This is a genomic window from Pseudomonas sp. GD03858, from assembly GCF_029840925.1.
GTDB lineage: Bacteria > Pseudomonadota > Gammaproteobacteria > Pseudomonadales > Pseudomonadaceae > Aquipseudomonas.
In genome coordinates this window covers 57,672-101,464 of the sequence record NZ_JAOCDM010000006.1, presented here as the reverse complement: position 1 = coordinate 101,464, position 43,793 = coordinate 57,672, and the positions used below count along the sequence as shown (strand labels likewise).

Sequence of the window (43,793 nt, the reverse complement as noted above, 5' to 3'; positions counted from 1 at the left end):
CCGCTATCGCTTCATCCCACCGGTTATCCCTCCCTCCCGTGCTAGAATGCGCGCCTTCGAATCTGGAGGTAGACGCGTGCGCAAACTGGCGGTGGTAATGGCGGTGCTGGCCCTGGCGGGCTGTGACAACGAGGTCGAAGGCGTGCACAAACAGGTGGCCGAACACCTGAACAACCCCAAGACGGCCAAGTTCGCCAACGTGCGGTTCGACACCCAGGGCTCCATCTGTGGCCAGGTGCGTGGCAAGGACGATGCCGGGCAGTACGAACCCTACCGCAGCTACGTGGCCATCAAGCATGACGGTCAGTACGAGATCCTCATCGATCAGACGGGCAACAACCTGCGTATCCGCGAACTCTGCGGCGGCGCCGACCTGCAGCGCCGCGCCGACGCGATCGCCGACCAGCCGGCACCCGAGGGCTGGGATGTGGAAGTGATCCAGGGCCCGAACATGGGGGCGCTGACCGACATGACCGCGCGCCTGATCGAAAAGGGCATTCCTTCCTGGGTCGAGTACCGTGACAGCAAGCCAGTGGTCTTGATGGGGCCGTTCCCGACCAGGGACGAGGCCGATGCACGCAAGGCCGAAGTGATGGCCAAGCTGGGGACCGACTCGATCGTCATCCAGCACGGCGCCAAGCGCTGAGCCTGGGAGCAACGGATACCCCGGCGAAACTGTCACAGCCGCAAGGTCGCAGCTATGCTGCAAGTGGCAGGGTTTCAACGGGGGAGCGCCTCATGGCAACGCTGGAAAAGGCCATCGCCGTGGCCACCAGGGCACATGACGGACAGTTCGACAAGGGTGGAGCCGCCTACATACTCCACCCGTTGCGGGTGATGGCACGCATGGTCACGCCCGAGCAACGGATTGTCGCGGTGCTTCACGATGTGCTCGAAGATACCCCCCTGACACTGTCCGACCTGGCTCGCGAAGGCTTCCCGCTCAAGATCCTCGCTGCGTTGCTGGCGCTCAGCCGGCGCGACGGGGAGAGCTATGAAACCTTCGTCGTGCGTCTGGGTGTCGACCCGCTGGCCCGCCAGGTCAAGCTGGCGGACCTGGCCGACAACAGCGATCTCTCGCGCATCCCCAGCCCTGGTCCCGCGGATCTCGCCCGGCTTTCTCGGTACCAGCAGGCCAGCGCCTACCTGCGCGCGCTGACCTGACCCGGCTCAGCCGCAGGCCTTCAGGTTGACCGGCCCGACGAAGTCGTTGCCACGTCCCATCACGCACGCCACCTGCTGGTTGCGCTGCAGCTCCCAGGCTTGCGGTGGGTAGGTCTTGTTCCAGGCTTCGAACAGCTGGCGGTCCTGTTTCGACAGGCGCAGGTCGTACTGCTTGCTCATGTAGAAATACGTGCGCGCGATCATGCCGCGGATCGAGGGGCGCGGCATCACCTTCTTGGCCTTGAAATCGACCTGGGTCAGGCAGGCACCGTACTGGCCCTGCTGCGCGGGCAGCCAGCCGAAGCTGTAGTTGCTGCGGTCGCCGTTGACCTCGCCGATGCTCGGCACCAGATTGTGCAGGTCGGCCTCGGCGCGTTGGTAGACCGTGTCGTGGCGCGAGCAGTTCTTGCGCCCGCCGCTCTGCCAGCACTGGCGTTGGTGGCCGATCTGCCAGGCCGGCACGATGTGTTCCCACTCGATGCGCGAGGCGCGTTGCAGGTTCTTGCGGGGTTCATAGCCACAGGAGGCCAGGTCGACCTTGTTGCCCTTGTACTTGCAGCCACAGTAGAACTCGGTGGACTGCGGCGCATACAGACGCCACGCGACCTTCTTGGCTTCCTGGAAGGTGCGTGGGGCGTCGGCATGGGCGAGGGTGGTGGTCAACAGCAGGCAGGCGGCAGCGAAAAGCGAAACTCTCATGTGCGGTCAGTCTTCCTTGGGCACGGTCCAGAAGATCTGCACGCCGCCGTCGTCGCGGTGGGCGAGGGTGACATTGTCGTTCTCGGCAATTTCCTCGAGCAGGTTGTGCCAGTCGTCGGGCGATTCGTGCTCCAGGCGGAAGATCAGCGCGGCGCGGCTGCGCTGGGCGGTGGGGCTGTTGATGATCTTCTGGATGCGCTGACCCAGTTGTTCGTAGCTGCTCGGTGTTGCGACGGCGGTACTGGCCACAGGGGGAGTCCTTGTTTTGCTGTATGCGCATACAGTATTTCACTGTAGGCCGTTTCGCAACAGCGAGTAGGCTAAAAGCCCGATCAAGGGACTCCCAACTGTAGCCTCACACCGCCTTGCTGTTCAGCAGGCGCAAGCCAAGGCCGATGAATAGCGCCCCGCAGGCACGCTTGAACCAGGCGGCGATGGGCGAAGCCTTCATGCGCTGGCCGAAGCGGTAGGCGGTGAAGCTGTAGAACGAATGCACCGCGCAGACGATCACCGCCATGCTCACGTACATCACCGTGAACTGAGCGAGGATCGGTCGACCGGGCTCGAGGAATTGGGGCAGGAACGCGACGAAGAACATCAGGCTCTTGGGATTGCTCGCCGAGACCAGGAACGCCTCGACGGCGATGCGCCATCGCGACAGCGCGCTGACCGGCAGCGCAGCCGTGGCCGGTGGGCTGGCAGGGTTGCGCGAGAGCAATTGGCGTACCCCCAGGTAGATGAGGTAGCCGGCACCTGCCAGCTTCAGCGCGAGGAATGCCGTGGGCAGCGAGATCAGCAGCGCGCCCACGCCCATCGCCACGGCGGTAATCGCCAGCAGTTGCGCGGTGAGATTGCCCAGCATGCTCATGCCCATGCCCGAGGGACCATGGCGCAATGCGTTGCGCACGGTCAGCAGGACATTGGGGCCGGGAATGAGCGAGGTGAGCAGGTAGGCGAGGGAGAAGGTCAGCCAAAGGTGCAGGGCCATGGAGCGCGTCCTGTGCGCAGGGGGGAAACTGCACGATGCCAGCAATGCCGTCGGACCGCCATGGGAATTTGCCGGCTGACGCTGGCCATGGCGGCAGTCGTCAGCCCGGGCGACGCATGTTTACCAGAGCGCCACCGCAGCGGCCCCGACCACTCGCGTGAAGGTGGCGATCGCGCTGTCCACATCGGCCTCGCTGGTGTAGCGCCCGATGCTCAGGCGCACGCTGTTGCGCGCCTGGCGCTCATCGAGCCCCAGCGCCAGCAGCACGTGGGAGGCGGCATTGCTCGCCGAGTTGCACGCGGACGTGCTGGACAGCGCCAGCTCGCCCGCCAGGGCCAGGCTGTTGAACCCTTTGGCATCGATGCACAGGTTGAGGGTATGGGGAATGCGCTGTTGCGCACAGCCATTGAGCGTGACCCCCGGCAACGCCAGCAAGCCATCGCGCAGGCGCTGGGCGAGCCGCTCGAGGTGCTGGTACTCTGCCTCGCCCGGCTGGCCGGCGAGGGCGAAGGCGCTGCCCATGCCGACGATCTGGTGGGTGGCCAGCGTGCCGGAGCGCAGTCCGCGTTCGTGGCCGCCGCCATGCATCTGCGCGCGCATCAGCGGGCGGGCGCGAGGGCCGACATAGAGGGCGCCGATGCCTTTCGGACCGTAGACCTTGTGGGCCGAGAACGACATCAGATCGACGGCCTGGCACGCCAGGTCGATCACCACCTTGCCTACCGCCTGGGCCGCATCGACATGCAGCAGGGCCCCCTGCTGGCGAACCCGCGCGCCAATGCTGGCGAAGTCGGTGAGCGTGCCCAGTTCGTTGTTCACCGCCATCAGCGATACCAGGCGCGTGTCCGGGCGCAGCGCCGCCTGTACGGCGTCGGGCTGGATCAGGCCGCGGGCATCCGGCGCCAGGCGGGTCACTGCCCAGCCCTGGCGTTCCAGTTCCGCGGCGGTGTCGAGCACGGCCTTGTGTTCGAGCTGGCTGGTGATCAGGTGCCCCGGTTGGTCATAGCCCTGGGCGATGCCCTTGAGGGCGAGGTTGTTGGATTCGGTGGCGCCGGAGGTCCAGACCAGGTCGTCGACTTGCGCGCCGATCCGCCCTGCCACCTGGCGACGCGCCTGCTCGACCGCCTCGCGGGCCATCTGGCCGTGGAGGTGCCCAGTGGAGGCCGGGTTGCCGAAGTTGGCCGAACGGCCAAGGCAGCCAAGCATGGCTTCGATGACCCGGTCATCGACCGGGGTGGTGGCGGCATAGTCGAAGTAGAGCGGGGTACTGGACATGATCGCGTGCGGGTCCGTGCGGGGACGCCGCCTGCCGGCGTCCATGACCTGCATGTTAAGCAAGAATGGAGATGAAAATTTTTCCTTGATCTTTTGATTTAAAGGCTTTGAAAATATTTTTTTCTACGAAATGACATGCATATGGAAAATTAATTTCCGAGGGCTCAGGCGCTTTCCAGTGCTTGCTGATCCTGCGCCACCACTCGCTCGCACAACTCGATGATCTGCTCACGCATCCAGCGGTTCGCCGGATCCTGGTCGGTGCTTTCGTGCCAGTAGAGGTGGGTTTCCAGCGCCGGCACCTCCACCGGCAGCGACTGATAGCGCAACTGGTGGCGGCGGGCGAAACGCTCGGGCACGGTCATGACCATGTCGGTCTGCTGCAGCACCTGCGAGGCCATCAGGTAGTGCTGCGAGCGCAGCGCGACACGCCGTTGCACGCCCATCTTGCCCAGGGCCAGATCGACATAGCCCAGGCCGTTGCGGCGGCTGGAGATATGGATATGGGTCATGCCCAGGTAGGTGTCGAGCGTGAGCTTGCTGTCGGCCAGCGGATGGCCGGGGCGCATGGCGCAGACATAGTGATCCTGCATCAGCTTAACGTGCCGCACCTGCGGATCGGTATTGAGTGGGGCATCGACGGCGAAGTCCAGTCGCCCGGCCGCCAGTTCCTTGGTGGTTTCGCGGCGCTTGCACAGGAAACTCTCGATCACCAGCGCCGGAGCCAGGCGGCGCAGGCGCTGGAACAAGGGCGGCAGGATCACCGCCTCGGTCAGGTCGGTCATGCTGATGCGGAAGGTCTTGCTGGCCTGCAGCGGGTTGAAGATGCGGCTTTCCTGCACCGAGGTGCGCAGCAGCGTCAAAGCGTTGCGCACCGGGCCGATGATGTTCTGCGCCATGGGCGTGGGCACCATGCCCTGGGCGGTGCGCACGAACAGCGGGTCGTTGAAGGTCTCGCGCAGGCGCGACAGGGCGTTGGACACCGCCGGCTGGGTGATGCCGACGATCTGCCCGGCGCGGGTCAGGTTGGCTTCGGTGTAGATGGCGTCGAAGACGATGAACAGGTTGAGGTCGACCTTGCTGAGGTTCATGGGCGCCGCTCTTCGTTGGAGTTATTGGTCGATCATATATCGGTTATGAATGTTTATACACGTAGAAAATAGACTAGGTGGATGAAGGGTGGCTGTTCTAGGCTCAGGTCCATGTTCTTCATTGACTGAAGGTAGCCCCGATGGATTTCGCCTATTCGCCCAAGGTCCAGGCACTGCGCGAGCGCGTCGCCGCATTCATGGATGCATATGTCTATCCGGCCGAGCCGGTGTTCGAGCGCCAGGTCGCCGAGGGCGATCGCTGGCAGCCCACCGCGATCATGGAAGAGCTCAAGGCCAAGGCCCGTGCCGAAGGGCTGTGGAACCTGTTCCTGCCTGAGTCCGAGTATGGCGCGGGGCTGAGCAACCTCGAGTACGCGCCATTGGCCGAAATCATGGGTCGCTCGCTGCTGGGGCCTGAGCCGTTCAACTGCTCGGCGCCAGACACCGGCAACATGGAAGTGCTGGTGCGCTACGGCAGCGAAGCGCAGAAACAGCAGTGGCTGGAGCCGCTGCTGCGTGGCGAGATCCGTTCGGCTTTCGCCATGACCGAGCCGGACGTGGCCTCTTCGGACGCCACCAACATGGCCGCCAGCGCCGTGCGCGACGGTGACGAGTGGGTGATCAACGGTCGCAAGTGGTGGACCTCCGGCGCCTGCGACCCACGCTGCAAGGTAATGATCTTCATGGGCTTGTCCAATCCGGACGGCCAGCGCCACCAGCAGCACTCGATGATCCTGGTGCCGACCGACGCACCCGGGGTGAAGATCGTCCGCCCGCTGCCGGTGTTCGGCTACGACGACGCGCCCCACGGCCACGCCGAAGTGCTGTTCGAGAACGTGCGCGTGCCTTATGAAAACGTGCTTCTTGGCGAGGGCCGTGGCTTCGAGATCGCCCAGGGCCGCCTCGGCCCGGGCCGTATCCACCACTGCATGCGCTCGATCGGCATGGCCGAGCGCGCCCTGGAGCTGATGTGCAAGCGCTCGGTCGAGCGCACCGCCTTCGGCCGGCCCTTGGCGCGGCTGGGGGGCAACGTCGACAAGATCGCCGACTCGCGGATGGAGATCGACATGGCCCGCCTGCTGACCCTGAAGGCCGCCTACATGATGGACACCGTCGGCAACAAGGTGGCGCGCAGCGAGATCGCCCAGATCAAGGTAGTGGCGCCGAATGTCGCGCTGAAGGTGATCGACCGGGCCATCCAGATCCATGGCGGGGCGGGGGTGAGCGGTGATTTCCCGCTGGCGTACATGTATGCGATGCAGCGTACCCTGCGCCTGGCCGACGGGCCGGATGAAGTGCACCGGGCAGCGATCGGCAAGTATGAGATTGGCAAGTATGTGCCGAAGGAGATGTTGCGTAGCGGGCACTGAAGAGCATCGTGACCAGCCCGCTCAGGTTCGGCTGCACGCCTGAACAGGCTGGTTACAGGGTTGGTTTTAAGACTCTTCTCTAGGCAGAGTAGGAAAGGTCTCTTTCGCTTTTTCTCGGGTAACAGGGCGACCTTCACTTGTTAGGTTCTTGAGCTTTCAGCGCAAAAGGAACCTGCACATGTATCGCGTCAGTCTTGAAGGGAAAGGCCAGGCAGTAGATGGTGATGTGACCACCACGGGTGCAATCTGCATTGCCAGCGATGAGGGTTACATCTGTGATGGGCGAAAGGTCCTGCGGGTCGGGGACTCGACTACCGAATGTCCGCTCTGCTGCCAACCTGGCGTCGTTGTAGAGGGCTACCTCGGGTGGATTTCCGATGGTCAGCCACTGGCGATGGATGGTTCCCTGGTTGCCTGTGGCTGCCCGAACGGCAGTAACAGGGTGGTTGCTCCTTTGGGTGGAATGGCGCCGTCCAGTCATCCCATGGATGGCAGGCAGACAAACGCGGCTACGGTCCCCGGTGCCCGCACTCTCCATGCCCTAGCCAACGCACAGGTGCCTGGTGCCATCGCCTCTGCGCAAGCCGGGTTGGAGCCCGGGTTTCATATCGTTCCCCGCAGCATGTCCGGCCCCCAGGTACTGGCGCAGTTGTTGGCGCAGGACAGCACGCTGCCTATTGCACGCATCCAGCGCCTGAACCCCACCTTCGACCAAGGTTTCAAGGCCGGTGAAATCTTCGTCCTCGGTGACCCCGACAACCACCACGCCTGCACCCGCGAGGAGGCCGACCTGATGGTTGCGGCGCAGCGGGCGCGGGAGGCACTGGCTGTGCTCGACGAGCAGGAAGCCAACTTCATGATGCAGCACATTGGCGAGGTCGCCGGAGTACTCAATGGTGCGGGTCAATCCATGGGCGTGGGCAAGGACATGCTGTCGCGCGGGCTGGGGCAAGTGGGAGATACGCTCAAGGGGCTAGAAAACCTGCATCAGCGCGAGTTCACCTTGCATGGTCATCTCAATAGCCCGCAATTCTTCGAATCACGTCGAGCGCTCTATCAGCAGCTGGATGCACAGCTGCGTAGTGCGTTTCTGGGTAAGTACCTGAACCTTGGTGGGCATGACAGTCTGCGCAAGAGCTTGAATATCTCTACTAAAAGCCTCGTGCATCACTGGTCAAAGGCAGGTGTACCGGGGGCGATACCGGGGTATGCGACGCATTTGGATGAAGTGGCGAAGATGTCGAAGTATTTGAAGTATGGGGGGCATGTGGCGGTGGGCTTGGGGGCGACGTCTTCTTACATGAAGATTTACGAGGCTTGCCGTGCAGGGGAGACCGAAGAGTGTAAAAAGGTCAGACTTACTGAGACAGGCAGCTTTGTCGGTGGGCTAGCTGGAGGTACCGCAGGCGCCTGGCTTGGGGGCGCAGCAGCCAGGTATGTTTGCTATTTCGGTCCGTGGGGAAAGGCGGTGTGTGGTATCGCGATGGTTGGTAGTGGTTCTTACACAGGTGCCGCGTTAATAAGCAAGGGAGGAGAAATATCTGGAGAGATGATCTACGAGCACGTATATGATCGATCTGAGTGACTGGCCGGCAGGGCTGAAAGTTGCTTCATTGCTGATACCTTTCTTCATCATGCTATTAGGTATGGCGATCCATGTGCACATCGCTATCTCGCGGCACTTCGATGTTATGTGTGCGGCCCTTCAGCGAAGTAAATGTCTGTTAGATGAGCTTAAGCGAGGAGGGGGTTTTACTTTAAAATTTAGAACCTTGACGGTTAGTGCAATAACAGGTGTTCTGATGTGGCCGGTGCTATCTATGCGGCAAGGTGATCTGGATCCGCAAGACTATCGCGAGTTTCCGACCTATCTCAAAAGACGTATGAGAGCAGCAATGTGTTGTATGGCGATTGGTATGGGGTGGATGTCACTTATTGTGATTTTTGTGGAGTTTAGACGTGCAGTGTAACTTTGGTGTATGGGGTAAAGCCCTATGTGGTATCGCAGTCGTTGGTGCTGGCTAATTTGGTGGTGCCGAGGGTGGCTCGGATGTAGGGGAGTGGATGGGTGAGTTGATCTATGAGGTTAATTATGATTGACCTTAGTGGATGGCCTGTCAGCTTAAGGATTGTCTTGCTAATTGTCCCTTTTCTGTTACTGACTATAGGAATCATCATCAATGTCTACATTGCGTGTTCAGGCCAATTCAATGTCATGTGTCGTGCATTTGGTCGGACTCGAGGTCTAGACGATGAGGTTCTTCTCTGGGGGACGACGAGGCTGAGGTCGCGCATGCTAATCGTGAGTGCGATGAGTCTCGCTTTTATATGGCCATCCCTAGGGCTTCGTCGCGGTTGGTTGGATCTTGAAGACAGTAATGAGTTTCCGAATGGCTTGAGATGCAGCATGAAGTTAAGTAGCTATTGCTTGCTCGCTTGTTGGCCTGGGCGTGCTGTTTTTTCTAACGTCGTTCGTCAAGGTTACAAGGTCATGATGATCTTCGAGGACCGAGAGGTAATGGTCTGAAAAACCGCCCCGCATTGGTAGAGCTTCAGGTACCAATGCGGGGCGCGGTGGCCAGGTGTTTACTCAGGGCGTCTTGAGGTCCAGCACCAGATCCTTCGCCGCCTTGGTCGCGAGCACGCTCATCAGTTTGGCCATTTCGTCCTGACGACCAAGCCCCGCGTCGGTACCTCCCATCATCACGCTGGGCACCGGTGCCTGGGCCGCCGCGTCGGCCCAGGCACGGTTGATCTGCACCAGGGCATCGAGCTTGGTCTGCAGGGCACCGTCGGCCTTGAGCGAGGCCTCTCGCGCATAGGCCTCCGCGTCGGCGGTGATCTTGGTGGCCTCGGCATTGACCTTGGCTTTGTCACGGAGCAGCTCGGCGGTTTGCTTGTCGATCTCGGCCTGGCGTTTTTCCCGTTCGGCATTGATCAGCGTGAGCTGCTTCTCGGTCTCGGCTTGCGTGGTGCGTTCGATCTGCTGGCGCAGACTTTCCTGGCGCTTGGCCTCGACGTCCTTGGCGCCGCGGGCCGAGACCAGCTCTTTCTCTTCCTCTTCCTTGAGCCGGTTCTGCCGGGCCACGGCCAGTTCGGCCAGGGCCTGCTGCACCCTTACCATGCGCTCCTGATACTGGGGGTTGGGGTCGATGTGCGTCACCCGGGCATCGACGACCTCGACGCCGAACAGGCGGAACTGCTGTTGCTTGCGCAGTTCCTGGCCGTCTTTGTCGAGCTTCTTCTCGATGACGAAGCGGGTCGCGGAGTTGTCGCCGAAGCTGCCCTGGTCGGTGCCCGACTGGAGTATGGCGGTCTGTGCCGGCAGGTTGTCGCGCTGCACGCGGATCTCCTTGCGACTGGTCAGGTACAGGCCGTTGCGCAGCTGGTTCTCGAATTCGGCGCCGAAATGACTGCGGTTGCCGGCGTAGTAGTCATCGGCGCTCATCAAGGAAGCCGTGGCCTGCAGGGTTTCCTTGACCGCGGGCAGCAGGGCGCGTTGCAGGAAGTTGTCGGGGGTGCGGTATTCCTGGGCAATCTTCAGGAAAGCATCGCCCGAAGGCAGGCGGAACTGGGTGCTGAATTCCGCCTTGGCGTCTACGTTGCCGAGGAACACGATCGGCAGGTTTTCCAGGACTACCGAGGGATGTCCGCTGCGGTTGTCTTCCTGATTGTCCACCCGCAGGGCCGACTGGACGCCAATGGTGCGTCGCCAGACCGTGCTGCGGCCGAACCATTGGGTCGCGTAGCCGACGTCCTCGACCACCTTCTCCTCGCCGAAGATCGTGCGCACGTGGGTCATCTGGCCCGCTTCGTTGTAGAAGAACACATGATTGAACAGCGTTGCGACGCCGCCCAGGACGACGACCGGGATAGCGATGCTGGCGATGAGCCTGCGACTGATGTGGGGGAGAGTGAAGCCAGGGATTGGCAGTTTTTGCATGGAAGCACTCCTTGTGCGAGAGCAGGCATGCTGGCGATGCAGAGGGCGGATCTCAATCAGATCGGATGGACGTGGTCGTAGGATGGATCCCGATAGCCTGACAGCAGAAAACCCGCCATAGCGGGTCTTCCGGGGGCGAGTCACTTGCTTGGCGTCAGATCCCGGCCGCCAGCTTCGCACCTGTCTGCCGACGACGATATGCGCTGTCCCGGCTGGCCAGCCACCAGTACAGCGGCGAGGTGATCGCCAGCCCCACCAGCCACGACAGGTCGGCGCCGTTGATGTGCGCCGACACCGGCCCGACATACAGCGGCGTGTTCATGAACGGAATCTGCACCGCGATGCCCACCGCGTAGGCGATCAGCGCCTGCGGGTTGTAGCGCCCGTAGATGCCGCCGTCGACCTTGAAGATCGACTCGATGTCGTAGTCGCCCTTGTGGATCACATAGAAGTCGATCAGGTTGATCGCCGTCCACGGCACCAGCACCACCAGCAGCACCAGGACCATGTCGACGAAGTGGCCGATGAAGTCGGCCGAGGCGAACACCGCCACCACGCAGCAGGCGGCCAGCACGATCAGCGACAGCACGGCGCGGCTCTTGGCGGTGGGGATCCAGCGGTAGGCGAAGGTCTGCACCAGGGTGATGATCGACAGCACCGCGCCGTACAGGTTGAGCGCGTTGTGGCTGATCACGCTGAGCAGGAACAGCACCAGCATCAATGGGCCGAGGGTGCCGGTGGCGAGCTTGACCGCGTCCATGGTGTCCATGCCGGCCGGGATCGCCAGCACCGCGACCGCGCCGAAGATGAACGACAGGCTCGAGCCCAGGGCCGAGCCCAGGTAGGTGGTCCAGAAGGTCGAACTTACCTTGACGTCGGCCGGCAGGTAGCGCGAATAGTCCGACACATAAGGGGCGAAGGCGATCTGCCACAGCGCCGCCAGCGACACGGTGGCCAGCCAGCCGGCCAGGTTGAAGCCGCCGCGGGTGAGGAAGTCGTCGCTCTGCACGTGGCTGAAGATGTAGCCGAAGCCGACCACGATACCGATGCCCAGCACCCAGGTGCCGATGCGGTTGAGCACATGGATGAAGCGGTAGCCGATGATGCCGATGATGCCCGAGCCCAGCGCGCCGATGACGATGCCCACCGGTACCGGCACGGCCTCGACCACGCCATGCAGCGACTTGCCCGCCAGGACGATGTTGGAGGCGAAGAAGCCGATGTACATCACCCCGGCGATCACCACCACCAGCAATGCGCCGAGCGAGCCGAACTGGGCGCGGCTCTGGATCATCTGCGGGATGCCCATCTGCGGGCCCTGGGCCGAATGCAGCGCCATGAGCACGCCGCCGACCAGGTGGCCGACCAGGATGGCGACGATGCCCCACACGAGGTTGAGATGGAATAGCTGCACGCCCAGCGCGCCGGTGACGATGGGCAAGGGCGCGATGTTGCCGCCGAACCACAGTGTGAACAGATCCCTTACCTTTCCATGGCGGTCTTGCGGCGGCACGTAGCCGATCGTGTGTTTCTCGATGAGGGGGGCCGAATTGGCTGCGCTGGTCATGACTGACTCCAAGGCAAGGTGGGGCATCGGGTGTTGCCCGGGTGCGTGCCGGCAAGGGGCGACGCGTTCTTGTTGGAGCGATGATGCGGGGCGGGCCGGGATCGAGAAATTAGTAAATATGTGCTCATGAACCTTAAAAAAACTAAGGCTGGCAGCGGGTCGCATGGAGGGCTGGCAGGTGCCGCTGACGGGCTTTGGGCGCGGACCTTTCAAGGTCTTGGGGGCGATTGACCGAGTGAGGGCCGCGAGGTGTTCGCCGCGAGCCTTGCAGCGCCTATCAGATCGAGCGCCGCCCGCGCGGCGCATCGCGACGCAAGGCCGCTCCTACATTTGTTTCGGGCCAGTCCATCCTGCGCCATTGCCTGGTCCGCCTTGTTGGTACGACGCGGTATCAAGGCGGGCACTGCTGGCGCCTCGCCTGACTTGAGGCATGCACCAAGGCGGGCAGCGGTACTTTCACAGGAATAATTGGCCCGAAACAGATGTAGGAGCGGCCTTGCGTCGCGATGCGCCGCGCGGGCGGCGCTCGATCTGATAGGCGCTGCAAGGCCAACGGCGAACACCTTGAAAGGGATGGGCTTTAAGCGGGCACCATCGCAAAGCCGACGCCGAAGCGGTTCCAGGCATTGATGGTGGCGATGGCCAGGGTCAGGTTGGCGACCTCTGAGCTGGAGAAGTGCTCAAGCAGCGCCTGATATTCATCCTGCGGCGCGCCACGCTCGGGCAGGCGTGTCAGGCTTTCGACCCAGGCCAGGGCGGCGCGCTCGCGTGGGCTGAAATAACGCGTTTCGCGCCACACACTCAAGGTCTGCAGGCGGGCTTCGGTTTCCCCGGCCTTGCGCGCATCGTTGGCGTGCATGTTGACGCAATAGGCGCAGCCATTGATCTGCGAGGCACGCAGGCGGATCAGCTCCAGCAGCGAGTGCTCCAGGCCCGAGGCGATCAGGGCCTGTTCGAGACCGACCATGGCCTTGTAGGCTTGCGGCGAGTGTTTGGCCCATTCGATACGGTCATGCATGGTGTGGCTCCAGATGGATAGGGAAGTGACGTCACCTTAGCGCCAGTCAAGCTCAGGTCGAATAGCCAATCGCGCGCTTTGCCAGGAGGCCAATCGCTCATTCAGCTGGCCACTGATGGGCATGCAATCTCTTCATTTCAGCCGTGGCTGCCGAGCCGGGATAATGGGCCGGTCTTTAGCGGAGAACCGATTCATGTCCGACGAACGTTACATGCGCGAAGCCCTCGACCTGGCCCGTGCCAACATCCACGCCGGCGGTCGCCCGTTCGGTGCCGTGCTGGTGTACCAGGGACAGGTCGTGGCCCGTGCCGTCAACGAGATCCACAGCACCCAGGATCCAACCAGCCATGCCGAGATGCAGGCGATTCGCCAAGCGGCTCGGACCTTGGGGCGGGCGCGTCTGGAAGGGGCGGAAATCTACGCCAGCGGCCATCCCTGCCCGATGTGCCTGGCAGCCATGCACCTGTGTGGCATCGAGCGGGCCTGGTTCGCCTATGACAATGACGAGGGCGAGCCCTACGGGCTGTCCACCGCCGCGGTCTATGCGCAGATGGCGCGTGCGCCGCAGCAGCAGAGCTTGCCGCTGCGTCCGCTCAAGCCGGCTGGCGAGGATGGCCTGTACCGCGAGTGGCAGCAGGCCGGCCAGGCATGAGGGCGACACTGAACCTGTTGCTGGTGGTGTTGCTGGCACTGAACCTGCGGCCGATCCTCACCAGCATCGGCCCGTTGCTCGAACCCATGCGCCAGAGCACTGGGCTGGGCTACCAGCAGGCCGCGTTGCTGACTGCGTTGCCGGTGCTTTGCATGGGCCTTGTGCCGCTGCTGCAGCCTTGGCTGCGGCGCTGGTTGAGCGAGCACGGTGGCATGCTCGCCGGTCTTGCGGCCATCGCCCTGGCTTGCGTGTGGCGTCTGCAACTGGACAGCGCCTGGGCGCTGATCGCCAGTGCGGTGGTCGCCGGCCTGGGCGTGGCAGTGGTGCAAGGCATGATGCCGGGGCTGGTCAACCGTTGGTTCCCCAGCCGTCTGGCGGCGACCATGGGGCTGTATTCGGCGGCGCTGATGAGCGGTGGCGGCTTGGCGGCTGTGCTCGGTCCGTCGCTTACCGCGCACTTCGGCCACTGGCAGGCCGGCCTCGGCCTGTGGGCGGTGCCTGCGCTGCTGGCGCTGCTGGCCTGGCTTGTCCTGCGCCCACGGCAGGAGGTCCCCAGCCTGGCGGGAGGCGGCGGCGGGCACTGGTTCGGCAACCGTCGCGCCTGGCTGCTGGCCCTGTATTTCGGACTGATCAATGGCGGCTACACCAGCATGGTGGCCTGGCTTCCGGCGTACCACCTGGAGCATGGCGGCACGGCCCAGGGTGGCGGTGAGCTGGTCGGCCTGATGACGATCTTCCAGGTTACCGGTGCCCTGGGCCTGCCCTTGCTGCTGCGCCGCCTGGTCGACCGCCGTCCCGGCCTGTGGCTGGCCCTGCTGATACAACTGGCCGGTTTCCTCGGCCTGTTGCTGGCGCCGGCCAGCGCGATGGGCCTGTGGGTGGCGATGATCGGCCTGGGCCTGGGGGCCTGCTTCAGCCTGAGTCTCACCTTGACCCTCGAGCACCTGCGCGCACCGGGTGAGGCCGGAAGCCTGGCCGCATTCGTTCAGGGCGTGGGCTTCATCGTCACCGGGATCGTGCCGTACATCACCGGTTGGCTGCGTGATGTCAGCGGCGACTTCCAGGCCTCCTGGACCTTGCTGGCCTGCACGGTGCTGGCGATGCTGCTGGTGACCGCGCGTTTCGCCCCGCGCGGTTACGCCCAGGCGATCGCCCGTGCCGAGCCCCCATCGGTGACGTCACTCAGCTGAGCTGCTGCAGGGTGTCGCGCACGCGATCCAGGGCCGGGTCGATGTCCAGCAGCTCGATGGCGCCGAAGCCCAGCGCCAACCCAGGGCGTACCGGGGCCTCGCTGAAGAACGGTGCCAGTGAGTAAAGGCCCACCTCGACCTTGCGCGCCAGGCGGATCAGCAGTTCGACATCGACGCCGGGCGTGGCCAGCGCGCTCAGGTGGAAGCCGGCGCTGGCGGGCACGGCGTTGAACCAGGGCGCGAGATCGCCGCCGAGCCGGTTCAGGATCCGCTCGCGGCGTGCGCTGTACACCTCGTGGCAGCGACGGATGTGCTTGTTCAGGTAACCCTCGCTGATGAACCGCGCCAAGGCCCACTGATGCAGGCTCGGACTATGCCAGTCGCTCAGGTGCTTGGCCACGCAGGCGGCTTGCAGCACTGCCGGGGGGAGCACCGCATAGCCCAGGCGCAGCTCCGACAGCAGGGTCTTGGAGAAGGTCCCGACATAGGCCACCAGCCCGTGTCGGTCCAGGCGCTGCAGGGCCTCGGCGGCCGGGCCCTGGTAGCGGAACTCGCAGTCGTAGTCGTCCTCGATGATCAGCGCGCCGAGCTCGGCGGCCCGCGCGAGCAGCGCCTGGCGTCGTGGCTCGGCCATGGGCATGCCCAGTGGAAATTGATGCGACGGCGTCACGTAGATCAATCGCGTGCCGTCCTCGATGGGCTCCACGCACATGCCCTGGTCGTCCACCGGCACCGACTGCAGCCGTGCGCCCAAGGCCAGGAACAGCTGGCGCGCCGGTGGGTAGCCGGGGTCCTCCATGGCCACCTTGCAGCCGGGCTCGACCAGCACCCGGGCGATCAGGTCCAGGGCCTGTTGGGCGCCGTTGCACACCAGCACATCGCCAGCCTCGCACTGCACGCCTCGGGTGTAGGCGATGTGGTGGGCGATGGCTTCGCGCAGCTCCGGCAGGCCCTGGGCCGCGAATTGCCGTTCAGTGTGCCGCTGGCTGCGGCGCAGGGCGTAATTCATGCAACTGCGCCACTGGTCATAGGGGAACTGCGCCTTGCTCGAGGCGCCGCCGATGAAGTCGTAGCGCGAGGGCGCGTCCAGCGCGCCCCGGCCCAGCACCGTGGTGCGCTGGCGCCAGCGTTCGAGGGTATCGGCGGCGGCCAGCGGGACGGCCTCGCTGGCATCGCTACGGATGGGTTGGCGCGGGGCAATGAAGGTCCCGCGGCCGACCACGCCATTGAGCAGGTTGTCGTAGGTCAGGCGTGAATAGGCCTCGGCCACCGTCTTGCGCGACACACCGAGCTGTTCGGCCAGCAGGCGGGTGGGGGGCAGTTGGGTGCCGGCGGCCAGGTGACCGCTGTCGATGCCGGCGCGTAGTTGCTGGTAGAGCTGGTCGGCGAGGCCTTTGCGGCCTTCGAGGCGGATGTGCAGTTCCATCGGGAGGACAGTCCGAAGCGCAAGGGATGTCAAAGCTTCGGGGTTTGCCGGCAAAGCTGCAAGGGACGGCGTCACAAGCCCGCACTCGCGCACCAGGGTCTTTCGCACGGGCGAGCGGATTTCAGAGGCGGGCGGTGCTGATGGTGATGTAGCCCTTTTCCGGCAGGGCGATGCGGATCACCGTTTCGTCGTCGCAGTCCTTGCGCTTCTGCTTGATGCGCACGCCATCGATGGCGGCATCGCGCATGCGGGCGGGAATGGCATGCCCCTTGGCGTCGAAGAGCGCCTCGCTGGCGAGCAGTTCGACACGTTCGATCAGTTGGCGGGTGTGCTCATCGGTGGCGCAGAAGAAGCGTACGCCGGACAGGTGCGGGTTGTCGTCGGGGTTGCTGACCTCATGGGCCAGCAGTTGGCGTAGGGTGTGGCGCAATTCTCGGGTGGGCATGGCTTGGCCTCGTCTGGAAGGCGTTGACCGCGCAGGGCGGCCTTGAGGTTTCCAGGTCGGATGATGTTTTTGCCTCGGGTAGGCAGCAATCAGGAAGCGTCCGTGCTTTTGGTAGGAGGGTTCCGAAGTTACAGCCAGGGCCTGATCATCGCCTTGATCCGTATCAGCCCTGCTGCCGATGGTGCGATTCACGAGGCTGTTGCACAATCTGGTATCTATCCAATCGCATTGCCGAGGTCAGCCATGCACAGCCACTTCCAGCCCGTCGCCCTGGCCAAAGCCTATCGTCTGCTCAATCACGGACCGACCGTGCTGGTCTCGGCCAGTCACGACGGGGTCGACAACGTGATGGCCGCTGCCTGGGCCTGCGCGCTGGATTTCGACCCGCCCAAGGTGACGGTGGTGCTCGACAAGACCGCCCGCACCCGCCAACTGGTGGAGGGCAGTGGCTGGTTCGTGCTGCAGGTGCCCAATGCGGCGCAGGCCAGGTTGACCTACCAGGTCGGCAGCCAAAGTCTGTTCGACCAGCCCGACAAGCTGGCCAGCATCGGTGTCGCCCTGGCCCGGGTCGAGGGTTATTCGGCGCCGCTGGTCAACGGTTGCTCGGCCTGGCTGATGTGCCGGGTGATCGACGAGCCACACAATCAGCAGACCTACGATCTGTTCATCGGCGAAGTGGTCGCGGCCTGGGCCGACGACCGGGTGTTCCGTGACGGGCACTGGGCGTACGAGCACGCCGACCCGGCCTGGCGCAGCCTGCACTATGTGGCCGGTGGGCATTTCTATGCGATCGGCGAGCCGTTGGTGATCGAGCAGAACGGCTGATCACAGGCCCGCGGCCCCTGCCTTGGCCACCTCGGCATCCTGCTCGGGCCTGACCCCGGACACGCCGATCGCCCCGATCACCTGGCCGTCGACCCGCAATGGCACCCCCCCTTCGAGGCTGGTCAGCAGCGGCGCGGTGATGAACGCCGTGCGCCCGCCGTTGACCATCTGCTCGTAGTCCCGCGTTTCGCGCCGGCCCAGTGCTGCGCTGCGGGCTTTCTCCAGGGCGATGTAGGCGCTGGCTGGCGCACAGCCGTCCATGCGCTCCAGGGCCAGCGGATGGCCGCCATCGTCGACCACCGCGATGGTCACCGCCCACTGTTCGGCCAGGGCTCGCTGGCGGGCGGCGTCGAGCAGCCGCGTGATGTCCTGCTGATCCAGCACGGATTTGCTATGCATGCGAGGCCTCCGTTTCGAGTGCCGCTTCGATGATTTCGACCCAGTGCCGCACGGGGGTGCGTCCGGCGCCGCCGAGGTGCAGTTGGCAGCCGATGTTGGCAGTGGCGATGACGTGCGGCTGATCGCTCTCCAACGCCGCCAGGCGGTTGTCGCGCAACTGGCGCGACAGCACCGGTTGGGTCAGCGAGTAGGTGCCTGCCGAGCCGCAGCACAAGTGGCCATCGGGCACGGCGGTCAGGTGAAAGCCCAGCCGGGTCAGCAGCGCTTCGACCGCGCCGCCGAGCCCGAGCGCGTGCTGCAGCGTGCAAGGGCAGTGGAAGGCCAGGCGTTGTTCGGCGCACACCCCGAGCCGCTCGAGGGGTTCGGCCTGCAGCACCTGGACCAGGTCGCGGGACAGCGCACTGACGCGCGCGGCCTTGGCGGCATAGCGCGGGTCGTTTTCCAGCAGGTGGCCATAGTCGCGCACGAACGCGCCGCAGCCGCTGGCCGTCTGCACGATGGCCTCGGCGCCGGCCTCGACCGTTGGCCACCAGGCATCGATGTTGCGCCGGGCACGTTGCAGGCCTTGTTGCTGGGCGTCCAGGTGATAGTCGACGGCGCCACAGCAACCGGCTTCGCGGATTGGCTCGACGCTGATGCCCAGGCGGTCGAGCAGGCGCGTGGCGGCGGCATTGGTGTTTGGCGACAGTGCTTGCTGCACGCAGCCTTCGAGCAGCAGCACACGGCGGGCATGGCGCGGGATGGGGTGGTGGCCCGGCGCTGGCACCTGGGCAGGCAGCTTGTCCTTGAGGCCGGCCGGCAGCAGTGGGCGCAACGCCAGCCCGGCGTGGACCAGGGCCTTGAGTGCGGCAGGGCGTGGTACCAAGGCGCGCAAGCCATTACGTAGCAACCGCTGGTTCAGCGGACGTCGCACTTGCTGGTCGACCACGGCGCGGCCAATGTCGAGCAGGTCGTGGTACTTGACCCCCGACGGACAGGTGGTTTCGCAGTTGCGGCAGCTCAGGCAGCGATCCAGATGCTGTTGCGTGCTGGCCGTGACCGGCTCGCCTTCGAGTACCTGCTTGATCAGGTAGATGCGCCCGCGTGGCCCGTCCAGCTCGTCGCCGAGCAACTGGTAGGTGGGGCAGGTGGCGGTACAGAAGCCGCAATGCACGCAGCTGCGCAGGATGCGCTCGGCTTCTTCACCGCGAGCAAGTCGGCGGGCGGATTCGCTGAGGTGGGTTTGCATGGTCGAGCCTCACAGGTCGGCGTACAGGCGGCCAGGGTTGAAGATGCCCTGGGGATCGAGTTGGTGTTTCAGCGCCAGGTGATAGCGCAGCATGGCCGGGGCCAGTGGCGCCCAACTGTCGTCGCCGGGCGTGTAGGCGGTGGCATGGCCGCCGTAGCGGGCGATCTGCTCGCGAAGGGCCTGCGCTGGCACGTCGGATTTCAGCCAGCGTTGGGCGCCGCCCCAGTCGAGCAACTGCCGGCCCGGCAGGTCCAACACGTCTGTGGCATTGGGTAGCGACAGGCGCCACAACGGCGCAGGGTCGCTGAAGAACGCCAGGCGCTGCTCGCGCAGATCGCTCCAGAACCGACTGTCCAGCACGTCGCCTCCCAGCCGATCGGCGGCCGAGCGCACCGACCCTTCGCCGCCTTCGAGGCGTAGGTACAGGGCTTCGCCGTCGTGGCAGGCGGCGCTGATCGGCAGGGGTTGCTGGCCCCATTCGGCCAGTGCGGCCAGGGCTCGATGATGGTTCATCTCCAGGCGCAGGCTCTGACATTGGCGTGGCCGTGGCAGCACTTTCAGCGATACCTCGGTCAGCAGGCCCAGGCAGCCGAAGCTGCCGGCCATCAACCGTGACACATCGTAGCCGGCGACGTTCTTCATCACCTCGCCGCCAAAGCGCAGCAGCTTGCCGTGGCCGGTGATCAGCCGGGTACCGAGCACATAGTCGCGTACCGCGCCGGCCCAGGGCCGGCGTGGCCCGGAGAGGCCGGCGGCGACCATGCCGCCGAGCGTCGCCCCGGTCCCCAGGTGCGGAGGCTCGCAGGGCAGCATCTGGCCGGCCTGGTGCAGGGTCGCCTCGATGTCTGCCAGCGGTGTGCCGGCGCGCGCCGTCAGCACCAGTTCGCTCGGTTCGTAGCTGATGATGCCGCGATGGCCCCGGGTGTCGACGATTTCGCCGGCCACCGGGCGCCCGAGCATGGCCTTGCTGTTGCCGCCCTGGATGCGCAGCGGCGTGCCCAGGTTCAGCGCCTGGTTGACCTGCTCGAGCAGGTCCTGACTGAGGTCGGCGTTCATCAGAAGCGCTCCAGGTCGGGGAACGGCAGTTGCCCGTGATGCACGTGCATGGCGCCGAACTCGGCGCAGCGCTGCAGGGTGGGAATGTTCTTGCCGGGATTGAGCAGGCCCAGTGGGTCGAAGGCGGCCTTGATGGCGTGGAACAGGGTGATCTCGTCGCTGTTGAACTGGGCGCACATCTGATTGATCTTCTCCCTGCCCACGCCATGCTCGCCGGTGATGCTGCCGCCCACCGCCACGCACAGCTCGAGGATCTTGCCGCCGATGGCCTCGGCCCGCTCCAGTTCGCCGGGCAGGTTGGCGTCGAACAGGATCAGCGGATGCATATTGCCGTCACCGGCGTGGAACACGTTGGCCACGCGCAGGCCGTACTGCTCGGAAAGCGCGCCGATGCGCTTGAGCACCCGTGACAGTTCACGACGCGGGATGGTGCCGTCCATGCAGTAGTAGTCCGGCGAGAGGCGCCCCACCGCCGGAAAGGCATTCTTGCGCCCGGCCCAGAAGCGCGCCCGCTCGGCCTCGTCGCAGGCCAGGCGCACGTCGCGCGCGCCGGCCTGGCGCAGCAGGGTGTCGACGCGCTGGCAGTCGTCCTCGACGTCGGCCTCGACGCCATCGAGTTCGCACAACAGGATCGCCGCTGCATCCACCGGGTAGCCGGCGTGGACGAAGTCCTCGGCGGCGCGGATCGCCAGGTTGTCCATCATCTCCAGCCCAGCGGGGATGATGCCGGCGGCGATGATCTCGGCCACCGCTCGTCCAGCGTGCTCGACGCTGTCGAAGCTGGCCAGTAGCACTCGCGCCACCTGCGGCCTGGGCAGCAGCTTGACGGTCACCTCGGTGACGATTCCAAGCATGCCTTCGGAGCCGGTGAACAGTGCCAGCAGGTCGAAGCCCGGGGTGTCCAGGGCGTCACTGCCGAGCACCAGGTGCTCGCCCTCGACGGTGAGGATGTCCACCTTGAGCAGATTGTGCACGGTCAAGCCGTACTTGAGGCAATGCACGCCGCCGGCGTTCTCGGCGACATTGCCGCCGATCGAGCAGGCGATCTGCGAGGACGGGTCCGGCGCGTAGTACAAACCGTGGGGCGCCGCCGCCTGGGAGATCGCCAGGTTGCGCACGCCGGGCTGTACACGGGCGTAGCGACCTTGTGGGTTGATTTCAAGGATGCGCTTGAAGCGTGCCATCACCAGCAGGATGCCCTGGCTCAGCGGCAGGGCACCACCGGACAGGCCGGTGCCGGCCCCTCGCGCCACCACGGGCACGCCACGCTGGTGGCAGAGCCTGAGCAGCGCCTGCACCTGCTCCAGGCGCTCGGGCAGCACCACCAGCAGAGGCACCGTGCGGTAGGCCGAGAGACCGTCGCATTCATAGGGCTTGAGGTCTTCGTCGCGGTGCAGGATGTCGAGGTCGGGGAGGGCGGCGCGCAGGGTCTTCAGCAGTTCGGTCTTGTCGACGGTAGGCAACGGGCCATCGATGCGTTCGTCGTGGAGGATGTTCATCGGGCTCACTCGGTGGATTCTTGTTGTTCCCGTCAGGCTGGGCGGCAATAGGATGCTCGTCGAGCGCTTTGGCGGCTGGTCCTACCAGTTTGTCCGGGACGTACTACGCTAGCTGTGGTCTTGGCGTGTGGCACGAGCGGAGCCACGCGCAGTGGTCCTACCAGTTGGAGGCAGTGGATGAGCGTAAGGGTCAAGGTGGCCGATCAGGTGGCCGGGCGGGTCGAGAGGCTGATCGTCGATGGCGTGCTCAAGGTCGGGCAGGCACTGCCTTCGGAGCGACGCCTGGTGGACAAGCTCGGTTGCTCGCGCTCGGCTTTGCGTGAGGGCCTGCGCATCCTGCGCGGGCGCGGCATCATCGATACCGAGCAGGGCCGTGGCTCGTTCGTTGCCGACCTCAGCGGCCAGGCCGATACCAGCCCGCTGATGCACCTGTTCCGCTCACAGCCACGCACCTTGTTCGACCTGCTGGAAGTGCGGGCGATGCTCGAGGGCGAGTCCGCGCGCCTGGCCGCGGTGCGCGCCACCGAAGTGGACCGTCTGCTGATCCGGCGGCGCTACGAGGACATGCTGGCCGCCCATGATGGTCGCGTGCCGGTGGATGCGCGCGAGCATGCCCGGCGGGATCACGCCTTCCACCGGGCGATCAGCGAGGCGTCGCACAATCCGGTACTGGTGCATACCCTGCAATCGCTCAGCGACCTGACCCTGAGCAGTGTGTTCGCCTCGGTCAACAACCTTTACTGCCGACCTGTGCAGAAGCGCCAGATCGACCGCCAGCACGCGCGCTTGTATCAGGCGGTCATGGAGCAGCTACCCGAGCAGGCCCAGCGGGCGGCGCGCGATCACATCCATGGTGTGCGCGACAGCCTGCGCGAGATCGAACAGGAACAACAGCGCCTGGTGCGGGCGACCATGCGCATGGACGGCTGGCAATAGCGCGATGCGGGTCAGCGGATGAAGTGCACCGTGCCGGTGTCGTCGTTGCCCATGTAGAGGCCATAGACGCCGGCCTGTCGCTCGAGGATATAGCGCTCGAGAATCTGCCTGATCGCCGGGTAGTAGATCTGCTCCCAGGGAATCTCATCCGCCGCGAAGAATCGGTAGGCCAGGGTTTCCGGGCCATGCTGCCCGGTCTCCTCGGTGGCGATGGCGCGAAAGACGATATACACCTCGCTGATCGTCGGCACGCTGAAGATCGAATAGGGCGAGACGATCTGTGCGCGCACGCCGCTCTCTTCCCATACTTCGCGCAACGCCGCCTGCTCGGTGGTCTCGCCGGCCTCCATGAACCCGGCGGGCAGGGTCCAGGTGCCGGGGCGCGGCGGGATGGCGCGCTGGCACAAGAGGTACTTGCCGTCGCGCTCGATGATGCAGCCGGCGATGATCTTGGGATTGACGTAATGCACATAGCCACAGGCGGTGCAGTGCAGACGCTCGTGGGTATCGCCATCGGGCACGCCCCGGGCCAGTTGCGTGGTGCAGTATGGGCAGTAGCGCGGGGCGGTGGGCATGGTCAGCGGCCTACGCGAGGGTCCTTGAGGGGCAGGGGGGCGACGATTTCGCGGACCTTGGCGTTGTCGTCCTGTTTCTGGCGCAGGTAGTCCAGGGCGACCTTGGCGGCGGCGCGCACATGGTCGACCGAGGCCTGGTGGGCGGCCTGGGGATCACCACTCCTGATCGCCTCGACGATCTTTTCCATCTCGCGATTGCTGGCGCCGCGGCGGTTCTCCTGAGACACCGAGGTGGCGCGCAGGTAGCTGATGCGCGCCTGCAACTGGCGCAGCTGCTGAGCCGCGACCTGGTTGCCCGAGCCCTCGAGCAGCACGTCGTAGAAGCCTTGCACCGAGTCGAGCACCTGGGCCAGTTCGCCTTCCTCCAGCGCCTCGCGGTTGACCTCCAGGGCGCGCTCCAGGGCGCGGATGTCCTTGGCCTTGGCGTTGAGGGTGAACAGCTGCACGATCAGGCCTTCGAGCACGCAACGCAGCTCGTAGATGTCGCGGGCGTCTTCCAGGGTGATGATGGCCACGCGCGGGCCCTTGGCGTCGGCAAACTCCACCAGGCCTTCGGATTCAAGATGGCGCAGGGCCTCGCGCACCGAGGTGCGGCTCACGCCCAGGCGGTCGCACAGGTCGCGCTCGACCAGGCGATCGCCGGGCAGCAGGTGGAAGTTCATGATCGCGCCGCGCAGCTTGTCGAGCACGATTTCACGGAGCGTGACGGGGTTGCGGTTGACCTTGAAGCTGTCGTCGAGGGGCTGGCGTTTCATCAGGGGCGCTCTTCTATGAGGCTGTTGCGCCAACATCGCGGAGCGCCACGAACCCAGGCACTCCTTGCAGTGGTTCACACAGCCCGCTGTTAACGGGGTGATTCGGCATCGGCTTCGGCGAACGCCTCGCGGGCCAGGCGGAAGCTGTCCACCGCCGCGGGCACGCCGCAGTAAATGCCGACTTGTAGCAGGATCTCGCGAATCTGTTCGCGGCTCAGGCCATTACGCAGGGCGCCGCGGATATGCAGCTTGAGCTCGTGGGGCCGGTTGAGCGCGGAAATCATTGCCAAGTTTATCATGCTGCGCTCTTTGAGCGACAAGCCGTCGCGGCCCCAGACGTGGCCCCAGCAGTATTCGGTGACCAGCGCCTGGAGTGGCTGGGTGAAGTCGTCGGCGTTCTGGATCGCGCGGGTGACGTAGTCCTCGCCGAGTACCTGGGTGCGGATCTGCAGGCCTTTTTCGTATTTGTCGTTACTCATGGTGCGGGTTCCTGCATGGTCAAGAAAAAGGGGGATCGGTGTCGTGTTCTTCGCGGGTAAACCCGCTCCCACAGGATCTTCACTGTCCTTGAGCCATGTGCAGTCCCTGTGGGAGCGGGTTTACCCGCGAACAGGCCAGCGCCGATTTCCGGCTGGGCATCAGCCCAGTGGCGGCAACCCGCCGAGCTTGCCCTTGTGGTACACCATCGGCGTTACCGGCTGCGCGGGCAGCACCAGGTTCTTCACCTGGCCGACGATGATCGCGTGGTCGCCGCCGTCATACTCGCGCCACAGCTCGCACTCGATGATCGCCGTGGCCTTGGCCAGCAACGGGTTGCCCAGCTCGCTCAGGTGCCAGTCGATGCCGTTGGCCTTGTCCTTGCCCTTGCCAGCGAAGGCATAGGCTTCGGCGGTCTGGTCGGCGGACAGCAGGTGGATGGCGAACTGTTTGCTGTCGCGCAGCACCGGGTAGGTGTCGGAGGCGTAATTGGGGCAGAACAGCACCAGCGCCGGCTCGATCGACAGCGCGCTGAACGCGCTGGCGGTGATGCCGACGATGGCGCCCTCGGCGTCCAGGGTGGTGACCACGGTGACGCCGGACGGGAACGAGCCCATCACGTCTTTGTAGATGCCTGGTTCGATCATGATGTGATTCTCCTAGCGCATTACAAAGGGATCGGGCATGGGCGCGGTGGAGAGGTTGATCCACACCGTCTTCAGCTCGGTATAGGCCAGCACCGAGTCGATGCCGCTCTCGCGGCCATAGCCGCTGTTCTTGAAGCCGCCGATCGGGGCCATGGCCGACACGGCGCGGTAGGTGTTGACCCAGATGATTCCCGAACGCACATCGCGGGCCAGGCGATGGGCGCGGCCCAGGTCGCGGGTCCAGATACCGGCGGCCAGGCCGAATTGCGAGTCGTTGGCCATCGCCAGCGCCTGCTCCTCGGTCTTGAAGCGGATCACCGCCGCGACCGGGCCGAACACCTCTTCCTGCATGATGCTCATTGCATTGCTGTCGCATTCGAACAGGGTCGGCTCGTAGAACCAGCCGCCGCCCTCGACCTCGGCGCGTTTTCCGCCCAGGCGCAGCCTGGCGCCTTCGGCCACGGCGGCGGCCACCATGCTCTCGACCACGGCCAGTTGCTGGGCGGTGGCGATCGGGCCCATCTCGCTGCTCTCTTGCTGCGGGTTGCCGATACGGATGCGTTTGGCGCGGGCGATCAGGCGCTCGACGAAGTCATCGAAGATCTCGTCCTGCACCAGCAGGCGCGAGCCGGCCACGCAGCTTTGCCCGGAGGCCGCGTAGATGCCGGCGACCGCGCCGTTGACGGCACTGTCCAGGTCGGCGTCGGCGAAGATGATGTTCGGCGACTTGCCGCCCAGCTCCAGCGACAACCTGGCGAAGTTCTCGGCGCTGCTGCGCACCACATGGCGGGCGGTGGCGGCACCGCCGGTGAAGGCGATCTTGCGCACCAGCGGGTGGCGGGTCAGCGCCGCGCCGGTACTCGGGCCGTACCCGGTCACCACGTTGACCACGCCGGCCGGGAAGCCGGCCTCCAGGGCCAGGCGGGCCAGCTCGAGGATGGTCGCCGAGGCGTGCTCGGAGGGCTTGAGCACGATGGTGTTGCCGGCCGCCAGGGCCGGAGCGAGCTTGATCGCGGTCAGATACAGCGGGCTGTTCCACGGGATGATCCCGGCCACCACGCCGATCGGCTCGTGCACGGTGTAGGCGAACAGGTCGGGCTTGTCCAGCGGCAGGGTGCCGCCTTCGAGCTTGTCGGCCAGGCCCGCGGTGTAGTGGAAGAACTCCGGCAGGTAGCCGACCTGGCCGCGGGTCTCGCGGATCAGCTTGCCGTTGTCGCGGCTTTCCAACTGGGCCAGGTGCTCCTTGTGCTCGGCGATCAGGTCGCCGAGGCGACGCAGCAGCTTGCCCCGGGCGGTGGCGCTGAGGCCGCGCCAGGCTGGGTTTTCGAAGGCGCGCTGGGCGGCCTGCACGGCCAGTTCCACGTCGCTTTCGTCTGCGTCGGGCAGTTGCGCCCAGGCCGTGGCGGTGGCCGGGTCGAGGCTGTCGAAGGTCTTGCCGCGCTGGGCATCGCGCCACTGGCCGTCGATGCACATCTGGAAACGAACGAGGGTCATGCAACTATCCCCTTGGCGGATTCGGTGAGGGTGTGGGCTTGCCTGAGGAAGTCCAGCAGCATCTTGTTGACTTCGCGCGGCGCTTCCACCGGCATCATGTGTCGCTGCTCGGCGAGCACCACGCTGTGGGCGCCGGGAATGCGCGCGGCGAGCTGGCGGGCCATGGTCGGGGTGGAGCCGCTGTCGAGTTCGCCGGTGGCGATCAGCGTCGGTACCTGGATGCTGCCCAGCTCATCGGCACGGTACATGTCCTGGGTGGCGAACAGCGAATAGGTGGTGTGGTAGCCCTGCGGGTCGTTGCTCGCCAGGATCTGCCGGATGGCGGCGACCTGGGCCGGGTTTGCGGCCTTGTATTCGCGGCTGAACCAGCGCTCCAGCGCGGCGTCGACGTTGGCGTCGGGGCCTTGCTCGTAGGCTTGCGCGGCGCGGGCGATGACCCCTGCGCTCTGTTCGGGCGTGCGGTTGAACACACTGTTGAGCTCCACCAGCGCGGTCAGGCGCTGCGGATAGTGCAGGGCGAAGGCCCGCGCCACCAGGCCGCCCATGGAGAAGCCGATGACAGTGGCTTGCTGGAGCTGCAGGTGGTCGAGCAGTTCGGCCAGTTGCGCGGCGTAGCCTTCCAGGCCGATGTCGGCGGCGGGCAGGGTGCTCTGGCCGTGGCCGAGCATGTCGTAGGCGATGACGCGGTAGTCGTTGGCCAGGCCGACGAACTGTCCGCCCCACATTTCCTTGTTCAGGCCCACGCCGTGGATCAGCACCACGGCTTGGCCCTGGCCCAGGGCCAGGTAGCTGGTCCCGGTCGGTGTACGTTCAGCGACAGGCTGAATCATGGAGGGCGCTCCTTGAAGGTCGGGCACGACGGGTATGCTCGCCACGCCCCGGCCCGTCTGGGTTGTCGTTATCGAGCGTCGGCCTTTTCGGCAGCCAGTTCTTCCAGGTCGATGTAGCGGTTGCCGATGCGCGGGTGCAGGCGACCGCCGTCGGCGGCGCCCAGCACCACGACGATCTCGTCGGCGCGGGGGGCGTCCTCGATCTGCATTTCCAGGGTGATGTAGTGCGAGCGCAGGCCTTCGTCGTCCTTGTGCATCATCGGGATCTGAATCGAGGTGCCTGGGCCACCGCGCTTGTTGGTGAAGCTCAGGTAGCTCTTGGCCTGTACGGCTTCGCGGTAGTGGTTGCCGAAGCGCAGGGTGTGGATCACCGCAGAGGCGTGCTCGATCTCGCCGTCGGCGCCGACCACGGCGGCCTTGCCATAGGCTTCGATCTTGTCAGCGCCGCCGATGGCAGCGGTCAGGCGCTCGACCATCAGCGCGCCGAGGTCGGAGCAGTTGGCGCGGATCTCGGGCTTGAGGTCCTCGACAAAGCCAAGACCGGCCCACGGGTTCTTGATCACCACGGCCAGGCCGACCATGGTCACCGGCTGGTCGGTGACCTTGCCGCCTTCTATGCGGGTCTCTTCGGAGTAGGTGACGATCTTGCGGATTTCGAAACTCATGGGGACTCCTGGTGAGGGTTATCAGTTTTTATTGTCTGATGGTATACCATAATACCTTGTGCGCAAGAGGTGGTTTGAAATTTCTCTTGCGAGGGGACGAAAGGTGGCCTGATGCCTTGAACTTTCTGATCTCTGTACTGGCCTCTTCGCGGGCAAGCCCGCTCCCACAGGTACCGCGTCCCTTGTGAGAGCGGGCTTGCCCGCGAAGAGGCCAGATCTGTTTGAGCCGCGCTCAAAAAAATGCCCACTCTCAGCGGCCGCGAAAGCGCTGAGAGCGGGCTGGTTCCCGCAATCTTTCAGGCAAAGGGAATTCAGGCGAACGCCGGCACCACTTGCTTGATGAACAGCTCCAGCGACTTCTTCTTTTCCCTGTGGGGCAGGCTGTTGTCGCACCAGAAGCTGAACTCGTCGACGCCCAGCTCCTGGTAGTAGCGGATGCGCGCGATGATCTCCTCGGGCGTGCCGATCATGGTGTTCCGGCGAATGTTCTCCAGCTCGAACGCCGGTACCTCGGCGAACTTCGATTCCGGACTGGGTTCGAGGAAACCATTGACCGGCGTGGTCTTGTTGCCGAACCAGGCATCGAAGGTGCGGTAGAAGCGCGAGATGGCCTGGGCGCCGATCTTCCAGCCGTCCGGCTCGGCCGGGCTGTGTACATGGGTGTGGCGCAGCACCATCAGTTGTGGGCGGGGTATGTCCGGGTTGTTGTCCAGGGCGGCCTGGAACTTGTTTCTCAGGTCCAGCACCTCTTCGTCGCCCTTCATCAGCGGGGTGACCATGACGTTGCAGCCGTTGGCCACGGCGAAGTTGTGCGAGTCCGGGTCGCGGGCGGCGATCCACATCGGCGGTGCGGCGTTGAACGGCTTCGGCACACTGGTGGAGGTGGGGAACTTGTAGACCTCGCCGTCGTGGGCGTAGTCGCCCTCCCATAACTTGCGCACCACCGGGACCATCTCGCGCAGGGCCTTGCCGCCGTCGGTGGCCGGCATGCCATTGGCCATGCGATCGAACTCGAACTGGTAGGCGCCGCGGGCCAGGCCCACCTCCATGCGACCGTTGCTGATCACGTCGAGCAGGGCGCATTCGCCGGCCACGCGGATCGGGTTCCAGAACGGCGCGATGAGGGTGCCGGCGCCCAGGCGGATCTTCTCGGTGCGGGCGGCCAGGTAGGCCAGCAGCGGCATGGGGCTTGGCGAGATGGTGTATTCCATGGCGTGGTGTTCGCCGATCCACACGGTGCTGAAACCGCCGTTTTCTGCCATCAGGGTCAGTTCGGTCAGGTCTTCGAACAGCTGTCGGTGGCTGACCTGCTCATCCCAACGTTCCATGTGCACGAACAGCGAAAATTTCATGGGGCTTTCCTCGGAGCTTGTTGTTGTCTTGTTGCCGCCTGCCGGGGCAGGTTTCAGTGTGGCAGTGGCCAATTGATCGACAGGCCTTCTCTCAGGCGAAGGCGGGCAGGCTGGCCATCTTGCCGCGGCAGTAGACCATCGGGCGGGGCTCCTCCTCGGGCACGATCAGGTTGTGTACCTTGCCCACCATGATGGCGTGGTCGCCGCCTTCGTATTCGCGCCACAGCTCGCATTCGATAACGGCGGTGGCGCCGGCCAGGATTGGATTGCCCAGCGCGCTCAAGGTCCAGTCGATGCCGGCGGCCTTGTCCTTGCCTTTCTTGGCGAAGGCGTAGGCCTCGGCCTGCTGCCCGCCGGAGAGCAGGTGAATGGCGAAGCGCTTGCTCTTCATCAGTACAGGGTAGGAATCGGAGCTGTAGTTGGGGCAGAACAGCACCAGTGGTGGGTCCATCGACAAGGATGAAAAGGCGCTGGCGGTGAGGCCGACGATCGAACCGTCGTCGTCCAGGGTGGTGATGACCGTGACGCCGGACGGGAAAGAGCCCAGGGCGTGCTTGTAGACGGTTGCGTCGATCATGGTGTGATCCTCGGAGGGGCAGCGGTGGTCCGCGGTTTTTATCCTTTGTGTGTCTGATGGTATACCGTAATACTTTACTTGCAAGCGAAATTTCCCAGAGCGCGCAGAACGCGATGAACGGCACAGCCCCCGGATTCATTGGTGCGGATGCTGAAAGTAATGCGCAAAGGAAGGGCATGAGGCAGATCAGGTGAAGCGAAAATACCCGGATCAGTGTTGTTAAAAGTTTGGAATACCATAATATGGTGCGCAGCTGAGAGGCCGCCGAGAGCGGTTTCCGTACAACGATAAAAAAACGACCTTTCGAGCTGAAAACCTATGTCCCAACAGTCGTCGCAACACACGTTTGTCGAGAATCGCACGGTCGATCATGTTCCTTGCGCAGAGCGCCACGGCAAGGCGCGTGACCTGTTCACCCTCTGGTTCAGCACCAACATTGCGCCACTGCCCATCGTCACCGGCGCCATGGTCGTGCAGGTGTTCCACCTGGACCTGTTGTGGGGCCTGGTCGCCATCGTGCTCGGGCATCTGCTGGGTGGCGTGGTACTCGCCCTGGCCTCGGCACAGGGGCCGCGGCTGGGCATTGCGCAGATGGTGCAGAGCCGTGGCCAGTTCGGCCGTTACGGCGCATTGCTGATCGTGTTTTTCACCGCACTGATCTACGTCGGCTTCTTCATTTCCAACATCGTCCTGGCGGGCAAGACCATCCATGGCATCACCCCGAGCGTACCGATGCCGGGTGCGATCGTGATCGGTGCGTTGAGCGCGACGGCCATCGGTGTGATCGGCTACCGCTGCATCCACATCCTCAACCGCATCGGTACCTGGGTGATGGGCTCGGCGCTGCTGGCTGGCTTCTGCATGATGTTCGCCCAGGCGCTACCGGCCGACTTCCTCAGCCGGGGGGCGTTCAACCTGTCGGGCTTTGTCGCCACGGTATCGCTCGGGGTCATCTGGCAGATCAGCTTCTCGCCGTACACCTCTGACTACTCGCGCTACCTGCCCCGTGAAATCGGTATCGCCAGGCCGTTCTGGGCCACCTATCTCGGCGCCACCCTGGGCACTGTCCTGTGCTTCAGCTTCGGTGCCGTGGCGGTACTGTGCGTACCCGAAGGCACCGACGCGATGGTCGCGGTCAAGCAGGCCACCGGTTGGCTGGGACCGATCCTGATGCTGCTGTTCCTGCTCAACATCATCAGCCACAACGCCCTCAACCTGTATGGCGCGGTGCTGTCGATCGTCACCGCGATCCAGACCTTCGCCGCCCAGTGGACGCCGAGCGTCAAGGTGCGTGTGGTGCTGGCCTCGATGATCCTGGCAGCGTGCGTGCTGGTGGCGCTGAATGCCTCGGCGGACTTCATCGCCGAGTTCATCGGCCTGATCCTGGCGCTGTTGCTGGTGCTGGTGCCGTGGGCGTCGATCAACCTGGTGGACTTCTACCTGATCAAGAAGGGCGAGTACGACATCGCCTCGATCTTCCGCGCCGATGGCGGCGTCTATGGGCGCTTCAATCCGCACGCGATCACTGCCTATGCCTGCGGCATCCTGGTGCAGCTGCCGTTCGCCAACACCTCGCTGTATGTCGGGCCGTACTCGAACCTGATCGAGGGCGCGGACTTGTCGTGGCTGTTCGGCTTGCTGGTGACCGTGCCGCTTTACTACTGCCTGGCGACTCGCGGCCAGACGGTCAAGGGAGGGCGCATGCTGGGTGCGAACGACTGACCTGCGGAGCTAATGCACTCCAGCGATCCTGGCAGGCATGCGGGGCCTTGTCCGCCCGTACACCTCGCCGGTCGACTGGAGCAGCGGCGTGAAGCCACGACCTGGCAATTATGTCAGTTGCGGACTTGCTGGCTCCGTACAAGGATGTGCTTACGCCCCGAAACCCGGGGCGCCTATCGCCGGAGGAACGCAAATGAGCACGGAAGATGAAGAGCTGAGCAATGAGAATACTGGGGCGTGGAAGGAGAAACATCCACGCGAAGTGTTCAACAAACCTGCTGAGGGCGGCACTGTAGCTGAGGTCGTCCAGAAACATGTAGAGGTGCTAGATAAACTCAAGTCTGACGATGAGGATGACTGAAGCTCTGCAGGACACAGGCGTCGGCACCTTGCGCTGGGTTCATCGAAGGGGCCACGTTGGCAAGGCAGGCGCCTGAACTATTGGACCGAGGTACCTCCATCTCGTAATGGAAGACCGTTTTCGGTTCCGTGCAGGTCCTACACGCCGCCGCGTCGCACATGCTTGACCAGCACCTTCTCCAGCAACTCCCACATCATCGGATCGGTACTGAACGCCACGTTGAAGCGCATCCACCCGGTGGCCTGGGCATCGACCATGAACAACTGTCCGGGGCCGAGCATGATGCCTTTCTCCAATGCATCGTCCAGCAGCGCTGCGCTGTCGGGAATCGCCGGGTGCCGGGTCCAGATGTACATGCCTTCGTCCGACTCGATGAACAGCTCGAACCCCAGCCGATGCAGGTGTCGGCCGACTTCCTGGTGCGCCTCGGCCAGGCGTTGGCGCAGGCGCTTCAAATGCTTGCGCCAGCGACCGTCGATGATCGCGGCATACACCACCCGCTCCATCACCTGCGAGGTGGTCAGGCCCGAGCGCATCTTCAGGTGCAGCAGCTGTTGGGTGAGTTCCGGGTTGGCCAGCAGGTAGCCGACCCGCACGTTGGGCGAGATGCTCTTCGAGTAGCTGCCCACGTACACCACCTGCTGCAGGTGGTCGAGGCTGGCCAGGCACGGTAGTGGGTCGGCGATCATGTCGGCGTAGAGGTTGTTCTCCACCAGGCGGAAACCATGCTGGCTGGCCAGTTGCAGCAGACGGTGCAACTGAGCCAGCGGCGTGCGCGAGCAGGTCGGGCTGTGCAGGTGCGGCTGGGTGAAAAATGCCGTGGGGCGATGGTGCGCCAGCAGGTGTTCGAGCTGGTCGAGGTCGTAGCCGGCCGGGGTGCGTGGCACGCCCACCAGGGTGGCGCCCTGGGTGCGCAGGATGCTCATCAGGTTGGGATAGCCGGGGTCGTCCACCAGCACCACGTCGCCGGGGCGCACCAGGGTGCGTACGGCCAGGTCGAGGGCCTGGCTGGCGCCGTGGGTGAGCATCAGTTGCGCCGGGTTGGCGACGATCGACAACTCCTGCTGCAGGTTCTGCGCGGTCAGCGCGCGCAGCTCCGGCAGGCCCAGGGGGTCGCCGTAGCCGGACAGCTCCAGCGGGCTGCCGGCCACCTGGCGCAGGCCGCGGCGCAGGCCTTCCTCGTACATCCAGTCGTTGGGCAGCCAGCCGCAGCCGGGCTTGAACGGCAGTTGGCGGATCTCGAAGATCTGCTGCAGGTACCACTCGGAGTTGAACGTCGGACGGTGGCTTTCTGTTTCGACGTTGTGCGTTTCCAGCAACTCGTTGGCCGCACGATTGACGAAGAACCCCGCATTGCCCTTGCTCACCAGCAGCCCCTGGGCCACCAGCCGGTCATAAGCCTCGACCACGGTGAAGGTGCTCACCGAATAGGTGGCGGCAAAGGCCCGGATCGAGGGAACCTTCGCCCCGGGCTTGAGCGTCTGGTTGTCGATCAATGCGCGCAGCCCGTCGATGATCTGGTTGACCAGCGGGGTGGAGGAGTCCGGATGTAGCTGGAGCATTCGGGTGCCTTCAGGTGTGCGGGGAGCCAGGCGCCTGCGGGGTATCACGGGTGTACTGCATCGGCGGCCTGTACAGTGCAGTGCGGATTTCATGCCACTGTGCATGGCTCAAAGTGTTCGACATTTTTACATTACGTGTCAGATATAGCCAACACAGCACGTACCAGCGCCATGAATAATCACAACATCGCTGCTTTGCCGTCGGGGTTCGCCCCGTACCTTCCTTCCGCCTGGCCGGGCGCTTCTCGTCCGTCCCCAGCATGGTTCAGTTCGTCCAGAGGATTGCCTCTGGCCGCGTAAGCAGGCCGCCACGGATGGCCTGCGTGTGCTCGCGCACACCTCCCTGCCCGCAGTAGCACTGATGTACAGGTGAGACCGATAACCATCGGGGTTTCACAGTTTTTCCTTGGATAAAAAGAAGCACGGGGTAAATAACTGATGGACGCAACATCCACATCCACCACCGCGAAGGACGGGCACGAGAGCAAGCTCAGTGCCTCGCTCAAGTCGCGCCACCTGACGATGATGTCCATCGCCGGGGTCATCGGCGGCGCACTGTTCGTCGGCTCCGGCAGCGTCATCCACAGCGCCGGTCCCGCCGCCGTGCTGGCCTATCTGGCCGGCGGCATCCTGGTGGTGCTGATCATGCGCATGCTTGGCGAGATGGCGACCTCCTCGCCGGACACCGGCTCGTTCTCCACCTACGCCGACCGCGCCATCGGGCGCTGGGCCGGTTTCACCATCGGCTGGCTGTACTGGTGGTACTGGGTGATCCTGATGGCCTGGGAGGCCTACGTGGCGGGCAAGATCCTGCACGGCTTCTTCCCGGACGTGAGCGTCAACGTGTTCGTGCTGGCCACGACCTTGGTGCTGATCACCGTCAACTTCTTCAACGTCAAGCACTACGGCGAATTCGAGTTCTGGTTCGCGCTGATCAAGGTGGTGGCGATCGTCTGCTTCCTGGTGGTATGCACCGCCGCGGTGATGAACATCTGGCAGTTCGGTGAAGTGCGTGGCATCAGCCACCTGACCTCCGAGGGCTTCATGCCCAACGGCATCACCACGGTGATCGGAGCGCTGCTGGGGGTGATGTTCGCCTTCCTCGGCGCCGAGATCGTCACCATCGCCGCCTCCGAGGCGAAGGATCCGGCCACCCAGATCGTCAAGGCGACCAACTCGGTGGTCTGGCGGGTGTGCCTGTTCTACGTCGGCTCGATCTTCCTGATCGTCTGCCTGGTGCCGTGGAACGACCCACAGCTGGGCGTATCCGGCTATGGCGCCTACCGTCGCACCTTGGAGCTGCTGGGCGTGCCGTACGCCGAGCTGCTGATGAACTTCGTGGTGCTGACCTCGGTGAGCAGTTGCCTGATCTCCGGCCACTACACCGCCTCGCGCATGTTGTTCTCGCTGGCCCAGCGTGGCGACGCGCCACGTCTGTTCAAGTTCACCCGCACTGGCACCGGCGTGCCGGTGAATGCCATCGTCGGTTCGTGCCTGGTGGCGGTGTTCTGCGCGCTGATCAACTTCAGCGAGACCCTGCGACCGAAGGACGTGCTGGAAACCCTGATGAACACCACCGGCATGATCGCCCTGCTGGTTTACCTGGTGATCGCCTTCTCGCAGCTGCGCATGCGCCGCAAGCTGATCGCCGAGGGCAGGGAAGTGCGCCTGAAGATGTGGCTGTTCCCCTGGCTGACCTACCTGGTGATCGTGTTCATCGTGGCGGCGCTGGTGACCATGGCGTTCATGCCTGACTACCAGATCCTGGTGATCTCCACCGGCATCGCCGCGGCCATCGTGGTGGCGATGGGCGTGGTGCATCAACTGCGTACCGCCAAGCGTCACTGAACGCGGTAGCGCTGCATGAAGCGGCCGGGGCCTTGCGGGGTCCCGGCCGTTTTCGTTGCCCTCACAAGCGCAATACGGTCCCTGTGGGAGCGGGTTCACCCGCGAAGCGGACACCGCGATTCGAGTCGGGCCCCAGGCAAGACCGGCTCATGGGCCCAGAGGCCCACCAGCCCCGAAGCGAATCGCCTGCCCACCCTGCACGTGCACGCGCTGCCCGGCGCTGTCGAGTTCGGCGTTGCCGGACAGCAGACGAGCCTGGGTCTGCCCGGCGAGCCGAACCAGCGACAGGCGCGCGTCATGGGTGGCCAGGGTGCCGTGCTCGGTAACCAGCAGGAAAGGGCGGGGGTCGCCCTTCGCCACTTCGACCCAAAGGCCGCCTTCGAGCAGGGTCACCCGGCGTTGCTGCGCGTCGTATTCCACGTCCACCGCCGTGCTGGCCTGCAGCACCAGCAGGCTGCCATCGTTCAGCGGGCGGGACAGCTCCTGTTGGGCACTGGTCCGCAGGTCGGCCAGTTCGAAGCGCTGGTTCATCCACGGGAAGCCGAGCAGAGCGGAGGCGGCGATCAGGGCGAGCAGTATCAGGGCGAGGGTTGTCTTCATGGTGGTCGTCCGTATCTGGGCCGACCTGCAGCATAGCGCGTGGATGCCCAACAACGTCAGGCAGCGAGGACACCACTTGGCTTATGCTGGGCGCACCTGTCCTACAAGGAGTCTGCCCCATGGCCTGGTCCGCCACCCAGTATTCACTCTTCGAAGACGAACGCACCCGCGCCGTGCGCGACCTGCTTGCCGCCGTGCCGCCGCGGCCCGTGCGGCACGCCACCGACCTGGGCTGTGGCCCGGGCAACTCCACCGAAGTGCTGTTGCAGCGCCATCCCGATGCCCAGGTCACGGCCCTGGACAGCGACCCTGACATGGTCGACAAGGCTCGCCAGCGTCCGCGCCTGAGCATTCCCCGGGTGCGCTGCGAGATCGGCGATATCGCCGGCTGGACCGCTCAGGAGCCCCAGGACCTGATCCTCGCCAATGCCTCGCTGCAATGGGTGCCGGACCACGGCAGTCTCTACCCGCACCTGGTACGGCAACTGAGCGAAGGCGCGAGCCTGGCCGTGCAGACCCCGGACAACCTCGACGAACCGGCCCACCGGCAACTGCGCGAGATCGCCAGCCGTGGTCCATGGGCGGCCAAGTTCGCCGATTTCAGCCTGCCGCCCCGGCACAACGCGGCCTTCTACTACGACCTGCTCAGCCCGCTGTGCGCCCGGGTGGACGTGTGGCGCACCACCTACCATCACCCGCTGCCAGGCGGGGCCGAAGCCGTGGTGGAGTGGTTCAAGGGCTCGGCATTGCGCCCTTATCTGGCGCGCCTGGACATGCAGGAGCAGGCTGATTTCCTGCAGCTGTACCTGCAGGCCATGCAGCACGATTATCCGCCGGCCACCGATGGCAAGGTGCTGCTGCCATTCCCGCGCTTATTCGTGGTGGCGACGCGCTAGGCGCCAGAGCACATAGCCGTAGACGCCGAGGTTGAGCAGCAGCACGACGGCGGCGAGCCACAGCTGGATCTGCACCGTCAGCCCGGCGGGGTAGATCAGCGGCCAGATGTAGTGCTCGACGAAACCGCCGTGGTAGCCGGCCTGGCCGGCGGCGCTGCGCATCCGGTTTTCCCAGTCGGTCAGCGGGCACTCCAGGTGCAGTCCTTCCACGGCCAGCCCCCAGGCCAGGGCGGGCAGGTGGATGAACAGCGCGCGGCGCCATTTGAGCACCAGCAGGCCACCAAACAGCACCAGCAGGATGAAGGACAGGTGCAAAAGGACCAGGGAATCGGCTGCCAGGCGGTAGAGCATGATCGGGGCCTTGGAAAGGGGCGTCGGCGGTGACGGATCGATTCTGCTGCCGTGGGTCGCCGGTAGCCAGATCTTCTTGCAGGAGGATGAAATTTTAGTTAGCCCGCTAATCAGCGCTTGGACATTCACTGCCTAGGCAGTAATATTTGCACACAATTGCCCGAGCAGCTCCCGAATGTCCCATTTCACGCCGGAAAATTTTCAGACCTGCACCATCGGCATGCTGCTCGGTCGCGCTGCGTTGCTGAAGGACCGCATCCTCGACTGGCACCTGGAGGCCGATGGCGTCACCGCCGCCCAGTTCAAGGTGCTGATCATCGTCACCCAGTACCAGGTCGACACGCCGGCCGAGCTGTGCCGCTACCTCGGCCTGGACAGCGGTTCGATGACGCGCATGCTCGACCGCCTCGAGCAGAAGGGGCTGATCCTGCGCAACCGCTGCCCCGATGACCGCCGCCAGGTGCGCCTGGCCCTTACCGCCGACGGCCAGCGCCTGGCCGATCGGTTGCCCGAGGTGGGCGCGGCGGCGATGAACGAGTTGGTCGGGGTGCTGCAGCCTGAAGAGCTCAAGGTGCTCGAAAACCTGCTCGCCAAAGTCCTGCTCAGCGCTGGCGACCCTATGACGATCCGCCGCTTCGGCGATCGTTGATCCCTGTCACGTATTCTCCAAGGTATTGTCATGGCCACTCCCGCTGACTCCTCCACCCCAGCACCCGCGCCGGACAACACGCGCAAGCGCAAGGTCTGGCTGCTCGCCCTGTTGCTGATCCTGCTGCTCGCGGGGGCCGGCGCCTGGGCCTGGTACAGCCTGGTCGGACGCTGGCACGAAAGCACCGACGACGCCTATGTGAACGGCAACGTGGTGGCGATCACCCCATTGGTGACCGGTACCGTGACCAGCATCGGCGCCGACGATGGCGACCTGGTACATGCGGGGCAGGTGCTGCTGCAGTTCGATCCGGCCGACAGCGAGGTCGGCCTGCAGGCGGCCGAGGCCAAGCTGGCGCGCACCGTGCGCCAGGTGCGCGGGCTGTACAGCAACGTCGATTCGCTCAAGGCGCAGCTGCAGACCCGCCAGGCCGAGCTGCAGAAGGCCCAGCAGGACTACCACCGGCGCAAGGTGCTGGCCGACAGCGGCGCCATCGCCGCCGAGGAAGTCTCCCACTCCCGCGACGACCTGACCGTGGCCCAGGCCGCCGTCAACAGCGCGCGCCAGCAGCTCAACACCAGCACCGCGCTGGTCGATGACACCGTGGTCTCGTCCCACCCCGAGGTCATGGCCGCCGCCGCCGAGTTGCGCCAGGCTTATCTCGATCACGCCCGCACGACCCTGGTGGCGCCCGTCACCGGCTACGTGGCCAAGCGCACCGTGCAACTGGGCCAGCGTCTGCAACCGGGCACTTCGACCATGGCGGTGATCCCGCTGGACGAGGTATGGATCGACGCCAACTTCAAGGAAACCCAGCTGCGCGACATGCGCATCGGCCAGCCGGTGGAGATCACCGCCGATCTGTATGGCGGCGAAGTGAAGTACAACGGCACCGTCGACAGCCTCGGCGCCGGCACCGGCAGCGCCTTCGCCCTGTTGCCGGCACAGAACGCCACCGGCAACTGGATCAAGATCGTCCAGCGCGTGCCGGTGCGGATCCACCTCAACCCCGAGCAGCTGAAGGACCACCCGCTGCGCATCGGCCTGTCCACCGTCGCCGAAGTCGACCTGCACGACCAGAGCGGTCCGGCCCTGGCCCAGCAACCACCGCAACAGGCCAGCTACACCACCCAGGTGTATGACCGCCAGCTGGTCGAAGCCGACGACCTGATCGCCCGGCTGATCCACGACAACAGCGCCACCGGCAAGACGGCCCAGCGATGAGCCAGCAGGCCCCTGCGCAGTTCACCCCGCCGAGCCTGCTGCTGACCACCATCGGCCTGTCGCTGGCGACCTTCATGCAGGTGCTCGACACCACCATCGCCAACGTGGCGCTGCCGACCATTTCCGGCAACCTCGGGGTGAGCTCGGAGCAGGGCACCTGGGTGATCACCTCGTTCGCGGTGAGCAATGCCATCGCGCTGCCGTTGACCGGCTGGCTGAGCCGGCGCTTCGGCGAGGTGAAGCTGTTCATCTGGGCCACGTTGCTGTTCGTGCTGGCCTCGTTCCTGTGCGGTGTCGCCCAGTCGATGCCTGAGCTGGTGCTGTTCCGCGTGCTCCAGGGCGTGGTGGCCGGCCCGCTGTACCCGATGACCCAGACCCTGCTGATCGCCGTGTACCCGCCGGCGAAACGGGGGATGGCCCTGGCGCTGCTGGCGATGGTCACGGTGGTGGCGCCGATCGCAGGGCCGATACTCGGTGGCTGGATCACCGACAGCTACAGCTGGCCGTGGATCTTCTTCATCAACGTGCCGATCGGCTTGTTCGCCGCCGCCGTGGTGCGTCAGCAGATGCGTACGCGGCCGGTGGTCACCAGCCGCCAGCCGATGGACTACATCGGCCTGCTGACCCTGATCGTCGGCGTCGGCGCCTTGCAGGTGGTGCTGGACAAGGGCAACGACCTGGACTGGTTCGAGTCGTCGTTCATCGTGGTTGGCACGTTGATCTCGGTGGTGTTCCTGGCGATCTTCGTCATCTGGGAGCTGACCGATCGTCATCCGGTGGTCAACCTGCGCCTGTTCGTGCACCGCAACTTCCGCATCGGCACCCTGGTGCTGGTGGGCGGGTACGCAGGGTTCTTCGGCATCAACCTGATCCTGCCGCAATGGCTGCAGACCCAGATGGGCTATACCGCGACCTGGGCCGGGCTGGCGGTGGCGCCGATCGGCCTGTTGCCGGTGCTGATGTCGCCCTTCGTCGGCAAGTACGCGCACCGCTTCGACCTGCGTCTGCTGGCCGGTATCGCCTTCCTGGCGATCGGCGCCAGTTGCTACATGCGCGCCGGCTTCACCAACGAGGTGGATTTCCTGCACATCGCCCTGGTGCAGCTGTTCATGGGTATCGGCGTGGCGTTGTTCTTCATGCCGACCCTGAGCATCCTGCTGTCGGACCTGCCGCCCAGCCAGATCGCCGACGGCTCGGGGCTGGCGACCTTCCTGCGCACTTTGGGCGGCAGTTTCGCCGCTTCGCTGACCACCTGGATCTGGATTCGGCGCGCTGATCAGCATCATGCCTACCTGAGCGAACACATCAGTGCTTTCGACCCGGCGACCCAGCAGACCCTCGAGCAGCTCGGCGGGGCCAGCCAGCAGAACTACGCCAAGCTGGAGCAGGTCCTCAACAGCCAGGCCTACATGATGTCGACGGTGGACTATTTCACCCTGCTGACCTGGGTGTTCGCCGGGCTGATCCTGCTGGTCTGGCTGGCCAAACCGCCGTTCACGGCCAAGGCCGGGCCGGCTTCGGCGGGGCATTGATCAGGCTGATGCTTTTCCCCTAACCTTGTAGGTCTTTTCCTGGCTACTTGGCAGACATATGGACAAGGTCATCCTCATCACCGGCGCCAGTCGTGGCATTGGCGCCGCCACCGCCTTGCTGGCGGCACAACAGGGTTATCGCATCTGCATCAACTACCACGCCGACGACCAGGCCGCCGAGGCGGTGCTGGCCCAGGTGCGCGCATTGGGTGCCGAGGCCATCGCCGTGCGCGCCGATGCCAGCGTCGAGGACGAGGTGGTGCAGCTGTTCCAGCGCGTCGACCAGGAGCTTGGGCCGCTTACCGCACTGGTCAACAACGCCGGCACCATCGGCCAGCAGAGCCGGGTCGAGGCGATGTCCGAATTCCGTCTGCTGAAGGTGATGAAGACCAATGTGGTCGGTCCGATGCTGTGCGCCAAGCACGCCCTGTTGCGCATGGCGCGCAGCCACGGCGGGCAGGGCGGGGCGATCGTCAACGTCTCGTCGATTGCCGCGCGGTTGGGCTCGCCCAACGAATATGTCGACTACGCCGCCTCCAAGGGCGCGCTGGATACGTTCACTGTTGGCCTGGCCAAGGAAGTGGCGAGCGAAGGGGTACGGGTCAACGGCGTGCGTCCTGGCTACATCCACACCGGCTTCCACGCCCTGAGCGGCGACCCTGACCGCGTCAGCAAGCTCGAACCGGGTCTGCCGATGGGGCGCGGTGGTCGGCCGGAGGAAGTGGCCGAGGCAATCCTGTGGCTGCTTTCGGACAAGGCGTCCTATTCGACCGGCAGTTTCATCGACTTGGGTGGTGGGCGCTAGGGCAGGGAAGGTGAACCGGTCCCGAGTGGTGCTGTGTCACGGGATTGGGGAGGCCACCAGCGGCGCCGGGACAGACTTGAATTGGCATGGGCTAGTCGACCGAGTTGGCGAGGGTCAACAACTGCTCGACCTGGGCAGACAACAGTGCCAGCTCGAAGGGTTTGTGAAGCAAGGCGGTATGTCGTGAAGAGCGCAAAGCGCTGCTGTCGATGGCACCGTCGTAACCGGTGATGAACAGGATCGGCAGGTATTCATCATAGGCCCGGTAGGCTTGCGCTACCCGATAGCCGTTCACGTTGCCCGGCAGACCGATGTCGACGATCAGCAGTGCAGGCTGCAGGCCCTCGCCAAGTGCTCGCAATGCGGCATGGCCGTTCTCGAATGTTTGCACCTCGTAGCCTTGCTCCTCGAGCACATCGCGGATCACCAGGCGCAGCGTCGGTTGGTCTTCCACGAGCAGCAGAGGCCGCCTGGTGCGATGGCGGGCCGGATTGGCGGGCTGGGCTGCGGCAATGGGCGGCAATGCAGCGCTTTGCTGGTCTCGGGGCAGGTAGAGATGGATCCGGGTGCCCAGCTCAGGCGTACTGTCGATGAGCAACTGCCCCGCCGACTGGCGTACGAAACCATAGGCCATGGACAGGCCCAGGCCGGTGCCTTGCCCCAAGGGCTTGGTGGTGAAGAACGGCTCGATGGCGCGTGCGCTGACCTCTGTGGTCATGCCGCAGCCGGTGTCGTCGACCTGGATGTGCAGGTATTGTCCGGGCGCAAGCTGAAGCTCGTCTGCTTGGGCGTCGTCGAGGGTGCAATTGTCGCAACCGATGCGCAAGGTGCCGCCACGTCTCATGGCGTCCCGGGCATTGATGCACAGGTTGAGCAAGGTGCTCTCCAGTTGCGGCGGGTCCACCCGGACGAGCCATCTGCCCGCGAGGGTCGCATCGACGAAGGCGATGTGCGAATCGATCGAGCTCTGGATCAGTTCATGCATGCCGGCAACCAGGTGATGCACGTCCACGGGCTGGGGCAGTAATGTCTGCTGACGGGCGAAGGCCAACAGGCGCTGGATCAGTGCCGCCGCGCGCGAGGCATTTTGCCGGACGATGCCGAGCATGTGTTGGCTATCTTGCTGACGCCCCTGGACCAGCCGTTTCTCCGCCAGCTCCAGCGCGCCCAGAATGCCGCCCAGCAGGTTGTTGAAGTCGTGGGCGATGCCGCCGGTCAGTTGCCCGATGGCTTCCATTTTCTGTGACTGGCGCAGGGCCTCTTCGGTCTGGCGCAGGCGCTCCTGCTCCTTGACCCGCTCGGTGATGTCGTAGGCGAACAGGTAACCGCCCTGGAGCTTGCCATCGCCATCGCGCAGCGGGTTGTAGCGCATATCGTAATGGCGTGGCGCGTGGTCCGGGCCCACGCTGACCGTTTCGATGAACGCCTCGCCTGCCAGCAGCCGTGGCCACACCGGTTGCAGCTTGTCCATGATATCCGGCTTGCGGGCAAGGATATGCGGGACGTAGTCGCCGATCTGGGGGGTGAAATTGTGCAGGCGCTCGAAGGTTTCGCGGGCCGTGCGGTTGATGGCGATCAGGCGCATGTTGCGGTCGGCGGCGAACACATTGGCCAGGCTGTGATCGACCAGCTCGCCGAGCAGCTTGTTGTTCAGCTCGGCTTCGCCCATGCGTTTTTGCGCGCGCTCGAGCAGCAGGTTGCGTGCCTGCTCGCTGGCCGGCACGCCGGTGAACAGCACGGCCACACGGTTGTCGCCAGCGGGGCCGAGGCGGTGGGCCGACAAGGTGAGCTGGCGGTCGGTGACATTCAGCCGCTGTTCGAAATGGGCCGGTTGCCCTGTGCGCAGGACTTCGGCAAAGCGGCTCACCCACGCGTCGGCTTCGTTGGGGATGAGCTCCCGAGCGGTCTGGCCCATCTGCTTGTCGTGCGCGGTGTGGCGCAGGCAGGCGTCGTTGCTCAGGATGTAGCGATAATCACTCAAGGGGCCGTGGGGTCCATCGAACAGTTCCACCACACAGAAGCCTTCCACCATGTGCGTGCGCAACAGCTGGAAGCAGCTCAGTTCCAGATCGCGCCTGGCCAGCCGGGCTTCGAGTTCGG

At 64.8% G+C, this 43,793-nt stretch carries 44 protein-coding genes; 17 read left to right on the top strand and 27 right to left on the bottom strand.

From position 1 onward, the window contains the following. Positions 1 to 76 precede the first annotated feature (76 nt). Together N5D48_RS03450 and N5D48_RS03445 are read left to right on the top strand one after the other, a co-directional pair. Complete coding sequence (locus N5D48_RS03450; RefSeq protein ID WP_279881045.1) at positions 77 to 646, top strand: SPOR domain-containing protein; 570 nt, start codon at positions 77 to 79, stop codon at positions 644 to 646. A 92-nt stretch (positions 647 to 738) separates the two neighbouring features. Beyond that, the gene (locus N5D48_RS03445) at positions 739 to 1,164 is read left to right on the top strand and encodes a GTP pyrophosphokinase (RefSeq protein WP_279881043.1); all 426 of its coding nucleotides are present in this window, start codon (positions 739 to 741) and stop codon (positions 1,162 to 1,164) included. Positions 1,165 to 1,170: 6 nt separating this feature from the next. On the opposite strand, the gene N5D48_RS03440 is transcribed toward N5D48_RS03445, so the two are convergent. From N5D48_RS03440 to N5D48_RS03420, 5 genes are all read right to left on the bottom strand, one after another. Continuing rightward, positions 1,171 to 1,863, bottom strand: coding sequence for an endonuclease I family protein (locus tag N5D48_RS03440; protein WP_279881041.1), 693 nt, complete (start codon positions 1,861 to 1,863; stop codon positions 1,171 to 1,173). A 6-nt stretch (positions 1,864 to 1,869) separates the two neighbouring features. Next, a complete protein-coding gene (locus tag N5D48_RS03435; protein ID WP_279881039.1) occupies positions 1,870 to 2,112 on the bottom strand; it encodes a DUF1654 domain-containing protein in 243 nt (80 codons plus the stop codon). Positions 2,113 to 2,218: 106 nt separating this feature from the next. After that, entirely contained in the window at positions 2,219 to 2,851 is a 633-nt protein-coding gene (locus N5D48_RS03430) for a LysE family translocator (RefSeq protein WP_279881037.1), read from the bottom strand. 120 nt (positions 2,852 to 2,971) lie between these two features. Further along, positions 2,972 to 4,126: an aminotransferase class V-fold PLP-dependent enzyme gene (locus N5D48_RS03425; protein ID WP_279881035.1), complete on the bottom strand. Its 1,155-nt coding sequence runs from the start codon at positions 4,124 to 4,126 to the stop codon at positions 2,972 to 2,974. A 164-nt stretch (positions 4,127 to 4,290) separates the two neighbouring features. Then, entirely contained in the window at positions 4,291 to 5,217 is a 927-nt protein-coding gene (locus N5D48_RS03420) for a LysR family transcriptional regulator (protein ID WP_279881033.1), read from the bottom strand. Between the two features lie 140 nt (positions 5,218 to 5,357). On the opposite strand from N5D48_RS03420, the gene N5D48_RS03415 reads away from it, so the two are divergent. The 3 genes from N5D48_RS03415 (at position 5,358) to N5D48_RS03405 (ending at position 8,557) form a co-directional block, all read left to right on the top strand. Next, on the top strand, positions 5,358 to 6,587 hold the full coding sequence (locus tag N5D48_RS03415) for an acyl-CoA dehydrogenase (RefSeq protein WP_279881031.1): 1,230 nt from the start codon (positions 5,358 to 5,360) through the stop codon (positions 6,585 to 6,587). 178 nt (positions 6,588 to 6,765) lie between these two features. After that, positions 6,766 to 8,172, top strand: a complete 1,407-nt coding sequence (locus N5D48_RS03410) for a PAAR domain-containing protein (RefSeq protein ID WP_279881028.1) — start codon at positions 6,766 to 6,768, stop codon at positions 8,170 to 8,172. Continuing rightward, complete coding sequence (locus tag N5D48_RS03405; RefSeq protein WP_279881026.1) at positions 8,156 to 8,557, top strand: hypothetical protein; 402 nt, start codon at positions 8,156 to 8,158, stop codon at positions 8,555 to 8,557. Before N5D48_RS03410 ends, N5D48_RS03405 begins: the two co-directional genes overlap by 17 nt. 620 nt (positions 8,558 to 9,177) lie before the next feature. On the opposite strand, the gene N5D48_RS03400 is transcribed toward N5D48_RS03405, so the two are convergent. The 3 genes from N5D48_RS03400 to N5D48_RS03390 form a co-directional block, all read right to left on the bottom strand. Then, on the bottom strand, positions 9,178 to 10,530 hold the full coding sequence (locus N5D48_RS03400; protein WP_279881024.1) for an SPFH domain-containing protein: 1,353 nt from the start codon (positions 10,528 to 10,530) through the stop codon (positions 9,178 to 9,180). A 154-nt stretch (positions 10,531 to 10,684) separates the two neighbouring features. Beyond that, entirely contained in the window at positions 10,685 to 12,097 is a 1,413-nt protein-coding gene (locus tag N5D48_RS03395) for a cytosine permease (protein ID WP_279881022.1), read from the bottom strand. 580 nt (positions 12,098 to 12,677) lie between these two features. Continuing rightward, positions 12,678 to 13,115 (bottom strand): carboxymuconolactone decarboxylase family protein, encoded by a 438-nt coding sequence (locus N5D48_RS03390; protein WP_279881020.1) that lies wholly within the window; start codon positions 13,113 to 13,115, stop codon positions 12,678 to 12,680. A 193-nt stretch (positions 13,116 to 13,308) separates the two neighbouring features. Here N5D48_RS03390 and N5D48_RS03385 point away from each other — a divergent pair, with 193 nt between their 5' ends. Together N5D48_RS03385 and N5D48_RS03380 are read left to right on the top strand one after the other, a co-directional pair. Then, positions 13,309 to 13,767, top strand: coding sequence for a nucleoside deaminase (locus N5D48_RS03385; protein WP_279881016.1), 459 nt, complete (start codon positions 13,309 to 13,311; stop codon positions 13,765 to 13,767). After that, positions 13,764 to 14,957, top strand: a complete 1,194-nt coding sequence (locus N5D48_RS03380) for a cyanate transporter (RefSeq protein WP_279881014.1) — start codon at positions 13,764 to 13,766, stop codon at positions 14,955 to 14,957. Before N5D48_RS03385 ends, N5D48_RS03380 begins: the two co-directional genes overlap by 4 nt. Here N5D48_RS03380 and N5D48_RS03375 read toward each other — a convergent pair. Next, the gene (locus N5D48_RS03375) at positions 14,950 to 16,383 is read right to left on the bottom strand and encodes a PLP-dependent aminotransferase family protein (RefSeq protein ID WP_279881012.1); all 1,434 of its coding nucleotides are present in this window, start codon (positions 16,381 to 16,383) and stop codon (positions 14,950 to 14,952) included. The two genes, N5D48_RS03380 and N5D48_RS03375, sit on opposite strands and share 8 nt — an antisense overlap. 121 nt (positions 16,384 to 16,504) lie before the next feature. Further along, positions 16,505 to 16,828 carry a hypothetical protein gene (locus N5D48_RS03370; protein WP_279881009.1) on the bottom strand — a complete coding sequence of 108 codons (324 nt, stop codon included), beginning with the start codon at positions 16,826 to 16,828 and terminating at the stop codon, positions 16,505 to 16,507. Positions 16,829 to 17,071: 243 nt separating this feature from the next. Between N5D48_RS03370 and N5D48_RS03365 the strand changes: the two genes are divergently transcribed. Further along, positions 17,072 to 17,653 (top strand): flavin reductase family protein, encoded by a 582-nt coding sequence (locus tag N5D48_RS03365; RefSeq protein WP_279881006.1) that lies wholly within the window; start codon positions 17,072 to 17,074, stop codon positions 17,651 to 17,653. On the opposite strand, the gene N5D48_RS03360 is transcribed toward N5D48_RS03365, so the two are convergent. Genes N5D48_RS03360 through glcD form a run of 4 tightly spaced genes read right to left on the bottom strand, consistent with a single transcriptional unit; the run spans position 17,654 to position 21,835 of the window. Continuing rightward, positions 17,654 to 18,052 (bottom strand): heme-binding protein, encoded by a 399-nt coding sequence (locus N5D48_RS03360; protein ID WP_279881004.1) that lies wholly within the window; start codon positions 18,050 to 18,052, stop codon positions 17,654 to 17,656. Then, entirely contained in the window at positions 18,045 to 19,280 is a 1,236-nt protein-coding gene (glcF, locus tag N5D48_RS03355) for a glycolate oxidase subunit GlcF (RefSeq protein WP_279881002.1), read from the bottom strand. Before glcF ends, N5D48_RS03360 begins: the two co-directional genes overlap by 8 nt. A 9-nt stretch (positions 19,281 to 19,289) precedes the next feature. Then, a complete protein-coding gene (gene glcE, locus N5D48_RS03350) occupies positions 19,290 to 20,336 on the bottom strand; it encodes a glycolate oxidase subunit GlcE (RefSeq protein ID WP_279881000.1) in 1,047 nt (348 codons plus the stop codon). After that, positions 20,336 to 21,835: a glycolate oxidase subunit GlcD gene (glcD, locus tag N5D48_RS03345; RefSeq protein ID WP_279880998.1), complete on the bottom strand. Its 1,500-nt coding sequence runs from the start codon at positions 21,833 to 21,835 to the stop codon at positions 20,336 to 20,338. The genes glcE and glcD overlap by 1 nt, the downstream gene beginning before the upstream one ends. Positions 21,836 to 22,012: 177 nt before the next feature. Between glcD and glcC the strand changes: the two genes are divergently transcribed. Then, on the top strand, positions 22,013 to 22,771 hold the full coding sequence (glcC, locus tag N5D48_RS03340) for a transcriptional regulator GlcC (RefSeq protein ID WP_279880996.1): 759 nt from the start codon (positions 22,013 to 22,015) through the stop codon (positions 22,769 to 22,771). An 11-nt stretch (positions 22,772 to 22,782) separates the two neighbouring features. Here glcC and N5D48_RS03335 read toward each other — a convergent pair whose 3' ends face one another. The 9 genes from N5D48_RS03335 to N5D48_RS03295 form a co-directional block, all read right to left on the bottom strand. Next, positions 22,783 to 23,346, bottom strand: a complete 564-nt coding sequence (locus N5D48_RS03335; protein ID WP_279880994.1) for an NUDIX hydrolase — start codon at positions 23,344 to 23,346, stop codon at positions 22,783 to 22,785. Between the two features lie 2 nt (positions 23,347 to 23,348). Continuing rightward, entirely contained in the window at positions 23,349 to 24,101 is a 753-nt protein-coding gene (locus tag N5D48_RS03330) for a GntR family transcriptional regulator (protein WP_279880992.1), read from the bottom strand. 89 nt (positions 24,102 to 24,190) lie between these two features. Further along, positions 24,191 to 24,580 (bottom strand): carboxymuconolactone decarboxylase family protein, encoded by a 390-nt coding sequence (locus N5D48_RS03325; protein ID WP_279880990.1) that lies wholly within the window; start codon positions 24,578 to 24,580, stop codon positions 24,191 to 24,193. A 159-nt stretch (positions 24,581 to 24,739) separates the two neighbouring features. Next, positions 24,740 to 25,225, bottom strand: coding sequence for a flavin reductase family protein (locus N5D48_RS03320; protein ID WP_279880988.1), 486 nt, complete (start codon positions 25,223 to 25,225; stop codon positions 24,740 to 24,742). A gap of 12 nt (positions 25,226 to 25,237) precedes the next feature. Then, on the bottom strand, positions 25,238 to 26,719 hold the full coding sequence (locus N5D48_RS03315) for an aldehyde dehydrogenase (RefSeq protein WP_279880986.1): 1,482 nt from the start codon (positions 26,717 to 26,719) through the stop codon (positions 25,238 to 25,240). After that, complete coding sequence (locus N5D48_RS03310) at positions 26,716 to 27,549, bottom strand: alpha/beta fold hydrolase (RefSeq protein ID WP_279880984.1); 834 nt, start codon at positions 27,547 to 27,549, stop codon at positions 26,716 to 26,718. The genes N5D48_RS03315 and N5D48_RS03310 overlap by 4 nt, the downstream gene beginning before the upstream one ends. Positions 27,550 to 27,617: 68 nt before the next feature. Beyond that, positions 27,618 to 28,214, bottom strand: coding sequence for an amino acid synthesis family protein (locus N5D48_RS03305; RefSeq protein WP_279880981.1), 597 nt, complete (start codon positions 28,212 to 28,214; stop codon positions 27,618 to 27,620). A 311-nt stretch (positions 28,215 to 28,525) separates the two neighbouring features. Continuing rightward, complete coding sequence (locus tag N5D48_RS03300; RefSeq protein ID WP_279880979.1) at positions 28,526 to 29,566, bottom strand: LLM class flavin-dependent oxidoreductase; 1,041 nt, start codon at positions 29,564 to 29,566, stop codon at positions 28,526 to 28,528. Positions 29,567 to 29,657: 91 nt separating this feature from the next. Then, positions 29,658 to 30,143, bottom strand: a complete 486-nt coding sequence (locus tag N5D48_RS03295) for a flavin reductase family protein (RefSeq protein ID WP_279880977.1) — start codon at positions 30,141 to 30,143, stop codon at positions 29,658 to 29,660. A gap of 318 nt (positions 30,144 to 30,461) precedes the next feature. On the opposite strand from N5D48_RS03295, the gene N5D48_RS03290 reads away from it, so the two are divergent. Together N5D48_RS03290 and N5D48_RS03285 are read left to right on the top strand one after the other, a co-directional pair. Beyond that, positions 30,462 to 31,865, top strand: a complete 1,404-nt coding sequence (locus tag N5D48_RS03290) for a cytosine permease (RefSeq protein WP_279880975.1) — start codon at positions 30,462 to 30,464, stop codon at positions 31,863 to 31,865. Positions 31,866 to 32,058: 193 nt separating this feature from the next. Then, the gene (locus N5D48_RS03285) at positions 32,059 to 32,226 is read left to right on the top strand and encodes a hypothetical protein (RefSeq protein ID WP_279880973.1); all 168 of its coding nucleotides are present in this window, start codon (positions 32,059 to 32,061) and stop codon (positions 32,224 to 32,226) included. A gap of 137 nt (positions 32,227 to 32,363) precedes the next feature. On the opposite strand, the gene N5D48_RS03280 is transcribed toward N5D48_RS03285, so the two are convergent. After that, positions 32,364 to 33,788: a PLP-dependent aminotransferase family protein gene (locus tag N5D48_RS03280; RefSeq protein WP_279880970.1), complete on the bottom strand. Its 1,425-nt coding sequence runs from the start codon at positions 33,786 to 33,788 to the stop codon at positions 32,364 to 32,366. Between the two features lie 438 nt (positions 33,789 to 34,226). Here N5D48_RS03280 and N5D48_RS03275 point away from each other — a divergent pair, with 438 nt between their 5' ends. Continuing rightward, positions 34,227 to 35,636 (top strand): amino acid permease, encoded by a 1,410-nt coding sequence (locus N5D48_RS03275; protein ID WP_279880968.1) that lies wholly within the window; start codon positions 34,227 to 34,229, stop codon positions 35,634 to 35,636. Between the two features lie 147 nt (positions 35,637 to 35,783). On the opposite strand, the gene N5D48_RS03270 is transcribed toward N5D48_RS03275, so the two are convergent. Beyond that, complete coding sequence (locus N5D48_RS03270; protein ID WP_279880966.1) at positions 35,784 to 36,236, bottom strand: FecR domain-containing protein; 453 nt, start codon at positions 36,234 to 36,236, stop codon at positions 35,784 to 35,786. 119 nt (positions 36,237 to 36,355) lie between these two features. Here N5D48_RS03270 and tam point away from each other — a divergent pair, with 119 nt between their 5' ends. Further along, positions 36,356 to 37,132 (top strand): trans-aconitate 2-methyltransferase, encoded by a 777-nt coding sequence (gene tam / locus N5D48_RS03265; RefSeq protein WP_279807532.1) that lies wholly within the window; start codon positions 36,356 to 36,358, stop codon positions 37,130 to 37,132. On the opposite strand, the gene N5D48_RS03260 is transcribed toward tam, so the two are convergent. Further along, positions 37,109 to 37,483 carry a DUF2784 domain-containing protein gene (locus N5D48_RS03260; RefSeq protein ID WP_279880964.1) on the bottom strand — a complete coding sequence of 125 codons (375 nt, stop codon included), beginning with the start codon at positions 37,481 to 37,483 and terminating at the stop codon, positions 37,109 to 37,111. The two genes, tam and N5D48_RS03260, sit on opposite strands and share 24 nt — an antisense overlap. 175 nt (positions 37,484 to 37,658) lie before the next feature. Between N5D48_RS03260 and N5D48_RS03255 the strand changes: the two genes are divergently transcribed. From N5D48_RS03255 to N5D48_RS03240, 4 genes are read left to right on the top strand one after another with little or no spacing between them, the layout of a single operon-like run. After that, entirely contained in the window at positions 37,659 to 38,132 is a 474-nt protein-coding gene (locus N5D48_RS03255) for a MarR family transcriptional regulator (protein WP_279807530.1), read from the top strand. Positions 38,133 to 38,162: 30 nt separating this feature from the next. Beyond that, complete coding sequence (locus N5D48_RS03250) at positions 38,163 to 39,356, top strand: HlyD family efflux transporter periplasmic adaptor subunit (RefSeq protein WP_279880962.1); 1,194 nt, start codon at positions 38,163 to 38,165, stop codon at positions 39,354 to 39,356. Beyond that, positions 39,353 to 40,888, top strand: coding sequence for a DHA2 family efflux MFS transporter permease subunit (locus N5D48_RS03245; RefSeq protein WP_279880959.1), 1,536 nt, complete (start codon positions 39,353 to 39,355; stop codon positions 40,886 to 40,888). The genes N5D48_RS03250 and N5D48_RS03245 overlap by 4 nt, the downstream gene beginning before the upstream one ends. Before the next feature lie 58 nt (positions 40,889 to 40,946). Then, positions 40,947 to 41,693: an SDR family oxidoreductase gene (locus N5D48_RS03240; RefSeq protein WP_279880956.1), complete on the top strand. Its 747-nt coding sequence runs from the start codon at positions 40,947 to 40,949 to the stop codon at positions 41,691 to 41,693. 91 nt (positions 41,694 to 41,784) lie between these two features. On the opposite strand, the gene N5D48_RS03235 is transcribed toward N5D48_RS03240, so the two are convergent. Continuing rightward, a complete protein-coding gene (locus N5D48_RS03235) occupies positions 41,785 to 43,362 on the bottom strand; it encodes a PAS domain-containing sensor histidine kinase (RefSeq protein ID WP_279881047.1) in 1,578 nt (525 codons plus the stop codon). Positions 43,363 to 43,793: the final 431 nt, after the last annotated feature.

Coding starts and splice junctions, on each gene's coding strand:
- N5D48_RS03445 (WP_279881043.1), top strand. CDS start 739: ATGGCAACGCTGGAAAAGGCCATCGCCGTGGCCACCAGGGCACATGAC.
- N5D48_RS03440 (WP_279881041.1), bottom strand. CDS start 1,863: ATGAGAGTTTCGCTTTTCGCTGCCGCCTGCCTGCTGTTGACCACCACC.
- N5D48_RS03430 (WP_279881037.1), bottom strand. CDS start 2,851: ATGGCCCTGCACCTTTGGCTGACCTTCTCCCTCGCCTACCTGCTCACC.
- N5D48_RS03425 (WP_279881035.1), bottom strand. CDS start 4,126: ATGTCCAGTACCCCGCTCTACTTCGACTATGCCGCCACCACCCCGGTC.
- N5D48_RS03420 (WP_279881033.1), bottom strand. CDS start 5,217: ATGAACCTCAGCAAGGTCGACCTCAACCTGTTCATCGTCTTCGACGCC.
- N5D48_RS03415 (WP_279881031.1), top strand. CDS start 5,358: ATGGATTTCGCCTATTCGCCCAAGGTCCAGGCACTGCGCGAGCGCGTC.
- N5D48_RS03410 (WP_279881028.1), top strand. CDS start 6,766: ATGTATCGCGTCAGTCTTGAAGGGAAAGGCCAGGCAGTAGATGGTGAT.
- N5D48_RS03405 (WP_279881026.1), top strand. CDS start 8,156: ATGATCGATCTGAGTGACTGGCCGGCAGGGCTGAAAGTTGCTTCATTG.
- N5D48_RS03400 (WP_279881024.1), bottom strand. CDS start 10,530: ATGCAAAAACTGCCAATCCCTGGCTTCACTCTCCCCCACATCAGTCGC.
- N5D48_RS03395 (WP_279881022.1), bottom strand. CDS start 12,097: ATGACCAGCGCAGCCAATTCGGCCCCCCTCATCGAGAAACACACGATC.
- N5D48_RS03390 (WP_279881020.1), bottom strand. CDS start 13,115: ATGCATGACCGTATCGAATGGGCCAAACACTCGCCGCAAGCCTACAAG.
- N5D48_RS03385 (WP_279881016.1), top strand. CDS start 13,309: ATGTCCGACGAACGTTACATGCGCGAAGCCCTCGACCTGGCCCGTGCC.
- N5D48_RS03380 (WP_279881014.1), top strand. CDS start 13,764: ATGAGGGCGACACTGAACCTGTTGCTGGTGGTGTTGCTGGCACTGAAC.
- N5D48_RS03375 (WP_279881012.1), bottom strand. CDS start 16,383: ATGGAACTGCACATCCGCCTCGAAGGCCGCAAAGGCCTCGCCGACCAG.
- N5D48_RS03370 (WP_279881009.1), bottom strand. CDS start 16,828: ATGCCCACCCGAGAATTGCGCCACACCCTACGCCAACTGCTGGCCCAT.
- N5D48_RS03365 (WP_279881006.1), top strand. CDS start 17,072: ATGCACAGCCACTTCCAGCCCGTCGCCCTGGCCAAAGCCTATCGTCTG.
- N5D48_RS03360 (WP_279881004.1), bottom strand. CDS start 18,052: ATGCATAGCAAATCCGTGCTGGATCAGCAGGACATCACGCGGCTGCTC.
- glcF (WP_279881002.1), bottom strand. CDS start 19,280: ATGCAAACCCACCTCAGCGAATCCGCCCGCCGACTTGCTCGCGGTGAA.
- glcE (WP_279881000.1), bottom strand. CDS start 20,336: ATGAACGCCGACCTCAGTCAGGACCTGCTCGAGCAGGTCAACCAGGCG.
- glcD (WP_279880998.1), bottom strand. CDS start 21,835: ATGAACATCCTCCACGACGAACGCATCGATGGCCCGTTGCCTACCGTC.
- glcC (WP_279880996.1), top strand. CDS start 22,013: ATGAGCGTAAGGGTCAAGGTGGCCGATCAGGTGGCCGGGCGGGTCGAG.
- N5D48_RS03335 (WP_279880994.1), bottom strand. CDS start 23,346: ATGCCCACCGCCCCGCGCTACTGCCCATACTGCACCACGCAACTGGCC.
- N5D48_RS03330 (WP_279880992.1), bottom strand. CDS start 24,101: ATGAAACGCCAGCCCCTCGACGACAGCTTCAAGGTCAACCGCAACCCC.
- N5D48_RS03325 (WP_279880990.1), bottom strand. CDS start 24,580: ATGAGTAACGACAAATACGAAAAAGGCCTGCAGATCCGCACCCAGGTA.
- N5D48_RS03320 (WP_279880988.1), bottom strand. CDS start 25,225: ATGATCGAACCAGGCATCTACAAAGACGTGATGGGCTCGTTCCCGTCC.
- N5D48_RS03315 (WP_279880986.1), bottom strand. CDS start 26,719: ATGACCCTCGTTCGTTTCCAGATGTGCATCGACGGCCAGTGGCGCGAT.
- N5D48_RS03310 (WP_279880984.1), bottom strand. CDS start 27,549: ATGATTCAGCCTGTCGCTGAACGTACACCGACCGGGACCAGCTACCTG.
- N5D48_RS03305 (WP_279880981.1), bottom strand. CDS start 28,214: ATGAGTTTCGAAATCCGCAAGATCGTCACCTACTCCGAAGAGACCCGC.
- N5D48_RS03300 (WP_279880979.1), bottom strand. CDS start 29,566: ATGAAATTTTCGCTGTTCGTGCACATGGAACGTTGGGATGAGCAGGTC.
- N5D48_RS03295 (WP_279880977.1), bottom strand. CDS start 30,143: ATGATCGACGCAACCGTCTACAAGCACGCCCTGGGCTCTTTCCCGTCC.
- N5D48_RS03290 (WP_279880975.1), top strand. CDS start 30,462: ATGTCCCAACAGTCGTCGCAACACACGTTTGTCGAGAATCGCACGGTC.
- N5D48_RS03285 (WP_279880973.1), top strand. CDS start 32,059: ATGAGCACGGAAGATGAAGAGCTGAGCAATGAGAATACTGGGGCGTGG.
- N5D48_RS03280 (WP_279880970.1), bottom strand. CDS start 33,788: ATGCTCCAGCTACATCCGGACTCCTCCACCCCGCTGGTCAACCAGATC.
- N5D48_RS03275 (WP_279880968.1), top strand. CDS start 34,227: ATGGACGCAACATCCACATCCACCACCGCGAAGGACGGGCACGAGAGC.
- N5D48_RS03270 (WP_279880966.1), bottom strand. CDS start 36,236: ATGAAGACAACCCTCGCCCTGATACTGCTCGCCCTGATCGCCGCCTCC.
- tam (WP_279807532.1), top strand. CDS start 36,356: ATGGCCTGGTCCGCCACCCAGTATTCACTCTTCGAAGACGAACGCACC.
- N5D48_RS03260 (WP_279880964.1), bottom strand. CDS start 37,483: ATGCTCTACCGCCTGGCAGCCGATTCCCTGGTCCTTTTGCACCTGTCC.
- N5D48_RS03255 (WP_279807530.1), top strand. CDS start 37,659: ATGTCCCATTTCACGCCGGAAAATTTTCAGACCTGCACCATCGGCATG.
- N5D48_RS03250 (WP_279880962.1), top strand. CDS start 38,163: ATGGCCACTCCCGCTGACTCCTCCACCCCAGCACCCGCGCCGGACAAC.
- N5D48_RS03245 (WP_279880959.1), top strand. CDS start 39,353: ATGAGCCAGCAGGCCCCTGCGCAGTTCACCCCGCCGAGCCTGCTGCTG.
- N5D48_RS03240 (WP_279880956.1), top strand. CDS start 40,947: ATGGACAAGGTCATCCTCATCACCGGCGCCAGTCGTGGCATTGGCGCC.
- N5D48_RS03235 (WP_279881047.1), bottom strand. CDS start 43,362: ATGGGCGAAGCCGAGCTGAACAACAAGCTGCTCGGCGAGCTGGTCGAT.